This window comes from Enterococcus sp. DIV1411a (genome assembly GCF_050531945.1).
Classification (GTDB): Bacteria; Bacillota; Bacilli; order Lactobacillales; family Enterococcaceae; genus Enterococcus_B; species Enterococcus_B faecium.
In genome coordinates this window covers 1,367,744-1,425,414 of the sequence record NZ_CP172892.1, presented here as the reverse complement: position 1 = coordinate 1,425,414, position 57,671 = coordinate 1,367,744, and the positions used below count along the sequence as shown (strand labels likewise).

The 57,671-nt window shown below is 37.6% G+C and carries 57 protein-coding genes, 2 tRNA genes and 1 other annotated feature (2 of these 60 running past the window's edge); of the genes, 34 read left to right on the top strand and 25 right to left on the bottom strand.

From position 1 onward, the window contains the following. Positions 1 to 1,360, top strand: partial view of a DNA internalization-related competence protein ComEC/Rec2 gene (locus IGJ87_RS06880; protein WP_002323575.1) — the 3' portion only. The gene continues 914 nt to the left of window position 1, outside the view; only the last 1,360 of its 2,274 coding nucleotides appear in the window; the start codon falls outside the window, past its left edge; it ends in the stop codon at positions 1,358 to 1,360. Positions 1,361 to 1,397: 37 nt separating this feature from the next. Continuing rightward, positions 1,398 to 2,444 carry a DNA polymerase III subunit delta gene (holA, locus tag IGJ87_RS06875; RefSeq protein ID WP_002324118.1) on the top strand — a complete coding sequence of 349 codons (1,047 nt, stop codon included), beginning with the start codon at positions 1,398 to 1,400 and terminating at the stop codon, positions 2,442 to 2,444. A 74-nt stretch (positions 2,445 to 2,518) separates the two neighbouring features. Here holA and IGJ87_RS06870 read toward each other — a convergent pair whose 3' ends face one another. The 9 genes from IGJ87_RS06870 to IGJ87_RS06830 all read right to left on the bottom strand — a co-directional run bounded on the left by IGJ87_RS06870 (position 2,519) and on the right by IGJ87_RS06830 (position 10,089). Continuing rightward, positions 2,519 to 3,472 carry an IS30 family transposase gene (locus IGJ87_RS06870; RefSeq protein ID WP_407960233.1) on the bottom strand — a complete coding sequence of 318 codons (954 nt, stop codon included), beginning with the start codon at positions 3,470 to 3,472 and terminating at the stop codon, positions 2,519 to 2,521. A gap of 127 nt (positions 3,473 to 3,599) precedes the next feature. After that, entirely contained in the window at positions 3,600 to 3,854 is a 255-nt protein-coding gene (gene rpsT / locus IGJ87_RS06865) for a 30S ribosomal protein S20 (RefSeq protein ID WP_002292188.1), read from the bottom strand. A gap of 399 nt (positions 3,855 to 4,253) precedes the next feature. Next, entirely contained in the window at positions 4,254 to 4,523 is a 270-nt protein-coding gene (locus tag IGJ87_RS06860; protein WP_002289125.1) for a hypothetical protein, read from the bottom strand. A gap of 261 nt (positions 4,524 to 4,784) precedes the next feature. Beyond that, a complete protein-coding gene (locus tag IGJ87_RS06855; RefSeq protein WP_002295511.1) occupies positions 4,785 to 4,913 on the bottom strand; it encodes a hypothetical protein in 129 nt (42 codons plus the stop codon). A gap of 79 nt (positions 4,914 to 4,992) precedes the next feature. Then, positions 4,993 to 5,448 carry a DUF441 domain-containing protein gene (locus IGJ87_RS06850; protein WP_002289123.1) on the bottom strand — a complete coding sequence of 152 codons (456 nt, stop codon included), beginning with the start codon at positions 5,446 to 5,448 and terminating at the stop codon, positions 4,993 to 4,995. Between the two features lie 137 nt (positions 5,449 to 5,585). After that, entirely contained in the window at positions 5,586 to 7,514 is a 1,929-nt protein-coding gene (locus tag IGJ87_RS06845; protein ID WP_002289122.1) for a heavy metal translocating P-type ATPase, read from the bottom strand. A gap of 196 nt (positions 7,515 to 7,710) precedes the next feature. Further along, positions 7,711 to 8,544: an undecaprenyl-diphosphate phosphatase gene (locus IGJ87_RS06840; protein WP_002298973.1), complete on the bottom strand. Its 834-nt coding sequence runs from the start codon at positions 8,542 to 8,544 to the stop codon at positions 7,711 to 7,713. 191 nt (positions 8,545 to 8,735) lie between these two features. Further along, on the bottom strand, positions 8,736 to 9,440 hold the full coding sequence (locus tag IGJ87_RS06835; RefSeq protein WP_002289120.1) for a histidine phosphatase family protein: 705 nt from the start codon (positions 9,438 to 9,440) through the stop codon (positions 8,736 to 8,738). Positions 9,441 to 9,462: 22 nt separating this feature from the next. Continuing rightward, positions 9,463 to 10,089 (bottom strand): MBL fold metallo-hydrolase, encoded by a 627-nt coding sequence (locus IGJ87_RS06830; RefSeq protein ID WP_002289118.1) that lies wholly within the window; start codon positions 10,087 to 10,089, stop codon positions 9,463 to 9,465. A gap of 325 nt (positions 10,090 to 10,414) precedes the next feature. Here IGJ87_RS06830 and IGJ87_RS06825 point away from each other — a divergent pair, with 325 nt between their 5' ends. Further along, positions 10,415 to 12,790: an ATP-dependent DNA helicase gene (locus IGJ87_RS06825; RefSeq protein ID WP_010725993.1), complete on the top strand. Its 2,376-nt coding sequence runs from the start codon at positions 10,415 to 10,417 to the stop codon at positions 12,788 to 12,790. 23 nt (positions 12,791 to 12,813) lie between these two features. On the opposite strand, the gene IGJ87_RS06820 is transcribed toward IGJ87_RS06825, so the two are convergent. Beyond that, positions 12,814 to 13,305 (bottom strand): YajQ family cyclic di-GMP-binding protein, encoded by a 492-nt coding sequence (locus IGJ87_RS06820; RefSeq protein WP_002289115.1) that lies wholly within the window; start codon positions 13,303 to 13,305, stop codon positions 12,814 to 12,816. Positions 13,306 to 13,491: 186 nt separating this feature from the next. Between IGJ87_RS06820 and IGJ87_RS06815 the strand changes: the two genes are divergently transcribed. Both IGJ87_RS06815 and IGJ87_RS06810 read left to right on the top strand, forming a co-directional pair. Then, a complete protein-coding gene (locus IGJ87_RS06815) occupies positions 13,492 to 14,412 on the top strand; it encodes a YitT family protein (protein ID WP_002289114.1) in 921 nt (306 codons plus the stop codon). Positions 14,413 to 14,565: 153 nt separating this feature from the next. Continuing rightward, entirely contained in the window at positions 14,566 to 14,910 is a 345-nt protein-coding gene (locus IGJ87_RS06810; protein WP_002289113.1) for a metal-sulfur cluster assembly factor, read from the top strand. Positions 14,911 to 15,099: 189 nt separating this feature from the next. On the opposite strand, the gene IGJ87_RS06805 is transcribed toward IGJ87_RS06810, so the two are convergent. After that, positions 15,100 to 15,600, bottom strand: a complete 501-nt coding sequence (locus IGJ87_RS06805; protein WP_002300172.1) for a GNAT family N-acetyltransferase — start codon at positions 15,598 to 15,600, stop codon at positions 15,100 to 15,102. A 527-nt stretch (positions 15,601 to 16,127) separates the two neighbouring features. Here IGJ87_RS06805 and IGJ87_RS06800 point away from each other — a divergent pair. Then, positions 16,128 to 16,211, top strand: a tRNA-Leu gene (locus IGJ87_RS06800). Positions 16,212 to 16,582: 371 nt separating this feature from the next. Here the strand turns inward: IGJ87_RS06800 and IGJ87_RS06795 are convergent. After that, on the bottom strand, positions 16,583 to 17,206 hold the full coding sequence (locus IGJ87_RS06795; protein WP_002299583.1) for a LysM peptidoglycan-binding domain-containing protein: 624 nt from the start codon (positions 17,204 to 17,206) through the stop codon (positions 16,583 to 16,585). Between the two features lie 334 nt (positions 17,207 to 17,540). On the opposite strand from IGJ87_RS06795, the gene IGJ87_RS06790 reads away from it, so the two are divergent. The 3 genes from IGJ87_RS06790 to IGJ87_RS06780 all read left to right on the top strand — a co-directional run bounded on the left by IGJ87_RS06790 (position 17,541) and on the right by IGJ87_RS06780 (position 18,599). After that, the gene (locus tag IGJ87_RS06790; RefSeq protein ID WP_002292929.1) at positions 17,541 to 17,975 is read left to right on the top strand and encodes a universal stress protein; all 435 of its coding nucleotides are present in this window, start codon (positions 17,541 to 17,543) and stop codon (positions 17,973 to 17,975) included. Positions 17,976 to 17,997: 22 nt separating this feature from the next. Next, positions 17,998 to 18,318, top strand: coding sequence for a hypothetical protein (locus IGJ87_RS06785; RefSeq protein ID WP_002323581.1), 321 nt, complete (start codon positions 17,998 to 18,000; stop codon positions 18,316 to 18,318). Positions 18,319 to 18,458: 140 nt separating this feature from the next. Next, positions 18,459 to 18,599 (top strand): hypothetical protein, encoded by a 141-nt coding sequence (locus IGJ87_RS06780; protein ID WP_181041517.1) that lies wholly within the window; start codon positions 18,459 to 18,461, stop codon positions 18,597 to 18,599. Positions 18,600 to 18,602: 3 nt separating this feature from the next. On the opposite strand, the gene IGJ87_RS06775 is transcribed toward IGJ87_RS06780, so the two are convergent. Both IGJ87_RS06775 and IGJ87_RS06770 read right to left on the bottom strand, forming a co-directional pair. After that, complete coding sequence (locus IGJ87_RS06775) at positions 18,603 to 19,562, bottom strand: IS30 family transposase (RefSeq protein WP_000222573.1); 960 nt, start codon at positions 19,560 to 19,562, stop codon at positions 18,603 to 18,605. 223 nt (positions 19,563 to 19,785) lie between these two features. Continuing rightward, positions 19,786 to 20,043: a hypothetical protein gene (locus tag IGJ87_RS06770; RefSeq protein ID WP_002297433.1), complete on the bottom strand. Its 258-nt coding sequence runs from the start codon at positions 20,041 to 20,043 to the stop codon at positions 19,786 to 19,788. A gap of 157 nt (positions 20,044 to 20,200) precedes the next feature. Here IGJ87_RS06770 and IGJ87_RS06765 point away from each other — a divergent pair, with 157 nt between their 5' ends. Together IGJ87_RS06765 and IGJ87_RS06760 are read left to right on the top strand one after the other, a co-directional pair. Beyond that, positions 20,201 to 20,464, top strand: coding sequence for a hypothetical protein (locus IGJ87_RS06765; RefSeq protein WP_002292935.1), 264 nt, complete (start codon positions 20,201 to 20,203; stop codon positions 20,462 to 20,464). Between the two features lie 23 nt (positions 20,465 to 20,487). Further along, positions 20,488 to 20,676 (top strand): hypothetical protein, encoded by a 189-nt coding sequence (locus IGJ87_RS06760; protein ID WP_002288067.1) that lies wholly within the window; start codon positions 20,488 to 20,490, stop codon positions 20,674 to 20,676. Positions 20,677 to 20,758: 82 nt separating this feature from the next. On the opposite strand, the gene IGJ87_RS06755 is transcribed toward IGJ87_RS06760, so the two are convergent. Continuing rightward, positions 20,759 to 20,944, bottom strand: a complete 186-nt coding sequence (locus IGJ87_RS06755; protein ID WP_002288064.1) for a hypothetical protein — start codon at positions 20,942 to 20,944, stop codon at positions 20,759 to 20,761. Between the two features lie 214 nt (positions 20,945 to 21,158). Here IGJ87_RS06755 and IGJ87_RS06750 point away from each other — a divergent pair, with 214 nt between their 5' ends. Continuing rightward, on the top strand, positions 21,159 to 21,530 hold the full coding sequence (locus IGJ87_RS06750; RefSeq protein ID WP_002288062.1) for a YxeA family protein: 372 nt from the start codon (positions 21,159 to 21,161) through the stop codon (positions 21,528 to 21,530). 149 nt (positions 21,531 to 21,679) lie between these two features. Here the strand turns inward: IGJ87_RS06750 and IGJ87_RS06745 are convergent. From IGJ87_RS06745 to IGJ87_RS06735, 3 genes are all read right to left on the bottom strand, one after another. Then, positions 21,680 to 21,752, bottom strand: a tRNA-Gln gene (locus IGJ87_RS06745). A 45-nt stretch (positions 21,753 to 21,797) separates the two neighbouring features. Further along, positions 21,798 to 22,226 carry a hypothetical protein gene (locus tag IGJ87_RS06740; protein ID WP_002295776.1) on the bottom strand — a complete coding sequence of 143 codons (429 nt, stop codon included), beginning with the start codon at positions 22,224 to 22,226 and terminating at the stop codon, positions 21,798 to 21,800. 59 nt (positions 22,227 to 22,285) lie between these two features. Beyond that, positions 22,286 to 23,044: a C39 family peptidase gene (locus tag IGJ87_RS06735; protein ID WP_002297431.1), complete on the bottom strand. Its 759-nt coding sequence runs from the start codon at positions 23,042 to 23,044 to the stop codon at positions 22,286 to 22,288. 294 nt (positions 23,045 to 23,338) lie between these two features. Here IGJ87_RS06735 and IGJ87_RS06730 point away from each other — a divergent pair, with 294 nt between their 5' ends. Then, positions 23,339 to 23,536 (top strand): hypothetical protein, encoded by a 198-nt coding sequence (locus IGJ87_RS06730; RefSeq protein WP_002288059.1) that lies wholly within the window; start codon positions 23,339 to 23,341, stop codon positions 23,534 to 23,536. Between the two features lie 105 nt (positions 23,537 to 23,641). Further along, entirely contained in the window at positions 23,642 to 24,124 is a 483-nt protein-coding gene (locus IGJ87_RS06725; RefSeq protein WP_002288056.1) for a hypothetical protein, read from the top strand. A 57-nt stretch (positions 24,125 to 24,181) separates the two neighbouring features. Here the strand turns inward: IGJ87_RS06725 and IGJ87_RS06720 are convergent, their stop codons facing one another. Then, positions 24,182 to 24,778 carry a nitroreductase family protein gene (locus tag IGJ87_RS06720; protein ID WP_002288054.1) on the bottom strand — a complete coding sequence of 199 codons (597 nt, stop codon included), beginning with the start codon at positions 24,776 to 24,778 and terminating at the stop codon, positions 24,182 to 24,184. A gap of 386 nt (positions 24,779 to 25,164) precedes the next feature. Between IGJ87_RS06720 and IGJ87_RS06715 the strand changes: the two genes are divergently transcribed. The 6 genes from IGJ87_RS06715 (at position 25,165) to pheT (ending at position 38,243) form a co-directional block, all read left to right on the top strand. Beyond that, positions 25,165 to 26,631, top strand: coding sequence for a peptide MFS transporter (locus IGJ87_RS06715; RefSeq protein ID WP_002288052.1), 1,467 nt, complete (start codon positions 25,165 to 25,167; stop codon positions 26,629 to 26,631). 178 nt (positions 26,632 to 26,809) lie between these two features. Then, positions 26,810 to 30,337, top strand: a complete 3,528-nt coding sequence (locus tag IGJ87_RS06710) for a PD-(D/E)XK nuclease family protein (RefSeq protein WP_002301086.1) — start codon at positions 26,810 to 26,812, stop codon at positions 30,335 to 30,337. Further along, on the top strand, positions 30,334 to 34,056 hold the full coding sequence (gene addA, locus IGJ87_RS06705) for a helicase-exonuclease AddAB subunit AddA (protein ID WP_002323663.1): 3,723 nt from the start codon (positions 30,334 to 30,336) through the stop codon (positions 34,054 to 34,056). Before IGJ87_RS06710 ends, addA begins: the two co-directional genes overlap by 4 nt. A gap of 68 nt (positions 34,057 to 34,124) precedes the next feature. Beyond that, on the top strand, positions 34,125 to 34,466 hold the full coding sequence (locus IGJ87_RS06700; protein ID WP_002295781.1) for a winged helix-turn-helix transcriptional regulator: 342 nt from the start codon (positions 34,125 to 34,127) through the stop codon (positions 34,464 to 34,466). Positions 34,467 to 34,509: 43 nt separating this feature from the next. Then, positions 34,510 to 34,721: a binding site (T-box leader), on the top strand. Between the two features lie 53 nt (positions 34,722 to 34,774). Further along, the gene (pheS, locus tag IGJ87_RS06695) at positions 34,775 to 35,818 is read left to right on the top strand and encodes a phenylalanine--tRNA ligase subunit alpha (protein ID WP_002295783.1); all 1,044 of its coding nucleotides are present in this window, start codon (positions 34,775 to 34,777) and stop codon (positions 35,816 to 35,818) included. Positions 35,819 to 35,822: 4 nt separating this feature from the next. Further along, positions 35,823 to 38,243 carry a phenylalanine--tRNA ligase subunit beta gene (gene pheT, locus IGJ87_RS06690; RefSeq protein ID WP_002297428.1) on the top strand — a complete coding sequence of 807 codons (2,421 nt, stop codon included), beginning with the start codon at positions 35,823 to 35,825 and terminating at the stop codon, positions 38,241 to 38,243. A gap of 169 nt (positions 38,244 to 38,412) precedes the next feature. Here the strand turns inward: pheT and trpS are convergent, their stop codons facing one another. Continuing rightward, entirely contained in the window at positions 38,413 to 39,423 is a 1,011-nt protein-coding gene (gene trpS, locus IGJ87_RS06685) for a tryptophan--tRNA ligase (protein WP_002288045.1), read from the bottom strand. 253 nt (positions 39,424 to 39,676) lie between these two features. Here trpS and IGJ87_RS06680 point away from each other — a divergent pair, with 253 nt between their 5' ends. The 8 genes from IGJ87_RS06680 (at position 39,677) to cbpB (ending at position 46,042) form a co-directional block, all read left to right on the top strand. Beyond that, positions 39,677 to 40,414 carry an amino acid ABC transporter ATP-binding protein gene (locus IGJ87_RS06680; protein ID WP_002288042.1) on the top strand — a complete coding sequence of 246 codons (738 nt, stop codon included), beginning with the start codon at positions 39,677 to 39,679 and terminating at the stop codon, positions 40,412 to 40,414. A gap of 13 nt (positions 40,415 to 40,427) precedes the next feature. Continuing rightward, positions 40,428 to 41,243, top strand: coding sequence for a transporter substrate-binding domain-containing protein (locus tag IGJ87_RS06675; RefSeq protein WP_002288041.1), 816 nt, complete (start codon positions 40,428 to 40,430; stop codon positions 41,241 to 41,243). 12 nt (positions 41,244 to 41,255) lie between these two features. Next, positions 41,256 to 41,903: an amino acid ABC transporter permease gene (locus tag IGJ87_RS06670; protein WP_002288038.1), complete on the top strand. Its 648-nt coding sequence runs from the start codon at positions 41,256 to 41,258 to the stop codon at positions 41,901 to 41,903. A 15-nt stretch (positions 41,904 to 41,918) separates the two neighbouring features. Continuing rightward, positions 41,919 to 42,575 carry an amino acid ABC transporter permease gene (locus tag IGJ87_RS06665; RefSeq protein WP_002296876.1) on the top strand — a complete coding sequence of 219 codons (657 nt, stop codon included), beginning with the start codon at positions 41,919 to 41,921 and terminating at the stop codon, positions 42,573 to 42,575. A gap of 161 nt (positions 42,576 to 42,736) precedes the next feature. Next, a complete protein-coding gene (racE, locus tag IGJ87_RS06660; protein ID WP_002317207.1) occupies positions 42,737 to 43,558 on the top strand; it encodes a glutamate racemase in 822 nt (273 codons plus the stop codon). 2 nt (positions 43,559 to 43,560) lie between these two features. Further along, positions 43,561 to 44,916, top strand: a complete 1,356-nt coding sequence (gene rph, locus IGJ87_RS06655) for a ribonuclease PH (RefSeq protein WP_002296875.1) — start codon at positions 43,561 to 43,563, stop codon at positions 44,914 to 44,916. After that, positions 44,917 to 45,435 carry a metallophosphoesterase gene (locus IGJ87_RS06650; RefSeq protein WP_002288030.1) on the top strand — a complete coding sequence of 173 codons (519 nt, stop codon included), beginning with the start codon at positions 44,917 to 44,919 and terminating at the stop codon, positions 45,433 to 45,435. It abuts the gene before it with no gap. Between the two features lie 106 nt (positions 45,436 to 45,541). After that, on the top strand, positions 45,542 to 46,042 hold the full coding sequence (gene cbpB, locus IGJ87_RS06645) for a cyclic-di-AMP-binding protein CbpB (protein WP_002295789.1): 501 nt from the start codon (positions 45,542 to 45,544) through the stop codon (positions 46,040 to 46,042). 279 nt (positions 46,043 to 46,321) lie between these two features. On the opposite strand, the gene IGJ87_RS06640 is transcribed toward cbpB, so the two are convergent. Then, positions 46,322 to 47,242 (bottom strand): mechanosensitive ion channel family protein, encoded by a 921-nt coding sequence (locus IGJ87_RS06640; protein WP_002295791.1) that lies wholly within the window; start codon positions 47,240 to 47,242, stop codon positions 46,322 to 46,324. Between the two features lie 125 nt (positions 47,243 to 47,367). Here IGJ87_RS06640 and IGJ87_RS06635 point away from each other — a divergent pair, with 125 nt between their 5' ends. Continuing rightward, positions 47,368 to 48,420, top strand: a complete 1,053-nt coding sequence (locus IGJ87_RS06635) for a branched-chain amino acid aminotransferase (protein WP_002321517.1) — start codon at positions 47,368 to 47,370, stop codon at positions 48,418 to 48,420. Between the two features lie 109 nt (positions 48,421 to 48,529). Here IGJ87_RS06635 and fabI read toward each other — a convergent pair whose 3' ends face one another. Then, positions 48,530 to 49,285, bottom strand: a complete 756-nt coding sequence (gene fabI, locus IGJ87_RS06630; RefSeq protein WP_002295795.1) for an enoyl-ACP reductase FabI — start codon at positions 49,283 to 49,285, stop codon at positions 48,530 to 48,532. A gap of 219 nt (positions 49,286 to 49,504) precedes the next feature. Here fabI and fabZ point away from each other — a divergent pair, with 219 nt between their 5' ends. Next, complete coding sequence (gene fabZ, locus IGJ87_RS06625; protein ID WP_002295797.1) at positions 49,505 to 49,945, top strand: 3-hydroxyacyl-ACP dehydratase FabZ; 441 nt, start codon at positions 49,505 to 49,507, stop codon at positions 49,943 to 49,945. 114 nt (positions 49,946 to 50,059) lie between these two features. Here the strand turns inward: fabZ and IGJ87_RS06620 are convergent, their stop codons facing one another. Beyond that, entirely contained in the window at positions 50,060 to 50,821 is a 762-nt protein-coding gene (locus IGJ87_RS06620; RefSeq protein ID WP_002295798.1) for a peptidylprolyl isomerase, read from the bottom strand. Positions 50,822 to 51,009: 188 nt separating this feature from the next. Here IGJ87_RS06620 and IGJ87_RS06615 point away from each other — a divergent pair, with 188 nt between their 5' ends. Then, positions 51,010 to 52,104: a DUF871 domain-containing protein gene (locus IGJ87_RS06615; RefSeq protein WP_002295800.1), complete on the top strand. Its 1,095-nt coding sequence runs from the start codon at positions 51,010 to 51,012 to the stop codon at positions 52,102 to 52,104. A gap of 85 nt (positions 52,105 to 52,189) precedes the next feature. Here IGJ87_RS06615 and IGJ87_RS06610 read toward each other — a convergent pair whose 3' ends face one another. After that, on the bottom strand, positions 52,190 to 53,149 hold the full coding sequence (locus IGJ87_RS06610) for an IS30-like element IS6770 family transposase (protein ID WP_002303791.1): 960 nt from the start codon (positions 53,147 to 53,149) through the stop codon (positions 52,190 to 52,192). 185 nt (positions 53,150 to 53,334) lie between these two features. Here IGJ87_RS06610 and IGJ87_RS06605 point away from each other — a divergent pair, with 185 nt between their 5' ends. Continuing rightward, a complete protein-coding gene (locus tag IGJ87_RS06605; protein WP_002289735.1) occupies positions 53,335 to 54,270 on the top strand; it encodes an alpha/beta hydrolase in 936 nt (311 codons plus the stop codon). A gap of 84 nt (positions 54,271 to 54,354) precedes the next feature. Here IGJ87_RS06605 and gap read toward each other — a convergent pair whose 3' ends face one another. Next, on the bottom strand, positions 54,355 to 55,365 hold the full coding sequence (gene gap, locus IGJ87_RS06600; RefSeq protein WP_002289734.1) for a type I glyceraldehyde-3-phosphate dehydrogenase: 1,011 nt from the start codon (positions 55,363 to 55,365) through the stop codon (positions 54,355 to 54,357). A gap of 287 nt (positions 55,366 to 55,652) precedes the next feature. Here gap and obgE point away from each other — a divergent pair, with 287 nt between their 5' ends. Further along, positions 55,653 to 56,966, top strand: coding sequence for a GTPase ObgE (gene obgE, locus IGJ87_RS06595; protein WP_002296575.1), 1,314 nt, complete (start codon positions 55,653 to 55,655; stop codon positions 56,964 to 56,966). 220 nt (positions 56,967 to 57,186) lie between these two features. Continuing rightward, on the top strand, positions 57,187 to 57,671 hold the 5' portion of the coding sequence (locus IGJ87_RS06590) for a hypothetical protein (RefSeq protein WP_002295807.1). 103 nt of this gene lie beyond the right edge of the window; only the first 485 of its 588 coding nucleotides appear in the window; the start codon lies at positions 57,187 to 57,189; its stop codon lies beyond the right edge, outside the window.

Sequence of the window (57,671 nt, the reverse complement as noted above, 5' to 3'; positions counted from 1 at the left end):
TAAGCATTATTCCACCATGGACTTATTTGCAGTTGTCTTTTGGCTTCTTTTACTATTTGATCCTCGATTTCTTTTTCATGCGGGTGGACAGCTTAGTTTTTTCATGAGTTTTTTGTTTATCCTGATTTCTTTTGATGGAGATTGGTTGAAAAAAACGGCCTCTCACGTCCTGTTTACTATGATCACGATGCCGTTGATTGTATGGCATTTTTATGAGTGGCCTATTTTAGGTAGTCTTTTTACATTACTGATTGCACCGGTATTCAAGTTTCTTTTTCTTCCTGGTGTGTTATTTCTCACACTCTTCAATCGCTGGCTGCCGGAAACTTTACTATTGCTGATAGAAGAGGGATTAATCTTATTTGAGCGAATAATCGATTTTTCTTCAGGGTCGTCTCTCATTATAGGACGTTTGTCCCTTGTGCTATCTGGGATGTATATTTTCGGATTACTGATTTGTACGGATAGGTTGAAAGAACAACCTGTGAAACACTTGTTTTATGTTGGTCTTTTTTCTTTTATTTTTTTGACTTTGCCATTTTTACGCTTTTCTTCAACGATCGCTTTTATCGATGTCGGTCAAGGAGACAGTATCTTTTTGCAAAGTCCTTTTCGAAAAGAAACGATTTTGATCGATACTGGAGGTCAGTTACACTTTGAAAGAGAAAAGTGGGCGCAAGGTATGATACGTCCTCCTGCTGAAAGAAATATCGTTCCATATCTAAAAGGTCAGGGGATAAGTGTAATCGATAAACTCATCTTGACACATGACGATACGGATCATGTGGGAGAATTACCCACGTTATCTCAGCATTTTACTATCAAAAAAATTTATATCGGTTGGGGCGCTGGACGAAATGAGCCATTACAAAGGCATTTATCTGAAGCTCAAAAAAATGGTACTGAGATCATTGAAATCAAACATGGGGACAGGATCAGCGGTTATTATGATCTTTATGTATTGACTCCTTTTGAAAAGGGAGAGGGAAGAAATGAAGATTCGATTGGTCTATGGATGGAATATAACAATAGGCGCTTTTTATTTTTAGGAGATTTGAATCAAGCAATGGAAAAACAATTGCTTTTGATTTATCCTAATCTGAAAGCCGATGTAGTCAAATTAGGTCATCACGGTAGCCGTACGTCAAGTAACACAGATTTTCTTTCCCATATTGAAGCAAAACATGGGATTATATCCTGCGGCGTAAATAATCGTTATGGTCACCCGCACAGCGAAGTATTGGAGACACTAGAAGAAAATCAGATAAAAACATGGCGAACGGATCAACAAGGAATGATCACCTATCGCTGGCATCCAGTTTTTCATCCTCATGGGCTAGTGGAAACAATGATAGACTAGTAATTCTCATCTGCTCATGGTAGGATAATTTTTGAAAGTGGTGAGTAATTTGAGTATACAAGCAGAGTTACAAAAAATACGTAAAGAAAAACTTGCATCTTGTTACTTGATTTTAGGAACAGAAAAGTTTCTCCAAGATCAAGTTCGGACAGAGATTGTCAAAAAAATCCAATTAGAGGGCGAAGATGACTTAAATTTTTTAAGTTTTGACATGGAAAATGCAAGTTTAGATGAGGTAGTAGCTGAAGCAGAGACGTTGCCGTTTTTCGGAGATCAACGGTTAGTATTCGTAGAGAATCCTTATTTTTTAACAGGTGAAAAAGTAAACAATGGAATCGAACAAAATACTGATTTATTGACGGCTTATTTGAAAGAACCATTAGAATCGACTGTATTAGTATTCTTTGCGCCATATGAAAAGTTGGATGAACGGAAAAAAGTAACGAAACAATTGAAAAAAACAGCAATCATCGTCAATGTCCAACAGTTGAATGAAAAAGAAGTACGTCAATATCTGATGAATACCTTAGAGAATACCTCAATCAAAATGGAACGAAGTGCAATTGATTTATTCTTGAGGTTGACCGACTTAGATTTATCCAAAATGATGAGAGAGTTACAGAAATTGGTCCTTTATGGACAAAATCAACAGCAAATCACGGTAAGAGAAGTAGAAGAATTAGTTCCTAAAACGTTAGAACATAATATTTTTGACATGACCCAATATATTTTAAAAGGGAAGACGGAACAAGCTTTGCGTTTATACGAAGATTTAGTTATGCAAGGGGAAGAAACAATCAAAATTAATGCGATTTTGCTTTCTCAATTACGTTTATTTTTACAGACAAAATTTCTTGTAAAGATTGGTTATCAGCAGGCAAATATTGCTGAAACATTGAAAATCCATCCATATCGTGTAAAACTTGCCATGCAGGAAGTAAAAAAATTCGATGAACATTTGCTGGTACAGTTGTTTGATCAATTAGTTGAGATGGATTATCAAATCAAAACGGGACAAATCGAAAAAGAATTAAGTTTTCAACTATTCGTTTTGCGCACAGGGCAGTTGTTAAGAAATCGATAAGAAGAAAGACGAGGGCAAAGCATGCGGGAAGGTCGTTTGTTTTTGTCCTTTTTTTGACAATATTATTTGTCAAATTAAGCGAGACAAAACTTTCCATTTACGTAACTCAAAAAAACTTCTAATGGTGTTTGGTAATTTAGTGATTTTCTAGGGATATGGTTTCTTTTGGACGCAACGGATGAGATGAATCCTTGATTGACTTGGTTGAAGTCCATTTCTTTTGGTAGTCCATCTTTTCGGAGGAGTCCGTTTGAATGTTCATTTAATCCCCGTTGGGAAGGCGTTCCTGGGTCTGAGAAATAAATATCAATATCATTCGTATTACTAATACTTTTCCAACTAGAGAATTCTTTTCCACAATCAAAGGTAATTGATTTGAAAAGATTTTTGGGTACGGATTGAAGCCATTCATTAATCGAATTTTCAATATCAACTGCCTTACGGCCTTCTGGTTTCAAGGCGATAATGGCTTTTGAAAGTCGCTCAACGAGTGTGATGACGGCACTTTTATGGTGGATGCCGACAATCGTATCACCCTCTAAATGTCCAAATTCTTCTTCGAAAACGACATAATCTTTTTTACGTTCAGAAATATTTCTTTTGAATGCCTGTTTTCCACGTTTTTCCTTATAACCATTTGGTTTTCGTTTTCCTTGCATCGGTAAATGTAAAACATTGAATTCTCCCGTCTTAAACCGGCGATAGAGGGTACTTACTGAACAAGAGAAGGTTCGCTCTGCACGGCCAATAATGACGTCTGGGGTCCAACCTTCAGTTGATCTTTTTGCAATGTATTCTTTTTCCTCAGCAGGAAAAATGATTTCGGTTCTCCCACAACGTCGCTTATTTTCTTTGTATTGTTCAAAGCATTCAAGTGCTGTTCCACCACATTTGAGAAAGTTATAGACATTGTAAATTGTTTGGCGTCCACGTTTAAGCTGCTTCGCAACGATAGCAACCGGAGTTTCTTGATGAAAATATGCTTCTATCATTACAAGCTCGTTTGGTGTAAGATGGGTATAAGTCATTTATGTTCACTCTCCTTGTATGCTTTAGCGGGTATTACAATTTGAGTGTAACATAAATGGCTTTTTTATTTGTCTCGCTTAATTATACAAACGGCGCAAATAAAAAAATCGGCCGAAGCCGATTCTTTTATTTAGCGATTTTTTTGCTTAAACGAGATTTATCGCGGTTAGCTTTGTTTTTGTGGATTAGACCTTTTGATTCAGCCATATCAATAGCTTTAACAGCTTCTTTATATAACGCATCTACGTTGTCAGCACCTGAAGCTACAGCATCTTCAAATTTTTTGATTGCAGTACGCATAGCGCTTGTTTGAGATGAATTTTTCACATTAGCGTTTTCGCTTGTACGAACACGTTTGATTGCAGATTCAATGTTTGGCATTAGTTTCACCTCCGATAACTTAAGTTCTTACGCGTGTTACCGCATAATTCAACATTCATTATTATACCTAAAGGCAGCGTGCTTTGCAATATGAACATGACAAGTTTTTTTCCTTAACAGTCTTTTATTAGGATTTTTTTTCAGTAAAAACGGATAGTACAAGCTGAAAAAAATCAAAAAGACGCTATTGTGGGAGGCAATAGCGTCAAACCAAACTAGATTTTTATTTATCTATTTAAACAAAGTTTGAATGGGAATGTTTGGTACTAAGTTATTATATAACAAAGAGAACCGTTTGCAAAGTTTTTTTTGAAAAGGGATACGATTCCCTGTTGTTCTTTGTTTTTCTATTAAGAAACTGCAGTTATTTTATAACCAGTATCCTTTGATCAGTAAAGGCTATTCTGGTGTACCGATTATTTTAATGTATTCATCGATATTTTTTATCAACATTTTTTTTATGACCAACTGGTTCCGACGGTTCCATTTGCCACTTACTTCCAGCACATATTTATTTAGGGGCAAACGTAAGATATATTTTGCCAAATAGCGATCTTTAAGCAGGCCATTGATCACACGGTCCTCAAGCTGCAAGTTGATCCCAGTCAGCATCATTGGCTGTTCTTGTAAAACGTACGTATCAATTAAAAGACCTTCAAAAGTTTCCACAAGCGTCTTCCTTTCTTTTCAAAGTAACCTGAAAACAGGCACTAATTCTTCCATTTTGATATTCGTTGAAGTGGATGCGATCATTCTTTCTTTTGTCCACTGTAATCTAGTATAACAAAAAAGAGCAGAAGAGCCAAAAAGAAAAAAGAGCATCGAATTCTATAGGAAGTCTCATTGGCATGGCCTAAATTATTACAAAACATTGATTAAAAAAAGCCCCTGCATCGCAGGAGCATCCCCTATATCGTTTTAATAGGTCAATCAAAAAGCAGTATCAAACACATTTTGTATCAAATCAGGAAATAATAGATAAGCTAAGCCCAGAATCAAAAGTACCGCTAGAAGAAACCAGCCGATTGTTCCTATGAAATACTTTAATTTTTCGAACATTGTATCACCTCGTTGTCAGTATATCACGGATCAGTAAATTGGGGGTGTTAAGAATCTCCTAAAATAGACAAAATTTGTTCTATTTTCCTAAAGCAAATACTTGTAAGATACAGTAAGTGATACCAGAAGCAATGACCGGTCCGGCGGCGATTCCTCTTAAGAAGACAACACCTAAAATCGTGCCGAAAACAAGTGCAACAGTGATTTGTGGATCAGAAGCAATCAATCCTACACCCTTGGAAGATAAGACAGCCACTAGCCCACCGCAAAAAACAGCTACCCAGCCAATAGGGGATTTAAAGGCTTCTAATAGATCACGTAGACCGATTTCTCCTGTTGCGATAGGGATTAGAATAGCCGCTGTGATGATCGTCACCCCAATATTGATTCCTTTGCCTTGAAGCCAAGGGAAAAAGGAACGGGAGGCTGGTATGAGCTTCATAATCAAAACAAAAGCTGCCGCTATCATCAGACTTTGATTCTTAGCTAAAATTGCTACAAGTAAAATAATTCCTAAAAAAAGCCAACTTTCCATGAAATATATTCCTCACTTTCTTCGAAACAATCATAACATGTTTTTAGAAAGTTGCAAAAGTAGGAATTCATCCTTCAAGACCTATTCATAAGCTGTTTTTTTCATAAAATAAACAAAATCATAAAAAAACACTTTGCTTATTTGACAGAAGACAGCCGCGCTTTGTATAGTGGACAAGACTTACATTTTTTTGAAGAATCAGAAAGATCAGGTAAAGGTCTTAGTAAACGCAAGCCATTCAGAATAACCAATATTGTGCTTCCTTCGTGTCCTACAACTCCAAGAGGTAGATTTAAAAATTGCAGGAAGTTAGAAGCAATCAACAAGAGAATAACAAGAATCGAAAAAATAATATTTTGTTTGATGATCCGCCGCATTTTTAAAGATAGCCGATGACTGTAGACAAATTTATTTAAGTCGCTTTTCATTAAGACGATGTCTGCGATATCCATAGCGGCATCTGTCCCTTGCCCCATAGCGACACCTAAAGAAGCGGCTGCTAAAGCAGGCGCATCATTGACTCCATCACCAACCATCGCATTTACTTGGTAAAGTTCATTCTCTTTTTTGACTAGTTGTGTTTTTTCTTCCGGAGTACAGCTTGCATAGTAATGTTCAATCCCTACTTGTTCAGCAATGGCCTTTGCTGTGCCAGAATGGTCGCCGGTTATCATACTTGTATGGATGTTTTGGGATTTAAAGTAGGAAATTACTTGTTGGGTATTTGCTTTTGGAATATCTAGCAGACCTAAAACAGCAATTAACTGCTGATCTTTAGAAAGATAAATCACGGTTTTGCCTTGATTTTCCAAACGTTCGATCATTTCCGCAATCTCTTTGCTGATTATCATCGTCTCAGGATCATATGCGTGCTTGCCAACTTTCCATTGCGCACCTAAATAGGTAGTTTGTAATCCAAAACCAGTAATTTCTTCTATTGGTAAGTATTGGATTTCTTCAGGTATTGTGCAATCGAAATATTGCAAAATCGCATGAGCAAGTGGATGCGTCGTTTTTTGTTCCATAGCAACAAGAAGTTGTTGTGCCAAATCCTTTTCATCAAAGAAAAAGCTGTCAGTTACAACTGGTTTTCCTTTAGTGAGCGTTCCTGTTTTATCAAAGGCAATCGCTTTTAATTCAGAAAGCTTTTCTAAATGGATACCGCCTTTGATTAAAATCCCATTTTTTGCAGAATTTGAAAGAGCAGCTAGAGAAGCTGGTGTAGCAGATGCGACAAGCGCACAAGGAGAAGCCACAACTAATAATACCATTCCTCGATAAAAGCTTTCATCCCAACTCCAACCTAGGAAAAAGTGGGGGAGAAGGATCATTAGAGGAACAGCAAGCAAAATCAATTTTACATAATTATTTTCGATTCGTTCGATAAATGAAGCTGTTTGAGTTGGCGTATTCTGCGCTTCTTCTACTAATTGGATAATCTTAGCAAAGACAGTTTCGGAACTCGTTTTTGTTACTCGAATCGTGATGGGATTTCCTTGATTCAGCGTTCCTGCATACATCTCATCGCCTAAATATTTTTCTACAGGCACAGATTCACCGCTTAATGCAGACTCATCGATCGTTGCCTGTGTGCTTTCTAAAAAGCCATCTATCGGAACAGCTGCTCCTTTAGCGACAAATACCAAGTTATCCACCTTTAGTTGAGAAACATCTACTTCTTGCATTTGTCCATTTTCTTTTAATAATTGGGCTTTTTGTGGTTGAAGATTCATCAAAGCAGTAATTTCTTTTTGACTTTTATTAGTTGTGTATTCCTCTAATGCACCGCTTAAACAAAAGATGAATGTCAACATTGCTCCTTCAAAGTAATTACCGATCAAACAGGCACCAATAGCAGCTAAAGCCATCAATAAATCCACATTCAGTGTCCGATCATTCCACAATTCTTTCAAGCCTTCCGATGTTTGTTTATATCCACCGATGATAATGGCACTGATATAAAAAAGTGGGGTGATGGTAAGAGAGAATCGGTCGAAGATAAAACCGAAGATCATAAATAAAAGGCAGCCGATTGTTGCTGCAAAAGCTTTTTTCTGATTAGTCATCGTTATTAGACCTCCTTGTCAAAACAAGGATAGCATAATAAAAATGTAATTGATAATAATAACAGCTAAATGAGAACGATAATGGTTATCATTTGGTGATTAAGCTTGATGTTGTTTTTATTATTTATAATGATTATTATTAAAGAAAATAAAAAACCAGAACATTTCTCAAATAAGAGAAGTGTTCTGGTTTTTTCTACATTGCAATAAACCAATAACCAATCAAAATGATACCAAGGATAATACGATACCAGCCAAAAGCGGTAAAGTCGTTTTTCTTCAAATAGCTTAGTAAGAATTTGATAGCTAAGACGGAAACCACAAAAGATACGAATGTTCCTACAAGAAGAACAACAGTTTCTTCCATTTTGAATGAATTCCCTTCAGCTAAATATTTGACGATCTTCAAGCCGCTTGCGCCAAACATGACAGGAATCCCTAAGAAAAATGAAAACTCTGTAGCGACAAAACGCGAAGCACCAATCAAGATAGCTCCTAGGATCGTTGCGCCAGAACGGGATGTTCCGGGAACAAGTGCCAAGACTTGGAATAACCCAACAAGAAGAGCTGCTTGGTACGTAAAGTCATTCAGAGAAGTCCAACGAGGTGTTTTGTTTTTGTTGCGTTTTTCGACAATAATAAAGGCAATACCGTAAACGATCAAAACAATGGCAACTGGTAAGAACTTGTGGAAATTTGCTTCTAACCAATCATCCAAAGGCAAACCAATGATGATGGCTGGTATGCAAGCAACGATCACTTTAAACCAAAGTGTCCACGTATCTTTTTTTTCTACCGTTGATTTACTTGGAGAAAATGGGTTTAACTTGTGAAAATAAAGAACGACGACAGCCAAGATCGCCCCTAATTGGATAACGACATTGAACATCGACATAAATTGTGAACTGGCATCCAGTTTGATGAATTCATCTGCTAGGATCAAATGACCAGTACTACTGATGGGCAGCCATTCCGTTATTCCTTCAATAATACCGAGAATCACTGCTTTGATAATATTTGCAAAAAACATAAATTCCTTCCTTCCCAATTAAGATACATCTTATAGTATACCGTTATTTTTTGAGAAACCCAATCTGTTTTTTAATATTAAGAAAAACTTGAGAAATAAAGCAGATAAGTACACGAAGAGAAAAAAGAAGACAAAGCCCTCGTTCAGACTTTGCCTTTTATGATTCTCTGGTAAAAATTAAAATATCCCCATTATAGAAACGAGTCGCGACTATGTGTTTTCCCGTTATCGATATAAGACGTATCATTGATGCCGTGGATAGAAAATCGACCGTTTGCATAAGTGACCTTTGTTACGCTGCCATTTAAAAGCCCAGCACGAACAGGCTGTTTAGGATCGATCAGATTAAGCAAAAAGGCGATCGTCAAACCATGAGATACGACTAAAACATTTCCACCACCATTTTTTTCGCAGTGATGGGCGATATCTTCAAATCCTGTCCATACACGGTCTCGCAATGTTTCATAAGTTTCCGCCCACCCAGCGGTATCTAAGTTGTATACAGCATTAGCAATTTGTTCAAAAGAAACTTCTGTGGTAAACATTTCATCATATGTTTTAAAATTCAATACACGAGGGATCACACCCCACATTTCCATGTCATATCCACCTTCAAGAGACCCGAAACACCATTCTCTAATCCTTTTTTCAATAAAATAAGGAATTTCTTTTCCCTTAGAATGTTCTCCTAGAATAATACGGGCAGTTTCGATCGCACGACCACTGTCACTAGAATAAGCAAATGAAAAGTCGACATTTTTTAACCCGCGACCTAAATAATGAATGCCTTCTTGTCCTTGCTTTGTGAGGGGTGTATCACACCAGCCTTGTACTCGTTCAATTGTATTGAACATCGTTTTTCCGTGTCGTACGATATAAAGTGTAGTTTCTGTCATTTTATTCTCCTCCTAAGTCGTTTTAACGATTGAAAAAAGGATTTGTCCTTTTTTCCTGTTCAATCGTCGTTGCATCGCCATGTCCTGGATAGACTGCAAATTCATCAGGTAATACAAACAGCTGGGTCCGAATACTATGAAGTAATTGTTCTAAATTCCCTGTATACAGATCGGTTCTACCGATACTTCCTCTAAACAGGGCGTCGCCAGAGACGACAAAATCATCAAAAATAAAGCTGACGCTTCCTATAGAATGCCCTGGGGTAGGGACGACGCGAAAAGACATGTTTCCTAAAGTATAAGTTTTCATTTCAAATTCATATTCTGCAGGCGAGACAATAACATCAGCAATATCATCATGTCTACCGAGTCCAGAAAGATTCAAAATCGGATCACCTAGCCATTTTTGCTCTAGTGGGCTGACATAAACTGGGATTTGATAATACGCGCGTAAAGGTTCCACTGCACCGATATGATCGTAGTGGGTATGGGTAAGCAAAATCGCTACCGGCTGTTGGTTTGTTTTTTTGATTTCTTGTTTGATTCGTTCCGCATCTTCTCCAGGGTCAATGATCAAAAGTGCTTCTTCGTTGTAGACCAAATAACAGTTTTCTTCAATCATTCCTGTTTTTAATCTTTCGATATGCATGTGCATTCCTCCTTGATAGCCAAAACTTCTTTCATCCATTAGTATAACGCATTCATTGCTAGGAAACAAAAACAGGTACTTATTTCTCTTTACTTATCTGAATTATCAGACTATATGAAAAGTATTTGGATATTCTAAAGAGAAGGAAAGTAAGTTTTCATAGCATTTTAATATGTCCTTGTTACATTAGATTCATCCAAAAATCCAAATTCTATATCCTATATCCCTGCCTAATCAGCAGGGTGTTTTTTTATGTTTGGAAAGAGAGCTCTTTTTGCTAAACTAGGTTTTTTCAGGTAATCTTAGAGAGAAAGAGGTGGTGGAAATGATCAAACAGTCAAAAATATCTGTGCGGCACTTAGTAGAATTTATTTTGCGACGTGGAAGTATCGACAATCGTAAAAAAAGTAACCATACTGCATTAGAAGGAGCGAGAATCCACCGCAAGCTCCAAAAAGATGCGGGAGAAAACTATGAAAAAGAAGTCTTTTTAAAAACAACAGTTCAATTAGATGAATATCACCTGATCGTTGAAGGCCGTGCAGACGGTATTTTCAAAAGAGACGGTATTTATTATATAGATGAAATCAAAACCTCCGAACCACGATTTGAAGATTTAGAACCAGAACAAGTGGAACTTTTCTTTCATCAAGCAAGGGTGTATGCCTATATCTATAGTCAAGAACATGATTTACAAGAAATAAATCTGCAATTGACTTACTTCCAGACGGCAGAAGAAGTGATCACGAGAAAGGTTGAACATCAGACAAGAGAGCAGTTAGAAACTTTTTTTAAAAAGCTGACTGAAGATTATAAAGAATGGCTTGTTTTTCAAGAAAACTGGCGCACTGTACGCAATGCCTCTTTGATGGCTTTGAAATTCCCCCATGATGAGTATAGGAAAGGTCAGCGTGAACTAGCGGTAGCTGCTTATAAAACGATCCGTACGAAACAGAAATTGTTTGTAGAATCACCTACCGGAACAGGAAAAACAATCTCTACGTTATTCCCCGCTTTGAAAGCTGTAGGGGAAGAAGAGGGAGAAAAGATCTTTTATCTAACGGCTAAAACAATAACTAGACAAGTAGCTGAAGATGCTATGACAGCATTAAAAGATACAGGAGCTGAAGTAAAAAGTGTCACTTTGACGGCGAAAGACAAGATCTGCTTTTTAGATGAGACGACCTGTAATCCAGATCAGTGCCCATATGCCAATGGTTATTACAATCGGATTAATGAAGGTTTATGGGATCTTTTGAATCATGAGAATCAGATCACTCGTGAAGTCATCGAAACTTATGCAAGAAAGCATACACTTTGTCCTTTCGAACTATCATTAGATGTCAGTATCTGGTGTGACGTAATCATTGGGGATTACAATTATTTATTTGATCCAACTGTTTATTTAAGACGTTTTTTTGAAGATGAAAAAAACGAGGACTATCTGTTTTTGATTGACGAAGCACATAATTTGGTGAATCGTTCCCGAGAGATGTATTCGGCAGAACTATCTTATGAAAAAACGAAACGAAGTAAGGAAGCTATACCAAAGGAATTCAAAAAACTTCATCGCCGTTTCAACAAACTATTAAAAGAATTTGATTCGATCCGAGAAATAGCAAAAGAAGATCATTGGGATTATCATCATCAAAAAGCACCGGCTGAATCTTTAGTAAAGGCAGGTTATCAATTAAGCGAAAAAATTAAAGAATGGCTGGCAGAATTTCCTGAGCACCCATCACAAGAACAATTGCTTCCTTATTATTTTGATTTGCTTCATTTTTTGAAGGTCAGTGAATTTTATGATGATCACTACGAAACAACAGTCGAAAAAACGTATCGCGATCTGATAGTAAAAGAGTTTTGTATTGATCCAAGCTTGTTTCTTGAGCAGTCGTTGGATAAAGGAAAAAGCAGTATTCTTTTTTCTGCTAGTTTTTCACCACTCTCTTATTATCAGGAAACACTGGGGGGACAAAAAAGTCTGGCTTACAAACTGCCGAGTCCTTTCCCAGAAGGAAACCAGCAAGTTTTCATCGCAAATTACCTAGAGACGACTTATCGAAAAAGGGAACACAGTCTGGCAAAATTAGTAGAGACGATTCATGCTTTTGCTGATGGAAAGGTCGGGAATTATTTCGTTTTCTTTCCTTCTTATCAGTATTTAGATCTTGCGGTGGAAGCATTCAGACAGCAATATCCCGACAGCAATGTGCTAATCCAAGAAACGGACATGAATGAGGAAGAACGCGAACGATTTTTAACAAAATTTCAAACAAATCCCGCTGAAACATTGATTGGATTTTGCGTACTTGGCGGGATTTTTTCAGAAGGAATCGATTTGAGAGGGGACCGATTGATCGGCAGTATGATCGTAGGTGTAGGTTTGCCGCAGATGAATCATGAGCAGGAACTGATCAAATCATATTATGATGAGAAGGAACACCTTGGATTTGCTTACGCTTATCAGCTTCCTGGAATGAACAAAGTCTTGCAAGCTGGTGGTCGAGTGATTCGTGGCATGGCGGATCAAGGAATCGTTGTATTGGCAGATCAACGATTTTCTAGTTTTTCTTATCGACGTTTATTCCCACAACATTGGCAAACAGCAAGAGAAGTACGAAGTGTTGGGGAATTGGAAGAAGGAATACAGCGTTTTTGGTTATCAAAAGAAGCAGTAAATCAAAAAAACGAGGAATGACAGACGTCAGCCTCGTTTTTTGATTAACGATAGTTAGTGAATTGCAACTCGATTGGTAAGTCAAGTTTACGTAATAAAGCAATCACAGCTTGTAGATCATCACGGTTCTTACCTGTCACTCTAATCTGATCTTCTTGGATTTGTGCTTTTACTTTCAGTTTTTCATTTTTGATAGCTGTAGTGATTTTCTTCGCGTTTTCACGATCGATTCCGTTGACCAAATCGGCAGTTTGTCGAGCTTTGCCACCTAGAGCGTGTTCCGATTCAGAAAAATGGATATTTTTGATTGGTACATTTCTTTTGATCAGCTTACCAAATAATACATCTTTGATCTGTTCGATTTTGAAATCATCATCGCTCAATACAACTAGATTGCTGTTCTCTAATTTGATTTCTACTGTAGAATCCTTGAAGTCAAAGCGATTGGACAATTCTTTTGTTGTTTGCTGAATCGCATTTTTTACTTCTTCTGTATTGACTTCTGATACAATGTCGAAGCTAGCATCTTTTGCCATAGGAACCCTCCTGATATACATATAAATATTTACCATACATCTATCTTATCATAGGATTAGGGCAGATTCTTACCTGTTTGCTAAAATTCTTCTCATTTGAGTTCGAAGTATTTTATTTTAATAGATAAACTGTTATTCTTACATTTGGAATACCAAAGTAGGGGAGAGGTGCTTGTGAGTAAAATTATGACTGCGTATCATAAAAATGAAAGATTAAAGAAAATAGTGGTTATTTTGATAACCGGATTGACCGCTGCGGTCGCTTTAAATTATTTTTTGATTCCAGCCAATGTCTTTTCTGCAGGGATGAATGGGATCGCTCAAATCATTTCCTCGCTTTTATATGAATGGTTTCATATAAAGATAGACACAGGAACATTTATTTTTCTTTTGAATATCCCTGTGTTTGTATTAGGGTTTCTCAAAGTAGGAAAACGAGCAACGATCCTTAGTTTTGTGAATGTTGTATGTGTATCGGTGATGACGATGCTGCTTCCAGTCGGACAGATCACTGATAATATTTTGATGAATGCCCTAGTAGGCGGTGTTTTATTAGGTCTTGGCGTAGGATTATCTTTAAAAATGGGCTTTACAACTGGTGGGATGGATATCATCTCTCTTGTACTTTCACAAACAACTGGAAAAACAGTCGGAAACTACATGCTGATTCTAAATGGTATCATTGTAGTCATCGCAGGCTTCTTCTTTAACTGGGAAAGTGCCTTGTATACGATTATTTCCATTTATGCAATGACTCAAGTAATTGATGCCATCCACACGAGTCATCAAAAAGTAACTGCAATGATCGTTACCGTCAAGCCAGAAGAGGTAACAGAAGAACTAGCAAAACGGATGGTACGTGGAATGACATTACTGCCGTCTGTCGGTGGCTATTCAAAAAAACAAGGGAACATGATCATGATGGTCATCACCCGCTACGAAATGTATGATCTTGATCAGATCGTTCATGAAATCGACGACGATGCATTTATCAATATTTTACCAACTCATTCAGTATTTGGCCGGTTTGCAAATGAAAACGAACAAAAAATGTATCGAACAACTGGCGTATTGCCAGAAATAAAAAATCGTTCACAAAAAAAATGAGGAATCAGGTTTATTTTAGAATAAATTTAATCTATTACATCTAATAAGAACATTTTTATAAATTTAAACGAGAATCTTCCTTCTAAATTCTCATTTACAAGCAGCTAAAAAAAGAGTATGATAAATAAAAATCGTGTTAAGGAGTGTCGTACGATGAGCGAAGCAAACCAAGAACGGTCTGGACAAGAAATAGAACTAATCAAAGAACGTATTCTTGCTGCCTTGGAAATGGTGATTGATCCTGAATTAGGAATCGACATCGTCAATTTAGGCTTGATTTATGATATAGAATTCAATCCTGAAAATGGAGAAACAGTCATTAAGATGACATTAACAACTATGGGCTGTCCATTAGCAGATATTTTAACAGAATCTATCCATGACGCATTAAAAGAAGTGCCAGAAGTAACGAAAGCAGAAGTCAAACTAGTCTGGTATCCAGCATGGACGACAGATAAGATGAGCCGTTATGCACGGATTGCGTTGGGGATACGATAGAAATCTTGGCTGACTAGCTATGAGAAGCAAATAGGAAAAACAAAAAAGCCTTTTATCCTTTCTAGAAGAAAAGAGATAAAAGGTTTCTTTGTTTATAAAATTTTGTCTGCTATATTATAAGTTAATTAAATAAATGTGTTCTATTGATAAAGGACATTCAAATCCCTTTCCTTTTGGAATCCTTCTTTTTTACATCAGTTTGATTTTCGTATAGTATTCTTTCTCATCTTCACGATAAATCGCAGCCCCATTTTTTTGTTGTGCTTTAAGACTGCCAAGATTTTTTTTATTTACAGACAAAAGTGCCTCATCAATGCCGATTTTTTTTGCCTCTTGTAGTACTAATGCTAATCCTTGTGTGGCATATCCTTTTTTACGATAATTAGGGGAGATGCCGTAACCAATATGGCCAGCGCTGTTTCTTAATGTTTCGTTCAGTTTATGGCGCAAATTAAAAATTCCTACATACTCATGTTCATCACTTTCTAAAATAAAGACGGTTGCGGGAACGTAACTCTCAGGAAGATCGATTCCTAAAGACGTTTTTTCGCATTTTTTTACATAATCTAAAAATTCAGCAAATGTATAGCCATAAGCATTGTTGATAAATCCACTCTCATTTGGTCCAAAGCTAGTTTGTAGCTGATAAGCTTTCTTTAAATCTGCTTCCCATAGTTTGATCAGTTTCATCGTATTCACCTCTTTAAGTAACCTTATTCATTTGTTTTCTACTATAGCACTATTGTTGTAAATAGCCATGCCTATTTTTATTTATTGTGTCATATCGTATTAAGAATCATCGAACAATACAAATATGAATTACAATAAAAAAATTATTTGAAGTTCGTTCATTCGTTACTTATGATCTCTAGAAGAAAGAAAACGTGAATTACTTCAGCGTCTAGAATTCCAGAAGGATAGTAACCAACAGAAGAAATAATCAATATCCAAATGAAAGAAGATAGCTGAATCGAGAAAAAGAGGAAAAAAGAAATGAAGAAAAAAATAAAATAGTTACTAATCCCAGAGTCGTTCGTTTAACATTGAAATCGATCATATGGATAAAACAGATTTTTTCACCAACCCTCAATAGATGATGGAGTTGCTCGGATGAATTATTTGTGTAGATGGCATAAGGGAGGGCGTACAGAAATGAAAAAGAACAAAAATATGTTCTTGACAAAAAACACATGTAATCCTAAACTAAAAGATGTGATGCGGCTATGGCGGAATTGGCAGACGCGCTAGCTTCAGGCGCTAGTGAGGGTGACCTCGTGGAAGTTCGAGTCTTCTTAGCCGCATAATTTGTTTTTTTGAGAAGGAAAAAAGATATCGACGGAGTTTCTCTGTTGATATCTTTTTTTATAAAGAGAAGGTACACCTGGAGCGATGAGAAAGAAAATAACATATTATCTAAAAGAATATAGGAAAAATTTTAAACAACGGAACCAGATTCAAATAAATCAAAAAAATTTGTGTGAAGGTGGGACAGTTTAAAACCTAATAGATTGATTCAAATAGTAGATTTATAGATTCTGATACAAGAAATACTGGCAAACGTTAGTTAAGGAATCAAGACTAAACTTAAACTCAAAAAGAGGTCATGCGAAAGAATAAATCGCATGACCTCTTACTATATTTTGAATGTGTTTAAACGTTCAAATAATGAATCTTAGTACCAACCGTTTGCTTCCCAGAATGCTTTCGCCGCTTCCCAAGAACCATAACGTGAAGTAACATATTGTTCTGCTACTCTTTCTTGGTTTGCAGCAGAGTAGTCACCATTTAAGTAAGAAGAATCTAATTGGTAACGTCCGATGTAACGTCCGTTCGTTGCTGTGTAAGAACCGCTTGATTCTTTTTGTGCGATCCATTCTTTTGCAGAGCTTGTACTTGCTGGAGTAGCAGCAGTTTCTGTTACAGCAGGAGCAGGTTGTGTTTCAGCAACAGGCGCTGCTTGTGTTTCCGTTTGAACCGTTTCTTGTACAACAGGTTGTTCAGCTTGGACTGGTGCTTCTTGAACGGCTGCTTGAGGTTCAGCAGCTGCTTGTGCAGAGCCTTCTGTTGGGATTGTTAATTGTTGTCCTGAGTAAATCAGGTTAATATCAGAAATTGAATTTGATTCTGCAATGGCATTGATCAAGGAGTTATCACCAACGTATTTTTGAGAAATCGTTGATAGAGTATCACCTGATTGAACGGTATAAGCTTCGTCCGCATGAGCAGTCGTTCCCATGAAGAATGCAGCGCCGGCAGCCAAAGTTGTTCCAAAAAGTAAAGTTTTAAGTGATGTCATGAAAAATCTCCTTTATTCGTTAAAAAGTTTTATTTGTTGTGTTCAACGAGGAATACTTTAACACGTGAAAATATTTCATAGGTAAAAGAAGCATGACAATTTATGACAAATCCACGTTTTTTGTAACAGAATGATGTTCGCTCGATGTGAAAAATGATGAGGAATTTCACATAATGCAGTAATAATGGGATTAGAACAGGTGTTCTGATGAGAAAAGAAATGTATAAATAACTCGAAAGAAATTGCTTTTGTTCATCATTTTATTTACATATTGCGTATATTTTTTGTATTTTTGCTTGAGATGTTACAATAAAAGAAAAAGGAGGCGGTTCCAATGAGTAAAAGATACCAGAACATCATGGTAGCAGTTGACGGATCAAGACAATCGATCAAAGCGTTCGCTGAAGCCCTTGACTTAGCAAAGGACAATGAAGCCCACTTATTTATCGTGTCAATCATCAACAAAGTTGAGCTGACCCATAGTGCCTATGCCTTTTCAAAAATCTATGCAGATGAAAAACAAAGAACAGAAGTAGCCATGCTTAAAAAAATCAATGATGCCAAAGAGTTCGGCATTGCTGAGATCCACGCAATAGTTGAAACTGGAGATCCAAGAAATTTGATTGCCAATGTCATCCCTGGACAAGAAAATATTGATTTGATCGTTATGGGAGCGACAGGAAAAGGTGCTATACAACAAGCATTAGTTGGATCGACCGCTTCTTATGTCGTATCACATGCCCCTTGCAGTGTGTTGGTCGTGAAGTAATGAGATAAGGGAGGAATAGAAAATGGTTCGTCCTCAAGAAGTTCGTGCGCCAAAAGAAAAAATAGAAATTTTAGCAATTATTGAAGACGGCACACAAACAAGAAAGGGATACTCGATCGCTTTAGTAAAGTGGAAAGGAAAAAAAGGTGTCGCTCTGAGATGGGATGGAGATAATCAACAAGATAAAGGATTCCCTGTCACAGCTAACGGTTATCATCCAGCGTGGTTTGTTCTGCCTGATAAATTTATGGAATTATACAGCTATGATTATGCAAGAGCCGCAGCATCAATCAAAGCATTAGATAAATTAACAGAAGAGCAGAATGAAATGGAGGAAAAATAAAAAAGACGAACCAATCAGCCTTTAGAAAACTGATTAGTTCGAGGAGTAAAAATGAAAAAAGGTTATTTGGGATGAAACTAGAATAATGCGTATAACTTAAATAAAACTTAAAGCAATAAAATGGCAAGAGGGTGAGGCAAATGGAAGCAGGAAAAGTATTACAGGAAGTAAAAGCACTATGTGCAGATAAAAAATATGAAGAAGCGAAAAGCCTGATCGAAAAGAACAAAGAAAATTTGGAAGAAAAGTACCCGATCGCACAAGAATTTATAGAATCTTAATTGTCAAATTAAGTTAGACAAATCATCAATACTTACGTAACTCAAAAATACTTCCAAAGGTGTTCGATAATTCAGTGATTTTCTAGGAATATTATTTCGTTTCGATGCGACAGATTGAATAAAAGATTCATCTACTGAATTGAAATCCATAGATTTCAATAAACCATCTCTACGTAACAATCCGTTAGAATTCTCGTTTAGGCCTCTTTGAGACGGCGTTCCTGGATCAGCGAAATAAATGGCAATATCATTGGCATTACTGATCTGTTTCCAATTTGAAAATTCCTTTCCACAATCAAAAGTGATGGATTTGAATAGATTTTTCGGTACAGATTCAAACCAATGATTTAATTTGTTTTCAATATCAATCGCTTGTCTACCACACGGTTTCAATGTGATGATAACTTTTGATAATCGCTCAACTAAGGTAATTACAGCACTTTTATGTTTCAAACCTACGATAGTGTCACCTTCAAGGTGACCAAACTCATTTGAGAATTGGCTATAATCTTTTTCACGTTCATGAATAGAGCGACGGAAAGCTTGTTTTCCACGTCTTTCTTGATGTCCATTTGGTTTACGCTTGCCTTTCATCGGTAAGTCAGAAGGATTAAATAGCCCCTTTTTGAACATACGATAAATGGTACGAGCAGAACAACGAATAGGAAACGCTGCACGACCAACAATCACATCGGGTGTCCATCCTTGAACAACCTTTCTTTGAATATATTCTGATTGTTCCTCAGGTAAAACAAGCGGGCGTCTACCACAGTTTGATTTGTTTTTCTTATACTGTTGATAGTACTCTAAGGCTGATTTTCCTTGCTTGAAGAACAGGTATACTTTATGGATCGTTTGTCTTGAACGATTCAAGCAATGCGCAGTTTTCGCAACAGATTGATTTATTTTGAAATAAGACTCTATCATTACAAGTTCATCCGTTGTAAGATGGGTATAGGTCATTTGTACTCACTCCTTATAATTCTTTGGACGGAACTATTTTGAGTGTAGCACAAATGACTTTTTTAGTTGTCTAGCTTAATTTTACAATCGGCGGAATTAAAACAAGGAACGATCCTTCACCGATTCAAACATTTTTTTGGTATAACAGAATAGAAAAAACGATTAAAGATCGGCAGAAATTTGCTGCATCTTTAATCGTTTTCTTTTTAAACATGCGAGGGATTCAATTCTGATTCTTATATAAAAAATAGATCCAAATAATAAGAAAAATTACTGAAAGCGTCAATTCGATGATGTGTGTTAATAATACAGACGTTGTTTCCCAATGCCTAAAAGAAAAAATTTGATAAGTAAAATATACAGCAGGTAAAGAGGCCAGTAAAACTGAAAACTTCTTTTTTGTCCATTTTATGTAATAGAAAAGAATGCTTATCATAATAAAAAAAGGAATATAAAAAACAAATTGACCGATCGCGATCATACTATTGCCTCCAATAAATAAAGTCCATGATACAAAATAACACTTTGTGCGAAATGGCGCAAGCAGTTTTGTGGATTTATCCAGTAAAATCTGTATCGATTTTGAAATTAGAGGAGAAACTTGCTATAATCAAAGTGAAAGAAGGAGTGGGATTTTCATGGATCATGTAGTGTTAGAAATCGATTTGCATTTAATCAATAATATTCGGGTGATTTACTATGTTGTAAGCAACAGTGTCGAACAACGTGTACTGACGAATAAAATAAATGGTATTTTAGCAAAGAAAGACGTTCACCGATTCAATAATGGTGAAGGAAGTTATTATAGTATCCCAGTAGAAAAAATTATTTATACGACAGTCAAAGTCAGAGAAGATCTAGATACCAAAAAAGCATATGAACCTATTTTTACAACTTATTGATTGACAGCAGATGGAGGAAAAAAATGAATCCATATGAACAACTTATTCAAGATTTGATCGATGGAAAAATCGAAAAGATTGATGTAAAAAGAGAAGAATTAATGGCTTTTCGAGAAGCGTGGCTGAAGTTGGAGAATCGTAAATATGTGGTGGGAAAAGCCTCACTGAACGGCAATGTGACTTATCATTACGATCCGACACGTTTATTTTAGTATGAAGTATTCAGAAAAGAACCAAAGGAGGACGATGCAGTAGCATTGTCCTCCTTTGATTTTACAAAAGTGAAAGTTTTACTTATTTGAATAGATTTTTAAATTTGTTTTTGACACTGTCGATATTTACATCTTTTAAAAGATTTTGGGCTTTCTCTTTATAAGGTCCTAATTGTTCTTTATGTTCTTCGATAAATCGTTTTGCGCCATCGAAATTGCCGTTCTTAATCATTTCCTTGACTTTTTGAAATAATTCTTCTTGATTCATTTTGAACACATCCTTTGCTATCAACATGATTTTTTACATGGACAAAACGAGAAAAACTGATTTATCCACACGTCAATAATATCAAATAACGATCATTTTTACTAAAAAAACACTCGATTCTCGCTTCTAAAGTAGGAGAAAAATCTCCAACTTGGGACGGATGGAATTTCTTTAACTGACCCATATACTGAATATATAACAAGGAGGTAGAAAGATGAAAGTGATTAAATATTTGATTGGACTGGCGGCGATTAGTGGTATTTTGCTATTTGGACTGAAATATTATACTGAAGGAAGTTATGGAGAAATCCCTGGTATACTTGATCAGCTAAATCCATTAGTTGAAAAAGGAGAGGTCTATGTAAAGACACAAAAACCAGAGGAAGTAAATGAATATGGTACAGCAAGGTATGTGCAGAAAGCTGCTGATGCCAATGGGAAAGAACGAACGGTTGAATTTAATGGTCTTTCTGTGTTAAAAGAAAATCATTATTTGAAAATCAGCAATAAAGGAGCACACATAGAAACGTATGAGGAAGTTCCTAGAGAAAAAGTTCCAGAGAAAGCATTAGCAATTATTGGGTAAATCAGTTTTTGTATTAAGAATACGCCCGATTTTATTATTCATAATTTAATTATGTAAACTAAATAGAAGTAGTAAAAATAATACAATAATCCCCCTGCAAAAAGATTGTTCTTTTACAGGGGGTTCATTTTTTCAGCAAGCACATCAAATTGGGATGGCAGGGTTCGAACCTACAATTGCTTGATTCAGAGTCAAGTGCCTTACCAGTTTGGCTACATCCCATTTATTCAACAAAATAATCATAGCACTTTCCTAAAAAAACGCAAGTTATTTTTCTTGATCGGATAGTTGTTGCTTTACTCGTAAAAGGCGGCGTACTAGTTTCTTTTCTAATCCAGCAGGAAGGGCAATCAGTTCTGCTACTGACAAGACGGTGTCCAATAACTGATATTCTTTGACAGGTTCATTCATAATATGATAAATGTTTGCTAAACGTTCAATATATTCAAAGCGAGTATACTCTGTTCGAGCAATCAGAAATTTCAATAAATCGGTGGCTTTCTCGTACTCTTGATCTGCGTAATAAACAAGAGATTGACGATACAATTTGATTTCCAGTTCATTGAGGGTAGCAGGTCTGCGACGCTCGTTCCACTCATTAATAGAGACTTTACCTTGAACATTTCCCTTGCAGTCACGGACAAAAATAATCGGAATTTCATTTGGATCCATTTTTTTATGTGTGAATTTTTCCATTATCTACGCTCCCTTCAAAGGTTTGGTATCTTGAGTATAAGGGATTTTTGTTTGAATTACTAGCTTTTCTCCAAAGTTAGCATCTGTCCACCCATTGCAGTGAAAATCGCCGAAAAATCGTTGATCGGTACTGCTCGATTTTTTACACCATAGGGATCGTTGACATAAATATTTTCTTTGTCATATCCAGTGACTACACAAGCATGAACAAGAGGAGTGACTCTTACTTCTCCATTATTTGTGGTCCAAGTCATAAAATCAGTTTCATCTGGGACTTCAAAATTGATAGTCACAGAAGTCCAGACAGGATTTCCTTTAGATAGTGCTTTTTTGATATCATCGAGTTGAGCATCGGTTTTTGGAAAAGTGTGATAATCCGTTTGGACGATTTGCTGAGCAAGGGAGGCAACTGGGGGAACATAGACGCCCATAGCCCAGTCTCCGCCACTGATATCACCAACAAATCCTTCATTAGGATCGCCATGAGTCCCATCTGCATTGAAAACAGGGACGTAATCCAATTGCTCAGCTAACTGGTTTTTAGTTGTTTCATAACCATAAAAAGATAAAAGCATAGAAAGCGAAGTGACTTCACAGCCATTTTCTAAAGAAGGAGAATCAAACTGGCTCTCTAATGGAACATCTAGTAAAACTTCTGCTTTCTCTTTTGTCTTTTTTGTTTTTTGTGTTGAACTTTTTTGTGCAGTGTTCATTGTATGTTCTGGAGAATGGATATGTAGGTAATAACTTGTACCGCTTAATAAAAGAGCAGCTGTGCCCCCTAGAAACAATAGTTTTTTGAACGTTTTTTTCTTCATTTGAAAACTCCCTTTTCAGCTGTTTATCTTTCCTATTATAAATGTATTTTTATTGGAAATGGAAGTATTATATTTTAATATGTAGGAAATAATTAGTTTTTAAGGAATATGTTTTAATTTTTTGAAAAAAATTCTTCTAAATACAACAGCTGTTTTAATTGTGAAAACGAAAACAGTACGCTATAATGCCTGTAAGGTTGATTTTTAACTGTAAATAAAAATCAATGAGTTAAATCTCCAAAGAAATAGCAGTGGTAATGTGGAGAAAAGTTCCAGCAGTTTAGGAGGATTTTGATGACGGAAGAAATGATTAATTTAGGAGAACAATATGCATGCAAACCAATTGGTTTTACAAAAACGGTCATTGGTGAAGTTGTATCAAAAATGACAAACTGCGCCGTGGTCAAAGTTGCCCAATGTGCTGCAGAGGACCAAGAATTATTAGATGAAAAAGCAAGCATGGTTGTTGCAAAATATGATACATTTGAATAAAGAAAACAATTGGACGTGCGGCGTGCTGCAAGTCCAATTTCTTTGAGAAGGTAAATCAGTATTCTTTTCCTATTTTCTGGAGAAGAAAAAGCGAGGCGAGTTGTCATGGTAACATTCTTTACGGTTCTATTGTTTTTATTCGTTGTTGTGATGTTTTTATTTCTTTGGCTGGTTCGAAAAGAAATTATTTATCGGACTGTGCGAAATCGATGGGTCTACTTGGTGATACCCTTCTTAGTGTCACTAGTCATTTGGTATACACTCATCAGTCATCCTACAGCAGATGAATTGGCAAAAGGGATCTTGTCAGCAATGATTTTTATTAGTTTTTTGTTGGACAGTAGAGGAATCACAGAAGAAGGACTTGTTTTGAATAGCTTTGACAAAAAAGGTGTTCCTTTTTCTGAGATCAATAAAATTGTATTATATCAGCCAAAAGGTTCTAAAATCGTAAAAATGAATTTTTTCCGAAACGGATGGCGAGGACCGATGCTGAAATTTTCTGCATCATTAGAAGAATTAGTTCCATTTTTGTCCCAACGCTTAAACGATGAGGCAGAGATTGATATTATGATTGATCCAGAATAAAAACAGAGGTTGCGACAAGATGTTTGTCACAACCTCTGTTTTTTATTTCAAATAAAATTATCCAAATACGCGGAAGCGATCGGCATCGTTCATGTATTCTTTTTCCCCAGCCGGTGTTTCTGGTGAACCGAATACTAATTGCGAACGTAGTTTCCAGTTTGAAGGGATATTCCATTCTTTTGCAACTGCTTCGTCAATAACTGGGTTGTAATGTTGCAAGTTTGCGCCCAATCCTTTATCAACTAATGCTACCCAAGTATTAGCTGTTGCGATTCCGTTTGATTGTTCTGACCAATCTGGGAAGTTGTCTGCATATAATTCAAATTGTTCTTGTAGACCTTTTACCACGTCAGTATCTTTGAAGAATAATACTGTACCATAACCATTTTTGAAACCAGCTAATTTGTTTTGTGTATTTGGGAAAGCTTCTGCTGGAGTCAATGGGCGAAGTGCTTCTTCAGTGATTTCCCAAAGTTTTTCATGTGCATCTCCGAAAAGGATAACTGCGCGTGTTGATTGAGCATTGAAAGCAGTTGGGCTTTCTTTAATTGCTTCTTTGATCAAAGTTGTTAATTCTTCATTAGAAAGTGAAACATTACGTCCTAGATGATAGATTGAACGGCGGTTTTTCAAAGTGTCAGTAAAAGTTGTCATAATAAAATTTCTCCTTTGATTTGCGTTTTGCATTTTTTTAATTGATTACGAAATGAAGTATAGCACCTTACAAAAAGTAAGTAAACAGATATGCTCACAAAAAATAAGCGAAGTTAAAAAAACAATTTTAATAAGAAAAATCGTTATGTAAGGATTTTCTTAGTTATCGCTTTCATTGTTGTGTTTTAGGAATTTTTGCTTATTTGAAAAAAACAGCTGATATATAATTATTAAATCTCTATCTTCTTTTTTTTATGATATTGCCATTAAAAATTACTTGTTTTTATAGAAAATTAGTTTATATTTCTTAAATAAGTTTTTTAGTTAAATTTTTCGGTAAAGATGTATAATATTTTCTGAAAATTTAAAGAATTGGGGTATAGATTATGGAAAAACAGCAAGACAAGGGCTTCTTCGGGCAGCCGAAGGGATTGTCAACTTTGTTCTTCACTGAGATGTGGGAACGATTTAGTTATTACGGTATGCGTGCATTACTTATCTATTATATGTACGATACAGTTGCCAACGGGGGACTTGGATTACCACGAGCAACAGCATTAGCTATCATGTCGATCTACGGATCTTTGATCTACATGTCTAGTATCGTCGGCGGATGGGTATCTGACCGAGTGTTAGGAGCAAAACGCACTGTATTCTTCGGTGGAGTTTTCATTATGCTTGGCCACATCGTCTTGGCTTTACCATTTGGTGTAAGTACATTGTTTGTTTCGATGGCATTGATTATTATCGGAACCGCCTTTTTGAAACCAAATGTTTCTGGCATGGTCGGACATCTTTATTCAAAGACTGACTTGCGAAGAGATGCAGGATTTTCGATTTTTTACATGGGTGTCAACTTAGGGGCATTATTAGCACCACTAATCGTTGGTACAATCGGTCAAGAATATAACTATCATTTAGGGTTCTCTTTAGCTGCTATTGGGATGTTCTTTGGATTATTACAATACATCATCCAAGGACGCAAGACATTAGACGGAGTGGGTACAACACCGCCGAATCCTTTGACAACTGAAGAACGTAAAGGATTCATCCGTAACTTGATCATCGCACTTGTTGTTATCGCTGCAGTATTCGGCGGGGCACAACTAACTGGTCATCTGACAATTGACTTTTTTGTCAATACAATCAGTGTATTGGGGATTATCTTACCGTTGTATTACTTTATCAAAATGCTGACTTCAAAAGATGTAACTGCTGAAGAAAAACCAAGAGTATGGGCTTATATCCCATTATTCCTTGCAGCAATCATTTTCTGGTCATTACAAGAACAAGGTTCATCTATCTTAGCTTTATTTGCTAGTGAACGTACACAATCTACGCTATTTGGTGTAACGATCCAAGCAAGCTGGTATCAATCATTGAATCCAATTTTCATCTTTATTCTGACACCAGTATTCGTAACGATGTGGACGAAACTTGGTGAACGTCAACCATCTACAGTAGTGAAATTCTCTCTTGGACTTTTATTTGCAGGATTATCGTACTTGCTATTGATGTTGCCGGGTATGCTTTATGGTACAAGTGGGAAAGTAAGTCCATTGTGGTTGTTGGGAAGTTTCTTCATCGTGGTTATTGCTGAATTGTGTCTTTCACCAGTTGGTTTGTCTGTGACAACAAAATTAGCACCACGAGCATTTGAATCACAAACAATCGCTATTTGGTTCTTAGCTGATGCTTCTTCACAAGCAATCAATGCACAAATTGCACGCTTCTACACACCGGGAACAGAATCTGCTTACTTCGGTATTATCGGTGCAGTAGCAATCGTCGGTGGTATCTTGCTATTTACTGTGAAAGAACCAATCAAAAAACTAATGGGATCTATTCATTAATCAATGAACATAAAGACAGGAATTGCTTATTTGCAGCAGTTCCTGTTTTTTGCGTATACTTAAAAAAGTAGAAATATCAGAACCTTAAAAGGATATAATTTGAAGAATATAGAACAAATGTTCAGTATTTTTTGATATAATAAAGGAGCACCGTATCATGTGTTGAAGGAGGAAAAGCATGTCTTTACAATTTATTCTTGGAAACGGGAAAAAAGATCACCGTCAAGTCTTGATCGACGAAGCATCCGCTTGGATCGACCAGGATGCAAGTAACCAAGTATTTTTCCTTGTTCCCAACTACAGCAAATTCGAACAGGAACAAGAAATTTTAGCGGAGATGCGAAGAAGAAGCGGAAAAAAAGCTTTCAGCACAACAAACGTTCAAGTATTTAGTTTTTATCGTCTGGCTTGGTATTTGCTGCAACAGACAACTCTTCTTACAGGAAATGAATTATCAGAATCAGGATCTGCAATGATCTTGCGACAGATTTTAGAAAAAAATGAGGAAGAATTAACAATCTTTCGCGGAGAAATCAATAAAAGAGGGTTTATTCGTCAATTACAAGAACTCTACAGTGAATTGCGTACAGGAAATATTCAACCAGAAGACCTGATGCTTTTATTTGGTGATTCACCTAATGCAGAAGACCAGCAACTTAAAATGAAAGACTTGAAGCTGATTTTTTCAGCTTATGACAGCGAATTGACTCAACGTGCACTAACAAATGAAGATGCACTATCTATACTAGCAAATTATATGCAGACACAAGATTTCAACAACGTCAAATTTATTGTCAGTGGTTTTTCTCGAATCAATGGTCAAGAGTATCAATTACTGCAGGCAATGATGGAAAAGGGGCAATTGGTTGTCGATTTATTGCTGGATCGTCCTTATACAGCGGATCTTCCAGAAGTACTTACGCTCTTTCATGAGACTGGAAAGCTTTATTTCCGTCTTTTTCAAAGTGCAAGAGAACGGAAAGTCCCTATATTAGTGGACCGATTTGCACCAGAGCAGACTCGTCCGACAGAGCTTCAACTGCTGCAAACAATGTGGGAAGAGACATCTAGCCAAAAGAAAGCGGCAGTACACAAATTAGGGGGACAAGAGCATCTCCATTTGTGGGAAGCTGAAAATCCAACTGAAGAAGTCCGACAATTAGCTGTTGAAATCAGACGACTAGTCAGTGAAGAAAACTACCGTTATCGTGATATCCAAGTGCTGACAAAAAATATGTCTTTATATGGAAATATCCTTCGGCCGATCTTTCAAGAAATGGCAATTCCTTTTTATATCGATGAAGAACAAATGATGGAAAATCATCCGCTGATCGAATGGATCAACAGTCTGTTCGCTCTTGACCGCTATTCTTATCGGCTAAGTGATATTATGCGTTTTTTCAAAACTGAATTATTTCTGTCGACGGAAGCAGAAACCGAACTTGATGAATGGAAACAAGAGCGAGATGAATTCAGGAAAAAACTGGACATCACTGAAAATGTAGCACTTGCTTACAATTATCAAGGAACTTATTGGACTCGTGAAAAAGACTGGCAGTTTGTGGCGTATGATTTTGAAGCAGAACAGATTGAAGACGTACAGTATTTGGAAGAACAGTCAAATACGATTAGACGATTATTTCAGAAAGCTGTACCAGTATTTTTGAAAAAAATAAAGAAAAGCAAAACAGGACAAGAGGCCGCAAATGGTTTTTATCAATTTTTGATCCAAAGTGGCGTACAGCAACAATTATTGTTTTGGCGTAATCAGGAAGTAGACAGAGGAAACTTAGAAGCGGCAAGAAACCATGAGCAGACATGGGGAGCGCTGATTGATCTGTTGGATGAATATGTAGTAATTTATGGTGAATCGGCTTTTGACTGGTCACTGTTCCAAGAAATCATTACGAGTGGTCTAGAAAATCTAAGTTATGGTAAAATCCCTACCGCAATCGACCAAGTGCGAATCAATCGTTTGGAATTAGTTCGACCAAATCAAGCTGCCGTCACTTTTGCATTAGGGTTGAATGATCAAGTGTTTCCAGACCGAAAAGAGACAAAAGGATTGTTGTCCAGTGAAGAACGAGAAGTATTAAATCAGGCCTTGCCAGATGGACAGTTTTTATTCGACCCATCAAAGGAAAGTATCTCTTTTGAGCCTTTCCAAGCCTATCTTGTTTTTCTTTCCGGAACAGATCGATTATATCTTAGTTATGCACAAAGCTATGACACAGATGGTTCGCTGAAGATGTCTCCTTATTTGCGTAGAATCACAGAATATTTATCTGTTCCCGTCGAGAGAAAAGAGCATTTGACGATCGAAAGCGACCCTAATTGTTATGTAGGGACTTACAGAAGCGGAATCAATACAGTCAATAGGATTTATCGATTAGCTTTAGATGAAAAAAAACCTGTACCAAAGCACTGGCAAAAGCTCAAAGAATTAGTACTGAATTCGTCATGGCGAAATTTTGCTTTACAGATTTTTGAAAGTCAGGAACATTTAAATGTTCCTGTTTCGATGCCAGAAAAAATGGCGGAAGAGCTTTATGGAAAAGAAATTTATACTTCAATTTCACGTATGGAGAATTTTTATAATTGTGAATACAAATACTTCATGCAATTTGGTTTGAAATTGAAAGAACGAACTGTTTATGGTCTAACTCCAGCAGCAACTGGTGATTTTTATCATGAATCATTGGATCGTTTCTTCAAGCTACTGTTTTCAAACCAATTATCCTTAGTGAATATGTCCGATGCGCAGCGTAGAGACTTTACTGAAAAAGTGCTGCAGGAAGTATTCGGAGAACTTCGGTTTGAGATATTGGATAGTTCTGCAAGAATGAACTATATCCGCTACCAGTTAGGACAGACGATTCAAAAAGTGGCATGGGCTTTGCAAAAACAGAGCAAAAATACAGGCATGCATCCTCTTCAGACAGAGATTCTATTTGGTCAGATTGCTGGAGCAAAAGGTATCACAGGTCTGGAATTACCGTTGAGTAATGGTGGAAAACTCCATGTTCGAGGGAAAATCGATCGAATCGATGTAGCTTCTGAACAAGAAGATACTTGGCTAAGCGTCGTTGATTACAAATCTAGCGGACGTTCATTCGATGTCACAGAAGCTTATTATGGCATGGCTATGCAATTATTGACGTATCTGGACGTAGCATTGATGGATGCGGTACGTTTGACTGGAAAGGCGGCTGTTAAACCAGCAGGATCATATTATTTACATGTTCATAATCCTGTATTGACGGAGACAGATGATGTAGAGAAGAATACATTGAAAAAATTTAGTTATGATGGCGTTTTTGTCGATGATCCCGCTCTTTTAGAAGTACTAGATCATTCACTGGAAGCAAAAGAACAATCACTGATCTATCCAGTGAAAAAAAATGCGAAAGATGAATACCAAAAAGGTAGTTTCAGTAAAGACAAATTTTTCACGGAAGAAGAACTGCAACTATTCATGGCGCATAATCGGGAAAATATGCGGTTAGCTGGAGATGCGATTACTTCCGGAGAAATCAAACTAAATCCAGCTTATAAAGATAAACAGCGGATTGCCTGCGAATTTTGTCCATTCAGAAGCATCTGTACGTTTGATGTGATGCTGAAAGAAAATAATTACCACCGTCTGGAGAAAATAGATAAGGAAGAAGCACTGCGTAGAATATTGAAAAGGAGTGAAGAAGAGTGAATCAAATTCCTTTAAAACCGCAAAATGAACGATTCACAGATGATCAGTGGCAAGCGATTTTTGATCAAGGAGATAATCTATTAGTCTCTGCGTCTGCCGGATCAGGTAAAACTACAGTGCTTGTTCGAAGAGTGATTGAAAAACTAAAAATGGGTTTTGATATCGATGAATTATTGATTGTGACATTTACTGAAGCTGCCGCAAGAGAAATGAAAGAAAGAATTCAAGAGGCATTACAAGAATCCGTCAATAGCGAAAGTGACCCTGTACGTAGACAGCATTTTACTAAGCAGTTAGTTTTATTGCCCACAGCGAATATCTCAACCTTACATGCTTTTTGCCTGACAGTTATTCGACGTTATTATTACTTAATTGATATTGATCCAGTCTTTCGCATGTTAACAGATGAAACAGAAACGATCTTGATGAAGGAGGATGTGTGGGACGAGCTGAGAGAAGCACTTTATGCAGAAAATGATGAACGATTTTTCCAATTAACAATGAATTTTTCTAATGATCGTTCAGATGACGGCTTGACGAATCTGGTGTTTTCTCTTTATGAGTTTGCCCGTGCCAACCCTGACCCCCAAAAATGGCTAGAACAGTTAAGCGATAATTATCGTTTGCCTGAGGGGCTAGCTAAATCTCGATTATATCAAGAACAAATCCGTCCTTTAGTTTTGGCAGATATATACCAATGTGTACAGTTATATGAACAGATGACTCAGTTAGCACAAGGTGAAGGATTAGAAAAAATGAATGAGCAAGTAGCTGGAGAACAACAGCAGATCAAGAATATCTATGAAGCGTTCTCGCAAGATCGGTTAGAAGAAGCTTATGCTGGTTTGGAACAACTAACTTTTTCAACTTTTAAGAGCAGCCGGAAAGCAGAATTGAAAGAAATTTCCAATGAAGTCAAGGGCATGAGGGATAAAGCAAAAAAACTGATTCAGCAGATAAGTAAAAGTTATTTTCCTGTTTCCCCAAGCCAAATGGAAGAATTAACGGACAAAGCACTACCATTAGTCGAAGAAATGACAAAAGTCACGCAAAGCTTCATGGACGGTTTCAGTATGCGTAAACGGGAAAAAGGTGTGCTGGATTTCAATGATCTGGAACATTTAGCGTTGCAGATTCTCACAGAAAAAACGAAAGATGCATGGCTGCCAAGTGAAGCTTCAAAACATTATCGAAAAAAATTCAAAGAAGTAATGGTAGATGAATATCAAGACGTGAACCAATTACAAGAAGCCATTTTATACTGGCTAAGAGAACCTGATGATACAAAAGGAAATATGTTCATGGTTGGGGATGTCAAACAATCCATCTATTCTTTCCGTTTAGCAGATCCTAGTTTATTTATCGGGAAATACGAGAATTTCTCAAAGAAAGAAGGCGGACGTCGAATCGTTTTGGCTGAGAACTTCCGCTCTAGAAAAGAAGTCCTTTCTTTTACGAATCTTATTTTTGAACAACTAATGGATCCAGCAGTGGGTCAAATCAATTATGATGAAGCAGCCAAACTGATCCAAGGATTTTCAGACTTTCCAGAGAATGAACAGTTTGAGCCGGAAATCATGATCTATGAAAAAGAACAGGAAGAATCAGAGATTGAGATTCCGACGGATGATATACTGGAAGACAAAACAGAAGGCGAACTTTTTATGACAGGACTAAAAATTCGTCAATTAATTGATTCCTCCTTTATGATTTATGATAAAAAATCAAAAAAAAGTCGTCCGATAGAGTACAAAGACATTGTTCTCTTGACACCTACAAAGAAGAACAACTTAACGATTTTAGAGATTTTCAAAACATTGGATATTCCATTAGAGATGAATGATGCTCAAAACTATTTTCAAGCGACAGAAATTCGCACGATGATCTCGCTGCTACAATTAATCGATAATCCCTATCAAGATATTCCGCTTGCGGCTGTATTGCGCTCACCGATCGTGGGTCTGATTGAACCAGAATTAGCCAGCATTCGATTAGCTGACCGTGCACATACTTACTATGATGCTGTGCTTGCTTATCAAGCATCAAACGAAGATGAATTAGCAGCTAAGCTGAAACATTTTGGCAAGCAACTAGAGCATTGGCGAGAACTTGCTCGCCGTTCTTCGATCACTGACTTGTTATGGGATATCTATTATGAGACGGGATATCTAGAGTATGTGGTCGGTCTGCCAGCAGGGGCACAGAGACAAGCCAATCTTTATGCATTGGTTGATCGTGCCAAAGCTTACGAGCAAAGTTCTTTCAGAGGATTATACCAGTTTGTGCGTTTCATTGAAAAAATGCAAGAAAAAGATAAAGACTTAGCAGAACCAGTCATTTCAATAGAAGATAATGCTGTTCGCGTTATGACGATCCATGCAAGTAAAGGCTTGGAATTCCCAGTTGTATTTTTGTTAGATATGACAAAGGAGTTCAACTTACAAGACTTGCGCAATCGGTATGCTTTTGAAGAAAAACTTGGAGCAGGAATTCGCTATATGGATCCTGAAACACGAGTGTTATATGATACGTTACCGTTTCAAGCCATCAAATTGGCAAAGCAAAACAAATTGTTGTCGGAAGAAATGCGTAAATTGTATGTAGGATTGACTCGGGCAGAACAAAAGCTTTTCATTGTCGGTTCCTATAAAAATAAAGAGCAAATGATCCAAACGTGGTCTGAAGCAGCTGATCATGAGGAGTTGGTTTTTGATCCTGCGCTACGTTTGAAGGGCAGAAGCAGCTTGATGAATTGGATTGGTTACGGATTGATCCGTCATCCTGAAATGCAGAAATACTTAGAGGAAGAAATTTCGACTTCTCTTCTTCAACATTCAAATGCACAGTTTTCTATTTCATGGATGAATCAGCAATCGATCATTGAACAAAGACAGTTGCTTGCTGAAAAAGAACTGGTTAACTTAGATCAGCAGATGAAAGAAGATGAAACTTTATTAGCAGATTCGTTACAAAAACGTCTGGCATATGAATATCCTTATCAAGCTTCTTCACAAACCACAAGTTATCAATCTGTATCTGAAATCAAACGATTATTCGAAGATCCAGATGATACACAAGAATCACGTTTGACTCTGGAAAGCAGTCAGAACAAAGCAGCATCCCGTCAATTTCGTTATACGCAAGAACAACTAGCAGAACCAAAATTTTTGCAAAAAGATCGGCAAGTGTCAGCAGCTACTGTTGGAACTGCTACGCATGCTTTGTTACAATTACTGCCATTAGAGATGCCAACTACAGAGAGTATCCATCAAAAATTACAGGAATTGGTAAGGAAACGGTTAGTAGACGAAAAAGTCGCGAAAAAAGTAGATGTTTCTTCTATTATATGGTTCTTTCAAACAGAACTTGGTCAACAGCTGATTGCCAACAAAGAAAACGTAAAACGAGAACAACCTTTTTCCATGCTGCTTCCTGCTGACGAAGTATTTCAAGACTATCCAAATCAAGAAGATGAACTATTAATCCACGGAATCGTCGATGGATACCTAGAAGAAAAAGATCATCTCAATATCTATGATTTTAAAACAGATTTTATTTTACCTCCGGATGATCCAGCAGAAATAGATGCAATCGTCCAAAAATATCAAGGACAGCTAAGACTTTACCAACAAGCAATGTCAGAAGCTTTGAATAAGCCAGTAGAAAATGTTTTCCTAATTTTGCTTCGAGTGAAACAAATTATAAACATTAACAAATAATTATAATTGAGCAAACTTGACTTATGTTTTGTAAGGATTATGCTATACTCTGGGAAGAGGTGAGTATGATGGAGCTAACACAGACAGAATTCGTTTTATGCCCTAAATTTGAAAAAACATTCTCTATTTTAGGAAAAAAATGGAACGGATTGATTATCGATGTACTACTCGAAAACGGTCCGCAACGCTTTGTTGAGCTTGCGGCAAAAATCCCGATGGTCAGTGATCGAGTATTAGTCGAACGCTTGAAGGAATTAGAAAAAGAAGGAATAGTCACTCGAAACTTTGCCTGTAGCGAAAAGAGCCGTTCAGAATATCTCTTGACTGAAAAAGGAGCAGACTTGCAAAAAGCGATGCGTCAAATACAAGTTTGGAGCGAAAAATGGGTCACAGAGGAAGAATGCGGTTGATTTTGTAAAAAAAATCTTGTAAACTATAGTCCATACGAATAAGTAAAGAACGATGACGAAAAAGAGTAGTTTGGCTAAACCAGTTCAGGGAGATCTGTCGCAGACTGAAAGCAGATCCTGTGTTTGAAAAATGAAGTTCACTTTCCGAGTTCGTCTGATAAAATCAGACCGGCAATTGTCGTTAACGAAGTAAGAGTGCGGTGTAAGTCATTTATCCGCAAATTAGGATGGTAACGCGAAGACCTCGTTCCTTAACAGGAATGAGGTCTTTTTGTTTTGTATTTGGAATTTAAAGGAGGAACAAGCACATGTCTCTACAAGCACAATTAGAGAGCTTGAAAGAAGCAACGCTCGTCAAAATCACAGCGGCACAAGATTTAAATGAATTAAATCAAATACGTGTTGAAACGTTAGGAAAAAAAGGACCGATCACAGAAGTATTACGTGGGATGAAAGATCTAAGTCCAGAAGAGCGACCAAAAGTCGGAAGTTTCGCAAATGAGATCCGAGATCTTTTGACAGAAGAGATCGAGCGAAAAAAACAAGTATTAGAAGAAGAAGCGTTAAATGCAGCTTTGGCAAAAGAAACAATAGACGTGACACTACCTGGTAGAAAAGTAAAACATGGTACACGTCATATCGTGACACAAATCATGGAAGAAATTGAAGATATTTTTGTGGGTATGGGCTATCAGATCGTAGAAGGATATGAAGTAGAATCTGATCATTACAATTTCGAACGGATGAATCTGCCAAAAGATCATCCAGCAAGGGACATGCAAGATACTTTCTATATTTCAGACGAGATATTGATTCGGACACATACTTCACCAGTCCAAGCACGGACAATGGAAAAACATGATTTCTCTAAGGGTGCTCTACGAATGATCTCGCCAGGGAAAGTCTTCCGCAGAGATACAGATGATGCGACCCACAGTCATCAGTTCCATCAAATTGAAGGGCTAGTTGTTGATAAAAACATCACAATGGGCGACCTTAAAGGAACATTAGAAGTCGTAATGAAAAAAATGTTTGGGGAAGATCGTGAAATTCGTTTGCGTCCAAGTTATTTCCCATTTACGGAACCATCAGTAGAAGTAGATGTCAGCTGTTTCAAATGTGGTGGTGCCGGTTGTAACGTATGTAAATACACTGGATGGATCGAAATTTTAGGAGCTGGCATGGTACACCCGAATGTGTTGAAGATGTCAGGAATCGATCCAGAAGAATATTCAGGCTTTGCTTTCGGCCTTGGACCAGACCGCGTAGCTATGTTGCGGTATGGAGTGAATGATATCCGTAATTTCTATCAAAATGACTTACGTTTCTTAAGTCAGTTCAAGGGGGAGTAAGAAAATGTTAGTTTCATATAAATGGCTCAATCGTTATGTAGATTTATCGAATGTAACACCAAAAGAATTAGCGGATAAGATGTCTGTGACAGGAATCGAAGTAGAGGGAGTAACGGTTCCAGAAGAAGGCTTGAAAAAAATCGTTGTCGGTGAAGTCAAGGAATGCGTACCACATCCAGATTCTGATCACCTTTCTATTTGTCAAGTCGATATTGGCGAAGACGAACTGTCTCAAATCGTTTGTGGAGCGCCTAATGTGAAGGTTGGAATCAAAGTGATTGTTGCACTTCCTAACTCACGTATCGCTGGTAATGTAAAAATCAAAAAAGGAAAAATGCGTGGCCAAGTATCAAATGGCATGATTTGCTCATTACAAGAAATTGGCTATTCAGATAGTGTTATACCGAAAGAATACGCTGAAGGTATCTATTATATGCCACAAGAAGCTGTAAATGGCGATCCAGTTTTTCCTTATTTGGATATGGATGATTCGATTATTGAATTATCTATCACACCGAATCGTGCGGATGCATTGTCAATGCGTGGCGTAGCTTATGAAGTTGGGGCAATTTATCGTCAGACTCCTACATTCGATGACGAAAAGTTGCTAGAATCCTCACGACCTGCTAGCGATAAAATTCAAGTGGAAGTTGAAGATAAAGAAGCAGTTCCTGCTTATCAAATCAGAATCATTGAAGGAGTAAGAATCCAGCCAAGTCCTCAATGGCTACAAAATCTTTTGATGAACGAAGGCATTCGTCCAATCAACAATGTAGTAGATGTGACGAACTATATTTTGCTTTTATTCGGACAACCACTACATGCATTTGACTACGACAAATTGAAATCAAAAGAGATCTTTGTCCGCCGTGCAAAAGAAAATGAAACATTAGTAACACTAGATGGAGAATCTCGGGAATTGACAACTGACAATCTCGTCATTACTAACGGCAAAGAACCAGTTGCTTTAGCTGGTGTCATGGGAGGGTTAGACTCAGAGATCACGAATGAAACAACAACAGTTGCACTAGAATCTGCTTTATTTGATCCAATTTCGATTCGTCGTACAGCAAAACAATTTAATTTGCGTAGTGAATCCTCTGCACGTTTTGAAAAAGGAATCAACCATGCGACTGTTGGAGAAGCCAGTGAGGTTGCTGCAGCAATGATCGTTTCTCTTGCGGGTGGGGAAGTTCTACAAGGCGCGGTCAAAGGCTCAGAGATCAAAGCAGAAGACGTATCAGTGAAGATTTCACTTGAACGCATCAATCAATATTTAGGAACATCTCTTGTCGTTAAAGAAGTAAATGAGATTTTTGAAGCACTTGGATTTAGCTATGAAGAAAAGGAGCATGTTTATTCCGTAGTAGTACCACCAAGACGCTGGGATATCCAAATCGAAGCAGATATTATCGAAGAAGTTGCTCGTATTTATGGATACGACCAGTTGCCATCTACACTTCCAAGTGGAGAAACGGTTGCTGGAAGCTTGTCAAAAGAACAAGAAACTACTCGTAAAATTCGTACAATCTTTGAAGGAAGCGGATTGAGCGAAGCAATCAGTTATGCATTGACAACAGAAGAAAAATCAAGACAGTTTGTTATAAATGAAAGTAATATTACACGTTTGGACTGGCCAATGAGCGAAGAACGTTCTGTATTACGAATGAATTTGATCAGCGGACTATTAGATGATATCAGTTATAACACTGCTCGAAAAAATACAGAGATTGCTTTATATGAAATTGGGCGGGTATTCTTCCAAGAAAATGATCCGTGCACACATCTGCCGCAAGAAGTAAAACATGCAGCAATCGCTATTTCTGGTATTTGGGAAGAAAAAGATTGGCAGACGAAAGCTCAAAATGTAGACTTTTTCACCATCAAGGGTCTTTTAGAAAACTTATTTGAACAACTAGGCATCACTGAAGATGTCCATTATCAAACAGTGACAGAAATGAAGGAAATGCATCCTGGAAGAACTGCTGCGATTTACCTTGGCGAAAAATTTATTGGTTTTGTCGGTCAAGTGCATCCAACGATTGCAAAAAGTTATGATATTCCAGAAACATATGTTGCTGAGTTTGATTTATCTGCTGTAGTGGAAGCTGCTCAAAAAGGGATTGTTTTCGAAGCAGTGACAAAATTCCCAGCAGTCAGCCGGGACATCGCTTTGCTTGTAAAAGAAACTGTGACAAATCAGGAATTAACAGAAGTTATCCGTTCTGCTGCCGGAAGATTTTTAACAGATATCCAATTATTTGATGTCTATCAAGGAGAAAACATTGAAAAAGGACATAAATCCATGGCGTATAGCCTGACATTCGTCAACCCAGAAGCAACATTGACAGATGAAGAAATCAATAAAGGAATGGAAAAAGTCGAAAAAGCGTTGGTAGAAAACCTAGAGGCAAGTATTCGCTAAGAGGGAAAATATAGTAAGTAACGATCAAGTAGCTTTTGAAGACCATACATTTGAAAAAGAGATGTGACACAACTTCGTCACATCTCTTTTTTTGATTTTAAAAAAGGAATAGCACAGAGACGAGATAAAAAAACAGGCCTTTACAGCCTGTTTTTTTAGAGTAAATGAATTAATGGAAGTAATTGATTCCCATTGCTGATTTTACTTCAGAAAGTGTTTGTGCAGCTACTTTAGCAGCTTCTTCACTACCTTTACGTAAGATTTCCATAACAGCTGAAGGATCTTTTTCCAATTCTTCTCGGCGCGCACGGATCGGTGCAAATTCAGCTTCCAATACATCAATGAGGTATCGTTTGATCTTTACATCACCAAGTCCGCCACGGCGGTAATGAGCTTTCATTTCTTCAATTGCTTCTTTATCTGTTCCGAATACATCCAAGTAGGTGAAGACCATATTCCCTTCTACTTGTCCAGGATCTTGTACATGGATGTGGTTTGGATCAGTATACATACTCATGACTTTTTTCTGTAAGACATCGGCAGGATCGGAGATATAAATACCGTTTCCTAACGATTTACTCATTTTGCCATTTCCATCGATTCCAGGTAATCTACCCATTCCTTTTGGTGGGAATACGCCTTTTGGTTCCACCAAGACTTCACCATATGTATGATTGAAGCTTTGTACGATTTCCTGTGTCTGCTCTAGCATTGGTTTTTGATCCTCGCCAACAGGTACAAGATTCGCTTTGAATGCAGTGATATCTGCTGCTTGAGAAACAGGATAGATAAAGAATCCTGTAGGCACGCTTTCACCGAATTTTTTTTGTTCGATTTCTGTTTTGACAGTCGGATTGCGCCGAACGCGTCCTACGCTGACTAAGTTCAAATAATACATGGTTAATTCAGCTAATTCCGGAATTTGTGATTGGATAAATAAAGTAGATTTTGCAGGATCTAATCCCACGGCTAAATAGTCTAAAGCAACTTGCAAGACATTTGATGAAACCTTCTCAGGATTTTTAGCATTATCTGTCAGTGCTTGCATGTCAGCAATCATGACAAACAGTTGGTTGTCTTCATCTGCCTGCATAGCCACTCGGGTTTTTAGAGAACCGACGTAATGCCCTAAATGCAGCTTCCCAGTTGGTCGATCTCCCGTTAAAATAATATTTTTCAAAAAAGACACCTCTTTACGATTTGTAAGTCTGAGCACTTAATATCTTACCGTTTTTCCTGAAAAGAAACAACAGTTCCTAATGAAAAAACAAGGAAAGAGGATAAAATAACTAATAGATTAGAAATGGAAGAAATATTTATGGGAGAATAAACGTTCTAAGAAACTTTACAAATTACTAAACTATCAGATATAATGTATTTTATTATACATCTTTAAAAGAAATCTTACTAAATAATAATGGGAGTGTAATTCTATGGCAATGATTAAATTTGATCACGTGGATAAATATTATGGCAAGTTCCACGCATTAAAAAATATCAATCTCGAATTCGAGAAAGGAGAAGTTGTCGTTGTCATTGGTCCTTCTGGTTCAGGAAAGAGCACGATGCTTCGCTGTATCAATGGATTAGAGACGATTTCTTCAGGCAAGCTACTAATTAATGATACTGACTTGCATGATAAAAAGACAAAGTTGACAGAAGTCCGAAAGAATATCGGCATGGTTTTCCAGCATTTCAATTTGTATCCTAATAAAACCGTTCTGGAAAATATTACATTAGCACCAATCAAAGTGTTAAAGCAAGACCAGGCAACTGCAGTCAAAAACGCGGAGAAATTTTTGAAAACTGTCAATATGTTAGATAAGAAAGATTCTTATCCTTCCATGTTATCCGGGGGACAACAGCAACGGGTGGCAATCGCCAGAGGTTTAGCGATGAATCCTGAGATGCTGCTGTTTGATGAACCTACTTCTGCTTTGGATCCGGAAATGATTGGTGATGTATTAGACGTTATGAAAAAATTGGCTCATGACGGTATGTCAATGATTGTCGTGACACATGAAATGGGCTTTGCCAAAGAAGTGGCGGATCGTGTTATCTTCATGGCTGATGGAGAAGTATTGGAAGACAGCAGAAATGTGAGAGACTTTTTCGAAAATCCAAATGAAGTCCGAGCACAGCAATTTATCAGTAAAGTTATCAATCATTGATAGGAGGAAAAAGATGCGCAGGTTAAAAAAAATACGCCTGATTTTCCTTTTAGGCATTGCTTTTCTTGCACTAGCCGGATGTAAAGGAAATGGGTTGGCAAATGAAGATATTTTAGAGCGAAGCAAATCTACCAATGAAATCATCTGGGGTGTCAAGTATGATACTCGATTATTTGGAATGATGGATATTGAGAGCAGAACTGTACAAGGATTTGATGTAGATATTGCAAAAGCAATCACTAAAAAGATCCTTGGTGACAATGGAAAAACAGAATTTGTTGAAGTCACTTCTAAAACTCGGATTCCATTATTGAAAAACGGAAATATCGATGCAATTATTGCAACGATGACGATCACAGATGAACGAAAAAAACAGGTTGACTTTTCAGATGTCTATTTCGATGCTGGCCAAGCTTTGTTGGTAAAGAAAGGAAGCCAAATCAAAAGTGTAGATGATTTGAATGCTTCTACAACGGTTCTAGCAGTCAAAGGTTCTACATCGGCTGCGAATATCCGACAGCATGCACCAGATGCAAAAATTTTAGAATTAGAAAACTATGCAGAAGCATTTACTGCTTTACAATCTGGTCAGGGAGACGCGATGACTACGGATAATGCGATTTTGTTAGGGATTGCAGATGAAAATCCAGAGTATGAGTTAGTTGGTGGAACGTTTACTAATGAGCCTTACGGGATTGCGATCAACAAAGGGCAAGAAAACTTCTTGAAAGCTGTTAACCAAGCGCTAGAGGAAATGCATGCAGATGGCACATACGATAAAATCTATCAAAAATGGTTTCCAAATGAAACTGAAGGAAAAGTAGAGTAAGGGGGAGAGGCAATGAGCGAATTGATACAAACTTATGGACCAATCTTTGTCGACGGGTTCAAGATCACATTGTTTTCGAGTGTCTTAGCACTTGTGTTTAGTTTGATTATCGGAACGTTAATGGCAATCTTCCAATTATCAAAGAATAAAGTAGTGAGCGCCTTAGCAAAGGCATATGTAGAATTTTTTAGAAACATTCCATTATTAATCATCGTGATGTTTTTTTATGTTGTCGTACCGATTTATTGGTTTAATCTAGATGGATTCCAAGCAGGTACGATTGGATTAACGATCTATACATCTGCTTTTATTGCTGAAACAGTACGTTCAGGGATTCAAACCGTACCAAAAGGTCAAACAGAAGCAGGACTATCTTCTGGTTTTACCTATTCAGAAATCATGCGTTATATTGTTTTACCGCAAGCATTCAAAATCGTTATCCCGCCATTAGGCAACCAATTTATCAACCTCGTAAAAAACTCATCTATTTTAGCAATCGTAGCTGGTTTAGATTTGATGTATCAAGGAGACTTGATCGCTAGTGAAACATTCAATACCTTCGATACGTATATCATCGTTGGGTTATTTTACTTAGTTATCACGCTACCGTTATCTTACTTAATGGTTTATCTTGAGAAAAAATGGGCGGTTCGTTCATAGAAGGAGGGGAAATACATGGATTTTAGCGGCGCTTTTTCATGGATGAATATCCGTTTTTTATTGGAAGGATTAAAGGTTACTGTTGAAGTTTCATTGTTTTCGATCATTTTTAGTTTCTTGATCGGTGGTCTGACAGGTGTGATTCGTTTTGCGAATATCCCTTTCTTTTCCAAAATCCTTGGTGTAGTGATTGATATTATACGGAATCTTCCATTATTATTGATCATTTTCTTCACTTACTTTGCCTTACCTCAAATCGGCATTCAGATGAACATCTTCTGGTCCGCTGTCGCAGCATTAACGATTTTTGAGTCAGCTATGTTGTCGGAAATTTTCCGAGCTGGACTCAATGCTGTTCCAAAAGGACAGATGGAAGCAGGATTATCAACGGGACTGACTTATGTAGAATCGATGCGAACGATCGTGTTACCGCAAGCATTTAAATCAATGATCCCGGCAATTGTGAGCCAATTGATTTCACTGATCAAAGATACTTCATTAGCAGTAATCATTTCTTTACCTGAACTTTCTCATCAGGCACGTATTATTTATGGACAGAACACCAATTATGTGCTTCCGATGTTCATCATCATGACACTTATGTACTTCGTGGTATGTTACGCGCTTTCTCTGCTTTCCGGTTACTTGGAAAAGAGACGGTACAGTTATTAATAGATGATTCTTTTAGCGGTTGTGGCAAACTAAAGTCACAACCGCTTTTCCTCTTTCCATTCGAAAAAAAGAGATTTCGATTGTTTTAAGCAAGTAAGAGCACTTGAAAATTCACGCTAAAAAGTACACAATAGGGAGGATAGAATTTATTGAAAAAAAGGATGATACGATTGACAGATAATCGCCCTATCGGATTTATTGATTCAGGTGTCGGCGGCTTGACTGTAGTAAAAGAAGCCCTGAAACAATTACCGAATGAAAATATTTTATTTGTAGGAGACACAGCACGCTGCCCATATGGCCCTAGACCCGCGGAACAGGTAATCCAGTATACTTGGGAAATGACGGATTATCTGGTGGAGCAAGGAATCAAGATGCTGGTGATCGCCTGCAATACCGCAACTGCGGTGGCTTTAGAAGAAATCAAAGCTGCTCTTTCTATTCCAGTCATCGGTGTGATCCTTCCCGGTACTAGAGCGGCAGTAAAAAAAACACAAAATAAACAAGTTGGCATTATCGGTACGATTGGTACGGTAAAAAGTCAAGCTTATGAAAAAGCACTGAAAGAGAAAGTACCAGAATTGACTGTGACAAGTCTTGCTTGTCCCAAATTTGTTTCAGTTGTCGAAAGTAATGAATACCATTCATCGGTGGCGAAAAAAATTGTGGCAGAAACATTAGCTCCTTTAACCACTAAAAAAATCGATACATTGATTTTGGGATGCACCCATTATCCATTATTACGCCCCATCATTCAAAATGTAATGGGAGAAAATGTTCAACTGATCGATTCTGGAGCAGAAACAGTAGGTGAAGTATCTATGCTGTTAGATTATTTCAATTTGAGCAATTCACCGCAAAATGGTCGGACATTATGCCAGTTTTATACAACTGGCTCTGCCAAACTTTTCGAGGAAATAGCTGAAGACTGGCTTGGAATCGGACACTTAAATGTAGAACATATCGAATTGGGAGGAAAATAAGGATGCGTCATGACGGGAGAAAAGCCCAAGAGCTTCGCAAACTGGAGCTTCAAACAAATGTTTTCAAATATCCAGAAGGATCGGTAGTGATCCGTTTTGGTGATACAACAGTTATTTGTTCTGCAACAATAGAAAATTCTGTTCCCCCTTTTTTGAGAGAAACAGGAACAGGATGGGTGACAGCAGAATATAGTATGCTGCCTCGAGCAACGAGTACGAGAAATCGTAGAGAAAGCAGCAAAGGGAAACTTTCTGGTAGAACAATGGAAATCCAGCGTCTTATTGGTCGTTCCTTGCGTGCAGTAGTAGACTTGGAAAAATTAGGAGAACGTAGTATCATCGTAGACTGCGATGTGATCCAAGCGGATGGCGGTACTAGAACAGCAAGTATCACTGGGGCATTTGTGGCATTGAAATTAGCCATTGAAAAACTTTTAAGAGAAAAAGAATTGTCAGAAGATCCAATAAAAGAACATCTTGCTGCAGTTAGCGTAGGAATCTTACCAGATGGGACTTGCGTCACAGATTTGGATTACCAAGAAGATTCCGCAGCACTTGTAGACATGAATCTTGTAATGACAGAATCTGGAAAATTCGTGGAGATTCAAGGAACTGGAGAAGAAGCAACGTTTGATGGTGAACAGTTGAATGAAATGCTCTTTTTTGGAAAAAACGCGATTGAAGATTTGATCAAAGAGCAAAAACATGCTTTGCTAACAGAGTTTGCTCAAAATGATGAGCGGATAGAAGAAACAAAAACAATCATCATTGCGACAAGAAATCCAGGAAAAGCAGAAGAGTTTCGAAATATGTTCAAAGAAGCGGGATATCATGTAAAAACATTACTTGACTATCCTGAATTGCCAGATGTGGAAGAAACTGGCAGCACATTTGAAGAAAATGCCCGATTAAAAGCAGAAACGATTGCACAATTGCTTGATCAGCCAGTCTTAGCAGATGATTCAGGTTTGAAAGTGGATGCTTTAGGCGGTATGCCAGGAATCTATTCTGCACGTTTTGCAGGGGAACAAAAAAGTGATGCGGGGAATAACGCCAAATTATTATATGAATTGACAGATGTGCCGGATGAAAAAAGAACAGCACAATTCCATTGTACGTTAGTATTCGCGGCACCCAAAAAAGACAGCCTTGTAGTAGAAGCGGAATGGCCCGGTCGAGTAGCCCGTATACCATCTGGCGAAAATGGCTTTGGGTATGATCCTTTATTTATCCCAGAAGGTAAGAAACAAACAGCAGCAGAATTATCGAGCGAAGAAAAAAACAAGATCAGTCATCGGGCTCAAGCAATGAAAAAATTGAGTGCCGAGTGGAAACAATGGCTGGAAGGAGAGAGATAGATGCGGTATTTAGTAGTAAGTGATAATCATGGAGACAGAGATATCCTCGTTGACTTAGTAGATCGTTATCGTTCTGAAGTGGATATCTTTTTCCATTGTGGTGATTCGGAATTAGAAGCTTCTGACCCATTATGGGATACATTCCAAGTGGTTCAAGGTAATTGTGATTATGGACCAGGATTCGAACAGAAAAAAGTGATCCAAACTGGTCAGGATACAGTATTCATGACTCACGGTCATTTATCGAATGTCCGATTTGGTTTGACACAGTTAGCAATCGAAGCTCGAGCTGCAACTGCCGATATGGTGTTTTTTGGTCATACCCATCAAATAGGCTGTGAGATGGATCAGAAAATCCTGTTTTTGAATCCTGGTAGCATTTCTCAGCCTAGAGGCCCGATCCAAATCCCATCATATGCTCTTATCGAAAGTTTAGATGACCAAATTTCTGTTCAATACTATAACCGTGCCCATCAGGCAGTTGAAGAGTTGGCCTTTTCTTTTTCGAGAGAGCGCTGAATAAAAAAACTCTAATTTTTAATAAAAATAAGCTTTATTTTATGAATTTTGCATCCGGTTTCGGTAAAATAGTAGTGTTGAATGAAATAGAAATGGAGGCCATCAGATGATTGGACCTATAGTAAGAGAAATGCTGCTGGAAAATCAGGAAACGTTTTTGATTCCTGCAGAAAATGTGGCAAATGTTATGTATCATCATCCATTGTCCCATGGTTTACTTGTGTTATCGAAGGTCGGTTATTCCAAAATTCCTGTATTAGGAAAAGATGATCACTTTGTAGGACTAGTAAGTTTATCAGATGTGGTCAATAAAATGATTGACTTGCAAACAATCAGCATGGACCCGTTAGAAGGACTAACGGTTGCTGACGTGACAGAAACAGATGTTCCGACAATTGATGAAAATTGGGAACTAGAAGAAGTACTCCATTTGTTAGTCGATTCGCCTTTTTTACCGGTTGTCACAGAAGATCGGATTTTCAAAGGAATCATTACAAGAAAAGAGCTGCTTAAAGCCGTAAACTTCATGGTGCATGAATTAGAACGTCGTAATATATTGTCTCCGAAAATCGAAGAATTAAAAGAACAAATCGATATCGTGAGCTAAAGAACGAGAAACTAAAAGATAATCAAAAAATAAGTAGAAAAAACAGCGTACCAGTTTTGACTTTATCTTGAAAAAGAGGCTGGGACAAAAGCGTTTAACTCCAAGAAATAAGAAGGAATTCACGAAAATTGCTTTTCAAATTTTTGTGAATTTCAGCTTATTTCCGAAGGAGTTGCTTCTGCTTCCGCCGTTTATACGTGTTTAGAGCGTGGGACAAAAGTGTTCTTTACTTTTGTCCCACGCTCTTTTTAGTGAGATTCGTTGCATCGTTTGTCCAAATTATTTTCCGACAGCAATTGGACTGTTCGGAATCGTGAAACCAGAAGCTGTCAATTCTTTGACATAGGAGCTCAAGAACTCTTCTTTTAAGGCATATTGTTTTCCGTTCAATGCGTAGCAGACCGTACGAATCGCAAAATTGCTGTTTCCAAGATCCACTAATCCAAAGATAGAAGGTTCAGTTTGGAGCTCTTCTTGGTATTTTTCAGCTAATGTACGATTTACTCGATCAATGATCTCATAGATTTTGTCATATCCTTCTTCAGGAACAATCCGAATATCTAAAAGTACTTGCATATTTGCACGAGAGAGATTGCTGATCGTGGTGATGTTTCGATTCGGGATGAAATGGACAGTACCATCCGTTGCTTTCAGCTGAAGGGTACGGATACCAACAGATACGACGGTTCCTTCAATCGTTAAGTTTGCTAGCTTGATGTAGTCCCCAACATCCATCTGTTGTTCCATGATAATAAAAAATCCGGTAATAACATCACTCATGAACCCTTGGGCACCAAGACCGATTGCCACACCTGCAATTCCGGCACCAGCCAAAAGTGATCCGATCGGCACACCGATAGCAGATAAAATTGCATAGATAAAAAAGAAACCAAGGGTATAATGAAAAATAGTATTTAAAAGACTATGTAAAGTCTTTAAGCGGCTCTCGTTTAGAATGGCTTTTTTAGAATACTGATTAAAAGACTTATCAATCAGATATTTTCCCACACGGTGAAGAATCCAAAAAAGGACGATCAAAAAAATCAGATATAAACTTTTTTGGATAAAGGCAGCCAAAATGGCGTCCCAATCAATCCCGTCCCAAAACCGCTGAAACGCATTTACTTTGCTGACAGCTTGATCTGTCAATGTCTCGCCAGAAGAGTCTGTCGTACCGGCAGTTGCTAATAATGAAAACATAAAATCCTCTTTTCTAAAATTTGATTCTTTCTGTATTGTACCAAGAAGTTTTCAAAAAAGGAAATAGCAAAAATAACTATAATGAAGGAAAAAAGCTGAAAATAAAATGACAAATAATATGGATAATGATAAAATGTGGAGAAAATAACGAAGGTGGTAAGTATATGCAAATCGATTGGAACAATCTAGGTTTTTCTTATATCAAAACTCCTTGGCGTTTTATTGCCAAATGGAAAGACGGACAATGGGAAGAAGGAGAATTGACAGAAGATAATTACCTGACGATTCATGAAGGCTCTCCAGCGCTTCATTATGGTCAGCAATGTTTTGAAGGTCTAAAAGCTTATCGTCGAAAAGACGGCAAGGTCAATCTCTTTCGACCTGAACAAAATAGTCGACGGATGAATCAAAGTGCTAGACGATTGCTGATGCCAATGGTCCCTGAAAAGATGTTCGTTGATGCTGTCAAGCAAGTGGTAAAAGCAAATGAAGATTTTGTGCCGCCCTATGGAACAGGCGCTACATTATACTTGCGCCCTTTACTGATTGGGGTCGGTGAAAACATTGGTGTCCATCCAGCTCCAGAATATTTATTTGTCGTCTTCTGTACGCCAGTAGGAGCGTATTTCAAAGGTGGACTAAAACCAACGAATTTTATTGTATCTGATTACGATCGTGCTGCTCCTAAGGGGACTGGTGCAGCAAAAGTCGGCGGAAATTACGCAGCGAGTTTACTTCCAGGAACAGAAGCAAAAGAACTGGATTACTCAGATTGTGTTTATCTTGATCCAGCCACACATACGAAAATCGAAGAAGTAGGTGCAGCAAATTTCTTTGGAATTACAAAAGACGGAAAATTCATCACTCCGCAATCGCCCTCTATCTTACCAAGTATCACGAAATATTCCTTGTTGCAGTTAGCTGAAGAACGACTAGGACTGCAAGCAATTGAAGGAGATATTTTCATTGATGATCTAGATCAATTTGCAGAAGCTGGTGCATGTGGTACAGCGGCTGTTATTTCTCCAATCGGTGGGATTTATCACAATAACAATCTTCATGTATTTTATAGTGAAACGGAAGTAGGACCAGTAACAAAACGGTTGTATGATGAATTGACAGGTATTCAATTTGGAGACATAGAAGCACCAGAAGGCTGGATTGAAGTCGTGGAATAATTTCAAAGTAATGAGTTGAAAAAAACGTAAAAAGAAAAAATCAGGAAGAGACTTTAAAAAGTTTTTTCCTGATTTTTATATGTTTTACTTTAAAGAATGCAACAAAAGTTTATGAAAGATGGACACCTTTGTCAACGTAGATAATATCACCGATGATTCCGCTGGAAAGTGGGCTGATTAAGAAAGCACAAGCATTACCGACTTCTTCGATCGTCACACCTTGCTGATCAGGCGTACGAGATTCAGATAACTGGATCAGTTTTTGATAGTCTTTAACACCTGTGACAGCTAATGTTTTGATTGCCCCAGCTGAGATTCCATTGACCCGAATTCCTTTAGGCGAGAACTCAGCTGCCAAATAACGGATAGCAGCTTCAAGAGAAGCTTTCGCAATACCCATCATGTTATAATTCGGGATTGCGCGTTCTGAACCTAGATAAGTCATGCTAACGATCCCGCTGTTTGGTGCAAGAAACGGTTGTGCGTATTTTGATACAGCAATTAAAGAGTAGCTGCTGATATCTTGAGCTAATTGATAGCCGTCTCTGGAAATATCAGACACATTTCCGGACAATTCTTCTTTGTTGGCGTAAGCAACTGCATGGACAAGGCCGTGGATCTCCCCAGCATATTCACCGATGGCATTCATTGCTTTTTCGATGCTTTCGTCGCTAGAAACATCACATTCTACAGTGAATGCTTCTTCGCCGACCAATTTGACTAATGATTTTTTCATTCGTTCATTTTGGTAAGTATAGATAATTTCTGCCCCTTGTTTCAACATTGCTTCAGCACAACCCCAAGCAATGCTTTTTTTGTTAGCGACGCCCATAATGACGATTTTTTTTCCTTCTAGAAATGACATAATGACTCTCCTTTGTTTCTGATAAAAATTTGATAGTCGTAAAAAAATAGAGAATAATAGCTAAAATAACTTCTTGATTTCTTAATTATTAGTCAAAATGTTTTGATTGTCAAACTATTTTTTCTTAAATTAAAAAAAGATTGCTAAATATTTAGGAATATGATACTTTGATAGTCAAAGTAATGAAAATGGCAATTGCCTGAAAGAAGGAGTTTAATTATGTCTTACGTATTATCTGCTACTGAAGTAATGGAATTGATTCCTAATCGTTATCCTATTTGTTATATTGATTATGTAGATACTTTAGAACCAGGAAAAAAGATCGTTGCGACAAAAAATGTAACAATCAATGAAGATTTTTTCCAAGGTCACTTTCCTGACAATCCAGTGATGCCGGGTGCGTTGATTCTAGAAACACTGGCACAAGCAGGTTCGATACTTATCCTAAAATCAGAAGAGTTTCTAGGAAAAAGAGCTTATATCGGTGGGATCAATAAGGCCAAATTCCGTCAAAAAGTTGTTCCAGGAGATGTGCTGAAATGTCATTTTGAAATCACCAAAATGAAGGGATCAGTCGGTACAGCGTTATCTGCAGCATATGTAGATGATAAAAAAGTCTGTGAGTGCGAGTTCACGTTCATCGTCAACCAAAATGCTTGACTATAAAACCTGATATAGCAAAACAAAAGGAAGCTTACTTGCTTTTTATGTAAAAAGAAGACGCCTGAATCCTAGCATACGTTGTCATCTATGCAGGATTCAGACGTTATTTTTTTATTTTTGTTTTGCTTCTTGCAGTATATTGATTTTATCGATTTTTACTTCTTCTTTTGGTTTGTCTGAACTATCTGTTTCGATATTTGCAATAGCATCCACGACATCCATTCCTTCAATCACTTGGCCGAAGACAGTATAATGGCCATCTAGTGAAGGATAACCGCCGTTTTTATAAGCGTCGATGATTGCTTGAGGATAGTCGTCTTTTAAAAGACCATCATGCATATCATCTGTATTTTGAACGATAAAGAACTGGCTGCCGTTACTGTTAGGATCTTGTGAGCGAGCCATAGATAACGCACCTCTTATATTATAAAGGTGGTTGTTGATCTCTGTTTCAAATCCTTCTCCCCAAATGCTTTCCCCTCCAGTGCCATCGCCTTTAGGATCGCCACCTTGGATCATGAAATCTTTGATGACGCGATGGAAAGTCAGTCCGTTGTAGTAACCGTCTTTTGCATGTGTCATAAAGTTTTCAACCGCTTTTGGTGCGTATTCGGGAAATAATTTGATTTTGATTGTGCCTTTATTCGTCACCATTTCGACCAGATCTTCATTTTCGGCGACATCTTTCGTCAATTGTGGTAATTCCAATGCGTTCAAATCGACGCTACTGGCAGTCGTGCTTTCCGCAGTAGATGTACTTTTTGAACTTTCTGTAGACGAACTAGAAGAAGTCGTGTTGTTTGCAGAACAACCAGCAGCAAACAGCAATGCTGCTGCTAAACTAATACTTAAAATAACTTTATTTTTCTTCATAACTGTTCCTTTCCAATTTACTATTTTGTTATCTTTAATGATAACAAAATAGAGGGAAAATACCTACTTAAATTATTGGAATTTATCATTTATTTTAAAAGAAAAAGAAAAGGTGTAGACCATTTACTTTGTGTTTGCTATAATGTAAGTGGATACAAAAACGAAAAGATGCAGGAGGAAATGGTAATATGGGAAAATTAGGAATCTCGATTTATCCAGAACGGTCAACATTTGAAAAGGACAAAGCGTACTTGGATTTAGCTCATAAGTATGGGTATAAACGGGTTTTTACCAGTTTGCTGCAGATCAATGATGATAAAGAAAAAGTTCTTTCAGAATTTAAAGAAGTAGTTGATTACGCGAATAGCCTAGGCATGGAAGTAATGGTTGATATCAATCCAGCGTTATTTGAACAGTTGGAGATTTCTTACGATGACTTATCTTTTTTCCATAAGATGGGTGCCTACGGGGTCCGCTTAGATATCGGATTCACAGGAGCAGAAGAAGCAAAAATGACGCGCAATCCTTTTGGTATCAAAATCGAGATCAATATGAGTTCGGGCACGAATTACGTTGACAACATCATGAGTTATTCGCCAAACACGGATAATTTATTAGGTTCTCATAATTTTTATCCTCATCGATACTCTGGTTTAGGATACGAACACTTTGTTTTTTGTTCAGAAAAATTCAGAAAATATAATTTGAATACGATGGCATTCGTCAATTCGCAATCTGCTGAGTTTGGCCCTTGGCCTACGCAAGATGGCTTGTGCACGCTGGAAGACCACCGAGATCTTGAAATTGCGACACAAGTGAAGCATTTAATCCTTACAGGATTGATTGATGATATTTCTATTGGAAATGCGTACGCAAGTGAAGAAGAATTGAAAGAAATGGCAGAAGCATTTAACGCGGATTATCCAACATTGAAAGTAGATACGGAAGAAGGTATTACAGAAAACGAACGAATTTGCTTGTTTGATAACCTTCATAGTTATCGAGGGGATCGCTCAGAATATATCCTTCGTTCAACGATGACTCGTGTATACTACAAAGATAAAGATTTCCCGCCTCATAATACGCGAGATATGCATCATGGGGATGTACTGATTGACAATGAAGGGTACGGTCAATACAAAGGAGAAACACAAATCGCCTTGAAGGATATGAAAAACGACGGACGTGTCAATGTTGTAGGAAGAATCTCCGATGACGAATTATTCCTCCTTGACTTTTTGAAACCATGGTCAAGCTTTAAATTAATTGAAAATAAAAAATAGATAATTAGTTATTGCAGAAATAATCCGCTAGAAATAGCCAGTTATTTCTGCTTTTTTATTTTGTTTTTTTATAGGTTATGATTTGTCAAATTAAGCTAGAATAAAATGCTTCTTGTACATAGCTCAAAAATATTTCGATTGGTGTTCTGTAATTCAATGATTTTCTTGGAATATGATTACGTTGATTGCTGACACTGGAAATAAATGTCTGATTCACTTTTCTAAAATCCATTGATTTCGGCAGTCCATTACGACGCAGAATCCCGTTAGAATTCTCGTTTAATGGGCGTTGAGAAGGTGTTCCAGGGTCCGCAAAATATATATCAATATCATGTTGGTTACTAATGGCTTTCCAGTTAGAAAATTCCTTTCCACAGTCAAACGTAATAGATTTAAAGAAGTTTTTAGGGAAGCGAGAAAACCATTGATTAAGGGCAGTTTCAATATCTAATGCCTTACGGCCGTTGGGTTTAATCGTGATAATGACTTTAGATAATCTTTCAACTAAAGTAATGACGGCACTTTTATGATGAATGCCAACGATCGTATCACCTTCAAGGTGACCAAACTCAGAATTGAAATCAGGATAATTATCAGGTCGATCATGGATTGAGCGCTGATACTGTTGTTTTCCCCGTTTTTCCTGATGGCCATTGGGTTTTCTTTTACCTTTCATCGGTAGTGTGTCAATATCAAATATTCCTTTAGAAAATAAACGATAAAGTGTTCTCATACCGCATGAAACAGACCTTTCTTTTCGCCCGATAATGACGTCAGGCGTCCAACCAAGAGTGACTTTCTCTTTAATGTAATCTACTTCATGAGCAGGTAATTGAATGACTTTTCTACCACATTTTTTCTTATTTTCTTTATACTGGTGCCAATAATCAAGAGCAGTCTTGCCTTGCTTGAACTTATTGACTACATTATAAATAGTTTGTATAGCACGTCCCATTCGGTTAGCGATTTCAACCGGCTTATTATGTTGAAGATAATATGATTCTATCATTGTCAGTTCGTCTATGGTAAGATGTTTGTAGGTCATTTATGGTTACACTCCTTTGTTTTCTTTCGTCGGAAATACAATTTGAGTGTACCATAAATGCCTTTTTATTTTTCTAACTTAATTTTACAATTCGCGGGTTATAAAAATGAACATTGCATAGTAGAGATTCTTTGATTATACTAATTCAAGGTTATATGAAAAAAGAGAAATGAGATGGATGATTTATGAAACTTTGGATGAAAATCCTTTTAGGCGTCGCTTTAGCTCTGATTGTTGCGTTAGTGTTTGCAGGGAATTATTTTTATAATTATGCTGTTGTGCCTTCTGAGAAAGACTTTTTAGACGAAGATACACCTGGTACAACACAGACATCCAAAGAAACGGATGCACATAAATGGTTTAGTTCAAAAGAAAACCGAAGCGATTGGACCATCACTTCAAAAGACGGTCTGAAATTATCAGCGATTTATCTTCCTGCTGAAACGAAAAGTGAAAAAACAGCTCTTGTGGCTCATGGCTATATGGGAAACGCTGAAACGATGACCAATTACGCAAAGATGTTTCATGATATGGGTTACAATGTCCTTGTTCCTGATGCAAGAGGACATGGAAAAAGCGAAGGGGATTACATTGGATTTGGATGGCCAGAGCGTAAAGACTATGTACAGTGGATAAACAAAGTGCTAGAAAACAATGGAAAATCGCAAGAAATCGTTCTATACGGTGTCAGCATGGGAGCAGCAACAGTTATGATGACTAGCGGAGAAAAACTACCAGATAATGTGAAAGCAATCATTGAAGATTGCGGTTATTCTTCCGTTCATGATGAGCTTGCTTATCAGCTAGACGATATGTTTAGTCTTCCAGCATTTCCGCTTATGCAAGTAACGAGTCTAGTGACAAAAGTCCGTGCTGGCTACTTTTTCGGTGAAGCAAATGCAGTGGAACAATTGAAGAAAAACCAGCGCCCAATGCTCTTTATACATGGAGACGAAGATACATTTGTACCATTTGAAATGTTAGATAAGGTCTATCGTGCAACGAAGGGACCAAAAGAAAAGTATGTTGTAAAAGGAGCCGAGCATGCGGAAGCATACAAGACAGATCCTGAAAAATATCAGCAAGTAGTCCAACAATTTTTAAGCCAATATGTTCATTGAACGAGTTTAAAAGTAGGGGATGAAAAGAAAGAAGCCTTTGACTGGATCCAGTCAAAGGCTTCTTTTATCGATTGATCTATCAAATTACAAGTTAGCGAATTTTTCTAGTAAGCGAATCATTTGGCAAGTAAATCCATACTCATTGTCATACCATGCAACAGTTTTAACAAGTTGGAAATCACCAGCAGTTGTTACTTCTGTTTGCGTTGGGTCAAAGATCGAACCTTGAGTTGTTCCAATGACATCGCTAGAAACGATTTGACGGTCATCATACCCGAATGAAGGATTGTCAACTGTGTGTTTTTTGATTGCTTCGTTTACTTGATCAGCAGTTACTTTTGTTTTCAATACTGAAACCAATTCAGTTAATGAACCATCAACGACTGGAACACGTTGTGCGTGTCCTTGTAATTTTCCTTGTAGCTCAGGGATAACTAAGCCGATTGCTTTCGCAGCACCAGTAGAATGTGGGATAGTATTGTCAGCAGCTGAACGAGCAGCACGCAAATTACCGCCTTTTACAGGTCCATCTAAGAGCATTTGTGTGGAAGTGTAGGCATGAACTGTTGTCATTGTACCAACTTCGATCCCAAATTCATTATTTAAGAAATAAGCCATAGGTGCTAAACAGTTTGTTGTACATGAACCTGCTGAGATGATTTTGTCGTTTTCATCTAATGTATCATCATTGACGTTATAGACGATGGTTTTCATAGCACCAGCTGGGGCAGAAATAACTACTCGTTTGACACCAGCATCTAAATGCGCTTTTGCTTTTTCTTCAGATGTATAAAAACCAGTACATTCTAGTACGATATCTACACCGTTTTCTTTTGCCCAAGGGATTTTGCTTGCGTCGGGTTCTGCATAAACACGAGTTGCTTCGCCATCCACTACGATTGAGTCTTCTGTTGCAGTAACTGTGCCAGGATAAGTACCATGAGTAGAGTCAAATTGCAATAATTGTGCTAACATAGTTGGACTTGTTAAGTCGTTGATTGCTACTACTTCAATATCATCTGAGACTTCTTTGATGCGGCGGAAAGCCAGACGGCCAATACGCCCAAATCCGTTAATACCTACTTTTACTGTCATATCAAAAGTTCCTCCTTTATTAGGGGTGCTGTGAAACGGCATCCTCAATTAATACAATTAATACACTGTTATTCTGCTACGCAAAGAATATTTTGTCAAAAAATTATACTTGGTAGCAGAAAAAAGGTTGGAAACCTTACCAAATGATAAAAAAAGAAGAAGGTAAACAATCTTTTTGCTGAAATGATAGACAAAATCAGATTTCACCGATAAAATAAGTAAGACTTTTGTTTATTGTGGAAATTCAGGCAGTCAAATAAATAAATGAATAATAGGAGGACTTAATTATGTCCATGTTTTTAGATCAAGTAACGATCGATGTGAAAGCTGGCAAGGGCGGAGACGGAATGGTTGCATTTCGTCGCGAAAAATACGTTCCTGACGGCGGACCGGCTGGCGGAGACGGTGGTCGTGGCGGCGATGTCATCTTGATCGTCGATGAAGGGTTACGTACATTGATGGATTTTCGGTTCAATCGCCATTTCAAAGCGCAGCCAGGTGAAAATGGGATGAGTAAAGGGATGCACGGTCGTGGTTCAGAAGATACCTATGTTAAAGTACCACAAGGAACCACTGTCCGAGATGCGGAGACTGGTGCTCTTTTAGGAGATTTAATTGAAAATGGTCAAACACTAGTTGTGGCAAAAGGTGGACGCGGTGGACGAGGGAATATCCGTTTTGCCTCTCCTCGGAATCCTGCACCGGAAATTGCTGAAAACGGTGAACCAGGACAAGAGCGAAAAATCGAACTAGAATTGAAAGTATTGGCAGACGTTGGACTTGTAGGTTTTCCATCTGTCGGGAAATCGACTTTACTATCCGTTATTTCATCTGCTCGTCCAAAAATCGGCGCTTATCATTTCACGACGCTCGTACCTAATCTAGGAATGGTTACTACAAGTGATGGCAGAAGTTTTGCCGCAGCAGACTTGCCAGGCTTGATTGAAGGAGCTTCGCAAGGTGTTGGGCTGGGTACACAATTCCTTCGTCATATCGAAAGAACACGAGTAATTTTACATGTGATCGATATGAGTGGGATGGAAGGACGAGATCCTTATGAAGACTATCTTGCCATCAACAAAGAATTATCTACTTATAACTTACGCTTGCTAGAGCGTCCGCAAATCATCGTGGCAAACAAAATGGATATGCCGGATGCACCGGAAAATCTAGTGAAATTCAAAGAACAGCTGAACAAGGAAAAAGAAGATGAATTTGCTGATGACATCCCAGTATTTCCAATTTCTGGAGTGACTCGACAAGGATTGGACGCGTTATTGAATGCTACAGCAGATTTGTTAGAAGTAACGCCAGAATTCCCATTGTACGAAGAAGAACTGGAAGAAGAAACTGTACACTATGGATTCAATCCAGAAGGTCCTGAGTTCCAAATCGATCGTGATTCAGATGCAACGTGGATCTTATCTGGTGAGAAGATCGAAAAATTATTCCAAATGACGAATTTCGATCATGATGAAACAGTGATGCGTTTTGCTCGTCAATTACGTGGTATGGGTGTGGATGAAGCTCTTCGGGCACGCGGTGCGAAAGATGGCGACCTTGTACGTATCGGTGAGTTTGAATTTGAATTTGTCGAATAGGCAAGCAAATAAAAACAAATACCAAAAAATATAGATTCAGATTTAAGGGAGGTTGTGACAGAAGTGATCAGCTTCAAGAACGCCGTTTATTCGGAAAAAGGAGCTGTGATACGACTTTTGTCACAGCCCTATTTTATTGGAAAAAAAGAGTGCTTTTCTTTTCTTATTTTACAATTAAAGGTAAAATAAATAACAAGAAGGTATGAAAGGGGCGTTTTTAATGAGCAAACGAGTAATCATTTTAAATTTTCAAGTAGAAAGCCAGGCATATCAGGCATTTTCAGAAATCAAAAAGTTACATGCTGTTCGTTCGATTAAAGGAGAACAGATGGCAGTTGTCAGCCATGATCCTAATGGGACACATCAATTCAAAATAGAAGATTTTATCGACTTTACCGGTAATAACAAATCTTCTACGGGTGGATTAATCGGAATGTTGGTTGGTGTATTAGGTGGTCCGCTAGGGATTTTATTAGGATGGTTTGCCGGAGGAATGATCGGTGCGACACAAGATGCCAAAGAAATAAAAGATGCCCAGACCGTGTTCGACTTTGTAGGAAATAAAATCGGTGAAGGAGCTACAGGACTGATCTTGATTGCTGATGAAGAGGACAATCGCCCACTGAATCAATTGGTAATGATGGAATTAGGCGGAGAAATTACTCGCTTGGATTATGAAGATGTCGAAAAAGATGTGCATGATGC

Coding starts and splice junctions, on each gene's coding strand:
- IGJ87_RS06870 (WP_407960233.1), bottom strand. CDS start 3,472: ATGACTTATACCCATCTTACACCAAACGAGCTTGTAATGATAGAAGCA.
- rpsT (WP_002292188.1), bottom strand. CDS start 3,854: ATGCCAAACATTGAATCTGCAATCAAACGTGTTCGTACAAGCGAAAAC.
- IGJ87_RS06855 (WP_002295511.1), bottom strand. CDS start 4,913: ATGTTCGAAAAATTAAAGTATTTCATAGGAACAATCGGCTGGTTTCTT.
- IGJ87_RS06850 (WP_002289123.1), bottom strand. CDS start 5,448: ATGGAAAGTTGGCTTTTTTTAGGAATTATTTTACTTGTAGCAATTTTA.
- IGJ87_RS06845 (WP_002289122.1), bottom strand. CDS start 7,514: ATGACTAATCAGAAAAAAGCTTTTGCAGCAACAATCGGCTGCCTTTTA.
- IGJ87_RS06840 (WP_002298973.1), bottom strand. CDS start 8,544: ATGTTTTTTGCAAATATTATCAAAGCAGTGATTCTCGGTATTATTGAA.
- IGJ87_RS06835 (WP_002289120.1), bottom strand. CDS start 9,440: ATGACAGAAACTACACTTTATATCGTACGACACGGAAAAACGATGTTC.
- IGJ87_RS06830 (WP_002289118.1), bottom strand. CDS start 10,089: ATGCATATCGAAAGATTAAAAACAGGAATGATTGAAGAAAACTGTTAT.
- IGJ87_RS06825 (WP_010725993.1), top strand. CDS start 10,415: ATGATCAAACAGTCAAAAATATCTGTGCGGCACTTAGTAGAATTTATT.
- IGJ87_RS06820 (WP_002289115.1), bottom strand. CDS start 13,305: ATGGCAAAAGATGCTAGCTTCGACATTGTATCAGAAGTCAATACAGAA.
- IGJ87_RS06815 (WP_002289114.1), top strand. CDS start 13,492: ATGACTGCGTATCATAAAAATGAAAGATTAAAGAAAATAGTGGTTATT.
- IGJ87_RS06810 (WP_002289113.1), top strand. CDS start 14,566: ATGAGCGAAGCAAACCAAGAACGGTCTGGACAAGAAATAGAACTAATC.
- IGJ87_RS06805 (WP_002300172.1), bottom strand. CDS start 15,600: ATGAAACTGATCAAACTATGGGAAGCAGATTTAAAGAAAGCTTATCAG.
- IGJ87_RS06795 (WP_002299583.1), bottom strand. CDS start 17,206: ATGACATCACTTAAAACTTTACTTTTTGGAACAACTTTGGCTGCCGGC.
- IGJ87_RS06790 (WP_002292929.1), top strand. CDS start 17,541: ATGAGTAAAAGATACCAGAACATCATGGTAGCAGTTGACGGATCAAGA.
- IGJ87_RS06785 (WP_002323581.1), top strand. CDS start 17,998: ATGGTTCGTCCTCAAGAAGTTCGTGCGCCAAAAGAAAAAATAGAAATT.
- IGJ87_RS06780 (WP_181041517.1), top strand. CDS start 18,459: ATGGAAGCAGGAAAAGTATTACAGGAAGTAAAAGCACTATGTGCAGAT.
- IGJ87_RS06775 (WP_000222573.1), bottom strand. CDS start 19,562: ATGACCTATACCCATCTTACAACGGATGAACTTGTAATGATAGAGTCT.
- IGJ87_RS06770 (WP_002297433.1), bottom strand. CDS start 20,043: ATGATCGCGATCGGTCAATTTGTTTTTTATATTCCTTTTTTTATTATG.
- IGJ87_RS06765 (WP_002292935.1), top strand. CDS start 20,201: ATGGATCATGTAGTGTTAGAAATCGATTTGCATTTAATCAATAATATT.
- IGJ87_RS06760 (WP_002288067.1), top strand. CDS start 20,488: ATGAATCCATATGAACAACTTATTCAAGATTTGATCGATGGAAAAATC.
- IGJ87_RS06755 (WP_002288064.1), bottom strand. CDS start 20,944: ATGAATCAAGAAGAATTATTTCAAAAAGTCAAGGAAATGATTAAGAAC.
- IGJ87_RS06750 (WP_002288062.1), top strand. CDS start 21,159: ATGAAAGTGATTAAATATTTGATTGGACTGGCGGCGATTAGTGGTATT.
- IGJ87_RS06740 (WP_002295776.1), bottom strand. CDS start 22,226: ATGGAAAAATTCACACATAAAAAAATGGATCCAAATGAAATTCCGATT.
- IGJ87_RS06735 (WP_002297431.1), bottom strand. CDS start 23,044: ATGAAGAAAAAAACGTTCAAAAAACTATTGTTTCTAGGGGGCACAGCT.
- IGJ87_RS06730 (WP_002288059.1), top strand. CDS start 23,339: ATGACGGAAGAAATGATTAATTTAGGAGAACAATATGCATGCAAACCA.
- IGJ87_RS06725 (WP_002288056.1), top strand. CDS start 23,642: ATGGTAACATTCTTTACGGTTCTATTGTTTTTATTCGTTGTTGTGATG.
- IGJ87_RS06720 (WP_002288054.1), bottom strand. CDS start 24,778: ATGACAACTTTTACTGACACTTTGAAAAACCGCCGTTCAATCTATCAT.
- IGJ87_RS06715 (WP_002288052.1), top strand. CDS start 25,165: ATGGAAAAACAGCAAGACAAGGGCTTCTTCGGGCAGCCGAAGGGATTG.
- IGJ87_RS06710 (WP_002301086.1), top strand. CDS start 26,810: ATGTCTTTACAATTTATTCTTGGAAACGGGAAAAAAGATCACCGTCAA.
- IGJ87_RS06700 (WP_002295781.1), top strand. CDS start 34,125: ATGGAGCTAACACAGACAGAATTCGTTTTATGCCCTAAATTTGAAAAA.
- pheS (WP_002295783.1), top strand. CDS start 34,775: ATGTCTCTACAAGCACAATTAGAGAGCTTGAAAGAAGCAACGCTCGTC.
- pheT (WP_002297428.1), top strand. CDS start 35,823: ATGTTAGTTTCATATAAATGGCTCAATCGTTATGTAGATTTATCGAAT.
- IGJ87_RS06680 (WP_002288042.1), top strand. CDS start 39,677: ATGGCAATGATTAAATTTGATCACGTGGATAAATATTATGGCAAGTTC.
- IGJ87_RS06675 (WP_002288041.1), top strand. CDS start 40,428: ATGCGCAGGTTAAAAAAAATACGCCTGATTTTCCTTTTAGGCATTGCT.
- IGJ87_RS06670 (WP_002288038.1), top strand. CDS start 41,256: ATGAGCGAATTGATACAAACTTATGGACCAATCTTTGTCGACGGGTTC.
- IGJ87_RS06665 (WP_002296876.1), top strand. CDS start 41,919: ATGGATTTTAGCGGCGCTTTTTCATGGATGAATATCCGTTTTTTATTG.
- racE (WP_002317207.1), top strand. CDS start 42,737: ATGATACGATTGACAGATAATCGCCCTATCGGATTTATTGATTCAGGT.
- rph (WP_002296875.1), top strand. CDS start 43,561: ATGCGTCATGACGGGAGAAAAGCCCAAGAGCTTCGCAAACTGGAGCTT.
- IGJ87_RS06650 (WP_002288030.1), top strand. CDS start 44,917: ATGCGGTATTTAGTAGTAAGTGATAATCATGGAGACAGAGATATCCTC.
- cbpB (WP_002295789.1), top strand. CDS start 45,542: ATGATTGGACCTATAGTAAGAGAAATGCTGCTGGAAAATCAGGAAACG.
- IGJ87_RS06640 (WP_002295791.1), bottom strand. CDS start 47,242: ATGTTTTCATTATTAGCAACTGCCGGTACGACAGACTCTTCTGGCGAG.
- IGJ87_RS06635 (WP_002321517.1), top strand. CDS start 47,368: ATGATAAAATGTGGAGAAAATAACGAAGGTGGTAAGTATATGCAAATC.
- fabI (WP_002295795.1), bottom strand. CDS start 49,285: ATGTCATTTCTAGAAGGAAAAAAAATCGTCATTATGGGCGTCGCTAAC.
- fabZ (WP_002295797.1), top strand. CDS start 49,505: ATGTCTTACGTATTATCTGCTACTGAAGTAATGGAATTGATTCCTAAT.
- IGJ87_RS06620 (WP_002295798.1), bottom strand. CDS start 50,821: ATGAAGAAAAATAAAGTTATTTTAAGTATTAGTTTAGCAGCAGCATTG.
- IGJ87_RS06615 (WP_002295800.1), top strand. CDS start 51,010: ATGGGAAAATTAGGAATCTCGATTTATCCAGAACGGTCAACATTTGAA.
- IGJ87_RS06610 (WP_002303791.1), bottom strand. CDS start 53,149: ATGACCTACAAACATCTTACCATAGACGAACTGACAATGATAGAATCA.
- IGJ87_RS06605 (WP_002289735.1), top strand. CDS start 53,335: ATGAAACTTTGGATGAAAATCCTTTTAGGCGTCGCTTTAGCTCTGATT.
- gap (WP_002289734.1), bottom strand. CDS start 55,365: ATGACAGTAAAAGTAGGTATTAACGGATTTGGGCGTATTGGCCGTCTG.
- obgE (WP_002296575.1), top strand. CDS start 55,653: ATGTCCATGTTTTTAGATCAAGTAACGATCGATGTGAAAGCTGGCAAG.